Raw genomic sequence first — 41118 nt, forward strand, 5'->3', positions numbered from 1 at the left:
GAGAAGGGCAGGCGGGTGTCGGGCAGGACGATCTCGTCGAGGAAAATAGTCAGGTCGCGCTCGTAATCGGTGAAATCCTCGACATGGCCGTGGGTCCAGTGCGGCGACAGCCGCTCGGCTGCGCCGAGGCCACCGTCCGGGATCTGCTGCGAGATGCCGACGCACTCGCTGCCGCATTCCCCGATGTCTCAGCGGAGGATCTCGCGGGACTCGAGGGCGATCCGAGCGGGTGGAGCGCTTCGGACCTCGCCCTTCTCGACGAGGCGCGCGCCCTCATCGATGGCCCGCCGGAGATCGTCTACGGACACATCGTGGTCGATGAGGCTCAGCAGCTGTCCGAGATGCAGTGGCGGGCGCTGATGCGGCGCTGCCCGCAGCGTTCGATGACGGTGGTGGGTGATCTCGCTCAGGCCGGGCCCACCACGACGATCCAGGCCTGGGGCGAGGCGCTTTTCCCCTTCGTCGAGGAGCAGTTCGCGCATCAGACCCTCACCGTGAACTACCGCACCACGGCCGAGATCCTGCAGGCGACAGAGCCGCTGCTCGCCCGCATCGCTCCCGAACAGCGCCTCTCCCGCTCTATTCGGCACGGCGAGCAGCCCACGGTCGTCACGGTGACGGAAGAGGGTGCCGCATCCGCGCTGGACGCTCTGATCGCGCGGACCCGGCGCAGTCATCCCGGCGAGCTGATCGGCATCGTCACGACCGCCGCACGCGCCGGCGTTCTGGCCGAGACGATCAGCGAGGGCGAGGCCACCATCGTCGCCGCATCCGACGCTCGCGGGCTCGAGTTCGACACCGTCATCATCGTCGATCCCGACGGCATCCGATCGCGTGGCGACGCCGGTCTCCGTGACCTTTATGTCGCGCAGACCCGGGCGACCAAACGCCTCCTCAGCGTGGCGGTCACGACCTGACGCCGCGGTTTCAGCGGCCCCGTTCTGAGCTGGACCGGCGACACACGCGGTGTCCTCGGAGCGACGGCAGTATCGCCGGCGCGTCACGGCTCAGCGTCGTGACGCGAGGATCGCCGGGTTCGCTCGCGGAAGAGTCGTCGGCGTTTGCGGTCCTTCCTGTTCGCTTCCTGGCGTGACCGAGCCTGTTCCTCGGCGCTCTTTCGAGCCTTCTCAGCGCGCGCCGCTCGGCGATCGGCCCACGCGGTCACCGTGGCCTCGACGTCACGCGGCATGGTGGTCAGAGGCGGCCCCGCTGGGGGCTGGTAACGGGCACGGATGACCCGCTCGTTGAACTGCTCGACCTCGCGGAGCACGGCGGCCTCGCTCGAGAGCTGATCGAGCTGCTCGTCCAGCGCGGCGTCCTCTTTGCGGAGTTGAATCGACGGCGGCAGCATGACGAGTCCCTCACGCTTCGCGAGGCGCTTGAGCCACCAATCGGGGTCATGGTGATCAGAGAGGTCGAGGGGCATGCCGCTGCCAGGCAGATCGTCGAACTCGCCGCGCTCGATCGCTTTGCGTATCTGCATGTCGGCGATCAACGCGATCATCGTCTCCGTGTCGAAGACGATGGCTGCGGGGTTGAAGAACGCGATCGGCGGGACTGATTCCGACTCTGTCATCGCGCCTCCTCCGGTTCTTATCCGGTCACATGTATTATGTCACTTGTATTGGAATACAGGGAGACAGCATGCCGAAACAGGTCGACCACGTTGAGCGACGCGAGTTCATAGCCCAGGCGCTGTGGACGATCGTTGACCGGCAGGGCTGGGCAGCGGCGACCATGCGGGAGGTTGCCCGCGAGGCGGGAGTCTCGCTGGGCCAGCTGCAGCACTACTTCTCGTCCCGCTCCGAGATGCTGACCTTCGCAATCGAATTCGCCGCCGATCGGACGGCAGAGCGCGTCGCAAGGAGCACGGCCGCGCTCGCCCAACCTCCGCATCCTCGCGACGTGCTGCGAGCGGTTCTTGCCGAGCTTCTCCCGCTACGACCTGACGCTCGGGCGACCAGCCGCATGAACGCGGCCTACGTTCTCGAAGCGATGCACAATCCCGCGCTGCACCAGCAGGTTGCCGTCGGACTCCGCGACGGGCGGGCCATGGTCGAGCACCTGATCCGGCAAGCGATGGACCACGGCCAGATACCTCCAGGCCGAGACGCGATGATCGAAACGGATCTCATTCTCGCGCTGACCGGCTTCGGACCGCTTCTCGAACTCGGCGTCATCGAACCACGAGCAGCACTCGCCGCCATCGACCAGCACCTCGATCGACTCTTCATCCCGGCGTCGGGACGAAACTAGCTGCTCGCGCGCGACGGCGACCCGTTCAGTTGACGACGAAGGTCGTGCTGTGACCTGAGACCAAGCCGGATGACGCCGCGGTCAGGGTGTAGGTTCCTGCGCGGTCGATTCGACATCCGCTGAAAACCCAGGTTCCACCGAGCGTGAGGATGGGATTGAGGAAACAGCCGAGGTTTGCCCCACCGGTGGGGGCTGTGATCGTGAGAGCGACGAACAGCGAAGAGGAAACGAGGTTTCCCGCCGCATCTTGGATCGCGACAGCGGGCTGGGTTGAGAACGAGACGCCGCGAGCGGCATCGGTGGGTGAGGTCGTGATGGTGACCTTGGCGGCGGTGCCGGCGACGATGGTGAAGCTGCCACTGGTGGCTGAGCTCAGACCGCTGGCGGTTGCCGTCAGGGTGTAGGTGCCCGCCCGGGCGACGCGGCATCCCGTGAAGGTGGCGGTGCCAGAGACGGCGGCTTTGGGGTTGTTTGTGCAGGCGAGGCTCGTTCCGACGGGCGTCGTGATGGCGAGGGCGATCGGGGCCGTGCTGGTGGTGGTGTTGCCGAAGGCGTCGAGTATCACGACGACAGGTTGGGTCGCGAAGGGGATCGAGCTTGCGGAGTTCGACGCGGATGCTGCGAAGTTCAGCCGAGTCGCCGGGCCGGCGGTGATGGTGAAGCCGGTACTCGTTGCTGAGCTGAGGCCGGTGGTCGTTGCGGTCAGGGTATAGGTGCCGGCCTTGCCGATGGTGCATCCGTTGAATGTGGCGGTGCCGTTGACGGCTGCGACGGGGTTCGGGCTGCACACGAGTGTGGCCCCGCTTGGTGTGGTGATGGTGAGGGTGATGGGACTTGTCCCGCCGGTGGTGTAACCGGCTGAGTCTTGGATGGCGACGACAGGTTGACTCGCGAAGGGAACGCCACTGGTAGATGCCGTGGGTGATGTAAGGAAGGCGAGTTTGCTGGCGGAGGAGAAGATGGTGAAGCTGGAACTCGTTCCGCTCAAGCTGCCCGAGCGTGCCGTGAGCATCTTGCTGCCGCTCTGGTCGATCCGGCATCCGGAGAAAGTCGCCACGCCTGCCACCGCATTCTTCGGGTTGCTCGTGCAGGTCAGCGTGCCGCTCACGACCGACAGTGTGATCGGAATGGCGCTGGTGGTGACCATGTTGCCGCCCGCGTCCTGCACGGCGACGGCGGGTTGTGCACTGAAGGCGGTGTTGCGAGCCGTGTTGCCGGGGCTGGTGGCGAACACCAGTCTGCTCGCTGGACCGACGGAGACGGCGAAGCTCGTGCTCGTCGCTGTGGCCAGGCCCGGCGATGTCGCGGTGAGCCGATAGGTGCCGGCTTTGTCGATCTTGCAGCCGGTGAACTGGGCCCTTCCCGTGACCGCGGCCACAGGGTTGGAGGTACAGGCGAGGGTGGCACCTGCGGGGGTGGTGATCGACAGCGTGACGGGCGCGGTGCTCGTGGTGGAGGCACCGCTGGAGGTTTGGATCGCGACGGCGGGCTGGGAGGCAAAGGCTGTGCCGCCGGTCGAACTCGATGGGTTAGTGGTGAACGCGAGTTTGGTGGGAGTATGCACCACTGCGGCGACCCAGTTGCTTGAGGAGTTGACGGTGGTGGCCGTGAACGCTGCGCTGGCGGCGGGGGTGCTGGGAGCTGTGATGACCATGGCGGCGCACAGCACCAGCGCTGACATGGGCAGTACATGCGCGACGCCGATCGGGAGGCGAGAGCGGTGCGGCGATCGCCGAGCGTGCTTCGGTTCGTGCCCGCGCCTTTCCTTCTTCTCATCGCGGGTCGAGAGGAACTCGATGATCAGCGCGAGCAGGGTGACAGCGACCCACCCGGCGAACGGGAGGATGAGTCCGTGTTGTAGCCAGAAGGCGGGAAGGCCGATCCACGGGATGAGGAGGGTGGCGACCGCGATGATGTCGGTGCGCTCAAGTGGAGCGCTGTCCATGTCCCGGTTGGCGTCGCCGGCCGTGATCAGCGAGTCATCCGGGTTGCTTCCGACGATACGGTGCAAGCGGGTGCCGAGGGTCGCTGATCCGGGGGCGGCGGCGAACGTCACGACGTGGCCCATAGGAGTCGATGCCTGTGCCGGCAACGGGCGGGAGAGCACGATGTCGCCGGTGCGGATGTGGGGCATCATGGATCCGCTTTGCACGACGGTTCCCGTGAGTCCGACTGTTGTCGGGACGATCGCGCAACCGACGAGCGCGACGAGGAACAGGAGGTATCCGTGGGCGAGCAGGCGCGCAAGGAGAAGCCCCCAGCCCACCGCGACTGCGCGTCGAGTCGGGGGCTCCTCCCCCGCAGGTTGCCCCGTCATTCCTCTGTCTCCGGGTCGCCGCAGCGCCTAGGAGGACTGCAGTTCCCAGACGACGTCGACGCTGACCGATTTGCCTTGCAGCGCGTCGATCTGCGCCTGGGTCAGCGTGGTGACGTCGAAGGTCCAGGTCGCCCGATAGACCGTGGTCTCGCCGGAGATTCCCGCGGTAGTCCAGGGCAGCACACCGGTGGCGTAATCGTTGATACCGGCACCGATGGTGGCGAGAGAGAGGGGCGGCAGGGTGGTGGTGGGCACGAATCCGGTGCAATCCGCGAAGCTGCCGCCGGTTCCGATCTGCAGTGAAATCGTGATGTTGTTCTCGAGCCCCTGGGCTCCGAGGTTCTGCACGTAGGTGCGGACCTGCCCGGGAACCGTGGACTGCGAGGTGACGACGAGACATTTCGACCCCGTTTGGCCGGGGGTGACTCCGTCGATGCGGAAGGCCGCGGCACCGAGGTCGTCGTCGGAGAGGATCACCGACCCGGTCTGCCAGTTGCTGCCGGTGTTTCGAGTGGTCGCCGTGAACGCGGCGTTAGATCCTTGCCAGACCATGAGTCCTGCCAGCAGGATCGCAGTGGGACCGACGATGAGTGTGGCGAGTCGACGCGTGCGCGCTGTGGGTTGTTGCATGAGAAGTTCCCCCTCCGAAGCGGCACCGATGCTCAAAGTGGCCTCGATGCATGAAGGACCGGCCCATTACTTGGTTGTGGCCTTCATCTCCTCAGCTTGCATCGCGCGTGTCGACGGCGACAGTGCCGAAGGTCCTACGGGGAAGAGTCCGCCCCGCGGATCCCTCAGGTGTCACTGCGTGCAGGACCCGTTCCGGCGAGAGGTTCGCGAGATTCCAGGTGGAGCACGGCTGCTTGAGTTCTTCTGTGCAGACCGAGTTTGCTGAGCAGGGACGACACGTAGTTCTTCACGGTCTTCTCGGCAAGGGAGAGGGAATCCCCTATCTGCCGGTTGGTCATACCCTCCGCGATCAACGTGAGTATCTGCTGCTCTCGTCTGCCGAGTGACTCAAGTCGAGGATCCCGCGAGTGTTGTGTGCGAAGGCGTTCGACCACGCGACTCGTGAGGGCGGGATCGAGGAGCGACCGCCCCGCCGCCACCGACCGGATCGAATCGACGAGCCTGCTGCCGCGGATGTCTTTCAGAACATAACCTGCTGCGCCCGCAAGCACAGCCGCGTAGATGGCCTCGTCATCGTCGTACGCGGTGAGAATGAGGCACCGAGTACTCGGGGACGTCGACCTGGCGTCACGGCATACGTCGATCCCATTGCCGTCCGGCAACCTGACATCGAGAATCACGACGTCCGGAGTCGTCGCGAATATGCGCGCTCGGGCCTGCGCCGCCGTGCTTGCCTCGCCCACGACTTCCATGTCAGGCTGCGTCGACAACAGTTCGGCGATCCCGCGCCGCACCAGTTCGTGATCGTCGACCAGGAACGTCCGGATCATGCGCCGAACGGATCGTCGTGACCGAGCGGGACGATCCAGCGCACCCGGGTTCCGGTCGCGTCGGATTCGAAGGTGAAAGCTCCGTTGCGTCGGCGGGCACGCTGTTCGAGATTCGCGACGCCGCTGCGCCGCTCCGCTCCGCGCGCGCCGCACCCGTCATCGGTGATCTCCAGAGACACCGATCCTTGATTGACGGACAACGACACGGAAGCGTGTTGCGCTTTGGCGTGTTTGATGACGTTCGACAGGGCTTCACGGGTGACGGCGATCACATCGTCGGCGAGACCCGCGGTGACGACAAGATCAACAGGGCCGGCGAAAGTGACAGTCGGGCTGCGCGGGAGTCCGGGCGCGAGCGTGCTGGCCAGTTCGATGATCCCGTCTCGGATCGTGTCGCGCCGGTCACCGACCGGAGGAGTGAGTGCATAGATCACCGTGCGGACCTGTGAGATCGCGGCATCGAGGTTGTTCACCGACTGCGTGATTCGGTCTGCGACGGAAGACGCCGCATCCGATCCGGCGATGTTCTGCAGGTCGAGGCCGGTTGCGAACAACTGTTGGATGACATGGTCGTGTAGGTCCCGGGCGATTCGTCCGCGTTCTTCGAGAAGCACCATCCGTTGACGGTCGACACGGGCTGCGGTGAGTTCCACGGCGAGACTCGCTTGGCTGGCGAAATCTGCCGCCATCGCCAGATCGGACGGCGCGAAACGGGCACGGCCCGCTGTGCGAGCCACATACAGGACCCCCTGTGGGGAGTCTCCTGCCATCAACGGGACCGCCATGACGGGCCCGACAGTGGTATTGCCTGTCAACCCGACTTCATGCTCCGAGCCGTCGTCGATCAGGTGCGGATGATGGTCTTCCAGAACGTGCGCCACGATGGTGCCCGCAATCCGGATACTGCTCCCCTGCACCGCGAGATGATCGACCCCGCGCGCAGTCTCCACGCGATACTGCGCCGGGTCATTCGTCGGCAGCAGAACCCACACAAGGTCGGCCTCCGCGAGTTCGAGAACCCGGGCAGCCAAGGTCGAGATGGAGTTCGCCTCGTCGCTCGACACCAGCGTCGCGTTGATCTCCGCGGACGCGGAGCTCCACGCCTGGCGGCGACGGACTTCCGCGAACAGCCGGGCGTTCTCGATGGCGACCCCCGCCGTGGCTGCCAGCGCAGTGACCAGGCGTTCGTCTTCCTCGGTGAAACAGCCTCCCGCGCTATTGCTGAGGTACAGATTCCCGAAGACCTCATCACGTACTCGGATCGGCACGCCGAGGAAGCTGTCCATGGGCGGATGACCGGCCGGCAGTTCGATGGACCGCGGGTCATCAGATCGATTGTCGAGTCGGATCGGCCGGGGATCGTCGATCAGCGCGCCGAGCAGACCGTGCCCACTGGGAAGGGTGCCTATCGCTGTCACGTCCTCGTCGGTCATTCCGACATGGACCAGCTGCTCGAGGGTGCCGTTCGCTGCGACGACTCCGAGAGCCCCGTACCGGGCCCCGACGAGTTCGACAGCCGCCTCCACGATCCGCCTCAGCACGACCGGAAGCTCCAGATGCTCGACGACCGCCTGGTTGGCTTTCAGGAGCGAACGCAACCGGCCCTGCGTGGCCAACACGGTTCGCGCTTTACTGACCACCTCATCCAGCGCGCGATCCAACTCGCCGCGGGAATCGTCAAGGAATCGGAACGCGTGGTCTTCGGCCATATCGGCTTACGCCTCCGTACCGCGATGCAGAGCAACATCCTCGTCTAGGGCTCCGTTAGTGCAGTGTAGCCCACCGCCTCGGACGCGACGCCCAGCCCGCCACGCAGCGCCGTGCGACGACTACCGAGACGCGCGCACGAAACGCCGACGCGATCGAACGCATCTCCGCGAGCGACCTCATCCGGCGATCGCCTTGCGGGGCTGGGTCGCTGACGCTCGCCCACCCGAAAACTGACGCGGAGTTGTCAGATCAGTTGGATTCGCGGCGACAATCACGCCGGATCGACCCCGCACCCCCGCACCAAAAGATCCCCGCCTGAGCGGGGACTTTCACGGCGGAGACGAGGGGATTTGAACCCCTGGTCCCCGTAAGGGGACTCCACCTTAGCAGGGTGGTGCACTAGGCCGGACTATGCGACGTCTCCAGGCATCCGGCCCGAAAGCTCGGATGCACGTAGCCATCATAACCGGTCGTGCGAGCAGGCACGAACCAGCCCCCAGGGGCGGCGACGCGCAGTGCGAGGATAGGGCGATGCGTCCGCTCAACTCTTCCCTCGTGGCCGGCTCCCCCTGGGCTGCGGCGGCGCTGTGCCTGCTGCTGGGCCTGCTCACCGCCGGTCCCCTGGGGCTGCTGTTCGGATCGACACCCGTCGCGTGGCCGGCGGGTCTCGTCCTCGGCGTGGCCCTCTGGTTCGCAGCGCTCTGGTCGATCTCGACAGCATTCCTTCCTGTCGTCCGCTTCGATGCGGCGGCGCTCACCCTCCGCCTCCGCGGTCGCGAGTACCCGGCGGCCGCCGTCCGCTCGGCCACGCGCAGCGTCAGCGCCAACGGGAATGCGGCGTACCTCACGTACCGCTTCGCCCTCGAAGACGCCCGCCGCTTCCGGCTGATCGCGGTCGGCCGTCCCTTTCGCGGACTCGCCCCCGATGCCCTCAGGCGTCTGCGCACACTCGTCTCGGCATCGAGCATCGCCGAACCGGCAGGGTTCTCCCCCGAACAGCAGCGCGCCAATTCAGCGCTTCAGGCGAACGGCCGAGCGGTCGCCGTCGGTCGCGCGGCGATCCTCCGTGACATCGATGAACTGCTCGGCGACGTCACTCCCGCAGCACCGGCCGCGGCCACCGGCCCTGCGGGATCCGCGCCGGTCGAGACTCATGCGCTGCAGGCGGACGACCTCGACGCTGTCGAGGCGATCCGTGAAGCGGTGGGCCCGCTCGCCGGCATCCGTCGCATCTGCGGCGTCGCAGCCGTCGCCGGGGTCGCCGTTCTGGTGGCCCTGGTCCTCACCTTCGCTCTCGACGAATCCATGAACCTCGCCGGTTGGTCGCCCGAGCATCCGGCGGCGGGGCTCATCGCCGCCGCGGGGATCGTCCTCGGCGCGCTGGGCAGCGTCGTCTGGGCGATCACGGCTGACGTCGCGGTGCGCCGGGTTCGCCGGGTCGCCGACGCGCGATGGGAGGCGTTCGGTGCGGCGGACAGGTCGCGGGGCCTTGCGACGCCGTTCCTGGCGTTCGATGCGACCGGGGCGCGCCGGACATCCACGATGCTCGCCTATGCGAGCAGCGTCCTCGCGGTCATCGCCGCAGCACTCTCGATCGGCGCGTTCATCGAGCTCAGCATGCGGCCATTGCTGACGATTCTGCTCATCCTCACCGGCGCTCTGATCGGGGCGAGCGTCATCTGCTGGCGGGCGTCTCGCCGCGACGCGCGCGTGACGGCGGAGCGGATCGCGCTGCGCGCCGGCGAGCGGTGGGGTGTGCCGAGCTGACCGTCACCACGCAACCGCGTGACACGACGAAGCGCCCGGGCGATGGGAACCACCCGGGCGCTTCGTCTGTCCGGCGAGACTCAGAAGTCGAACTCGCCGATGTTCTCGGCGGTGAAGACGAACGGGTCGCCGAGGAGCACGGCGCCGTCGGCACCGACTTCGTACTCACCGAGATCGCCCGCGTCGAAGGTGTCGCCCTCTTCACCGGTGATGTCGCCCTGGATGAGAGCGGCAGCCGCGTATGCGGCGAGGTAGCCGAGGTCCTCCGGGTTCCACAGCGCGAATGAGGTGACGGTGCCGTCTTCGACGTACTCGCGCATCTGGTTCGGCGTGCCGAGACCGGTCAGTGCCACCGCGCCCTTGTAGTCCGAGGTGGACAGGTAGCGGGCGGCCGCAGCGATACCGACCGTCGTGGGCGAGATGATGCCCTTCAGGTTCGGGTGCGTCTGCAGCAGTGCTGCCGTCTTGTCGAAGGACGTCTGGTCGTCGTCGTCGCCGTACACCGTCTCGACGAGCGTGATGTCGGGGTACTCGCTCGCGACGTACTCCTCCATCAGCGCGATCCAGGCGTTCTGGTTGGTGGCATTGGCCGAGGCCGAAAGCACGGCGATCTCGCCCGCTCCGGCGATCTGCTCGGCGATGAGGTCGACCTGGACCTTGGCGATGCCTTCGGAGTCTGCCTGGTTGATGAACAGGTCGCGGCACTCGGGATCGGTGTCCGAGTCGAAGGTGACGACCTTCACGCCGGCGTCGCGCGCCTCGTTCAGCGCGTCGCAGATCGCCTGCGGATCGTTCGCGGAGACGACCAGCGCGCCGACGCCCTGCTGCGTGGCCGTGTTGATGTAGCTGACCTGAGCGTCGGGGGTCGCCTCCGCCGGACCGACCTCGGAGAAGGTTCCGCCGAGCGCCTCGACGGCCGCCTCGCCACCCTTGCTGGAGGTGTCGAAGTAGGGGTTTCCGAGGTTCTTGGGCAGGAACGTGATCGCGAGGTTGCCGGAGCCGCCTTCGGATCCGCCGCCGTCACCGTCGGTGCCGCCGCCGGTGTCGGCGCATCCGCTCAGTGCCAGTGCCGCGGCGACGGCGACTGCCGCGAATGCCCTGACGCGTGTGTGTGCAAACTTCATTGTTCTTCCTTTCGTGGGACTGCCGCTGACGGGTGCCGGCGGTGACAGCTGCCTCAGGTGGTCGGCGAGGCTGCGATACGGGGTCGTGGGCCCGCCTTCGCCCGAAGTCGCTGGACCCAGGCGAGAAGGCTGGCGGCCACGACGGAGGCGATGAGCAGGCCACCGGTGATGATGTTGATGACGTCGCTGGTGACGTTCGCGAGTCGCAGCGAGCTTCCGAGAACGCCGATCAGCAGAACGGCGGCGATGACGCCGTGCAGTTGGCCTCTGCCCCCGAAGACCGACACACCGCCCAGCACGACGGCGGCGATGACCTGCAGTTCGAGGCCGGTGGCATTGTCGCCCCGCGCGCTGCCGAAACGGAGCGTGTAGAAGATGCCCGCGAACGCCGAGACAACACCGGCGAGCACGAACAGGATGAACTTCGTCCTCTCGACATGCACGCCGGAGAAGCGCGCGGCGTCTTTCGACAGACCGATGGCGTAGATCCCCCGGCCGAAGGGCGTGAAGTGCAGCAGCACGGCGAAGATCACCAGCAGGATGAGGAAGGGGATGACGATGTACGGGATCGTGGTTCCGGCGATCTTGGCCTTCGCCAGGGCCGTCCACTCCTCGGGGAAGTCCGTCACCGCAGTCGTGCCGAGGAGGCCAACGGCGAGACCCCTGAACAGCGCGAGCGTGCCGATCGTCACCGCGAGCGAGGGAAGCCCGACGACCGTGACGAGGAAGCCGTTCGCGGCCCCGCCGACGAGACCGACCGTGAGGGCGGCGAGGGCTGCCAGCTCGAACGGGGCACCGGCCTGCGTGAGCACGCCGGTGACGACGCTCGCGAGACCCACCATGCTCCCGACGGAGAGATCGATCTCGCCGGTGACCATGATCAGCGCCATGGGCAGGGCGATGAGCAGGATCGGGGCCACATCCAGGAGCAGGTAGTTCACCGTGATCGGCTGTGCGAAGCCCCTCACCGTCGCAAGCGAGACGATGACGACGAGCGCCAGGAGGGCGACGATCGCCATCTCGCGGTTGATCAGCAGGCGCCGCCAGAGTGGACGGTCGTGATCCTGGATGACACGGATCGTGGCAGTGCCGGTTGTCGCGGTCATGATTGGTCCCTCGCCTCGATGAGTCGCCGTTTCTGTCGCACCGCGAGCACGCGGTCGAGCACGATGGCTCCGATGATCAGTGCGCCGACGACGGCACGCTGCCAGAAGTCCTGGATACCGAGGATGGGCAGCGCCCGGTTGATGGTCATGAGCAGCATCGCGCCGATCGCCGCTCCCCACACCGAGCCGACACCGCCGGTGATCGCGATACCGCCGATCACGGCCGCGCCGACGGCGTCGAGCTCCCAGCCGCTGCCGGCCTGCGAACTCACCGACCCGTAGCGCGCCGCGTAGAAGACTCCGGCGAGACCGGCGAGCGCGCCGGAGAGGACGAAGGCGGACAGCACCCGGCGGATCACCCGCAACCCGTACAGCTCGGCAGCGGCGGGGTCGGAGCCGATGGCGTAGTACTCGCGACCGCCCCGGGTGTTGCGCATGTACCACGCGGCCGCGGCGAGCATGATCAGCGCGACGATCGCGAGCACGGGTATGCCGACGACCTGGGCGGTGCCCAGCTGCAGGAAGTCCTTGGGCATGTCGGACGCGTTGACCCTGTCGCTTCCGGCCCACAGGACGTTGATACCGCGGTAGGCGTAAAGCGTCCCCAGGGTGATCACCATCGCGGGCACTCGGGCGAACGCCACCAGCGCGCCGTTGAGGAGCCCGAGAAGGCCACCGAACACCACGGCGGCGAGCACGACGACGATGATCGGGATGCCGGGGATGTCGATGAAGAGGCGTCCGGTGAGGTAGGCGGTCAACCCCATCACCGAACCGACCGAGAGATCGACGTTGCGCGTGATGATGACGATCGCCTGACCGACGGCGACCAGCACGAGGATCGACGGCGTGAGCAGGAGGTCGCGCCATCCGTCGGCGCTGAACAGGAAGTTCGGGTTCTTCGCCGTCGCGACGACCACGACGAGCGCGAGGGCGATGAGGATGCCGAACTCACGCGCCTTGCCGACGCCGCCGAGATTCGTGCGCAGGGCCGGCCGTGTGAGTGAGGTGCTGGTCACGAGTGGAGCTCCGTTGCGTGTGTCGCTGCGAACATGACGTTCTCGCTGGTGGCGTCGGAACGGTCGATCTCTGCTGTGACGCGCCCCTCGCGCATGACGAGCACCCGGTCGGCCATTCCAAGCACCTCGGGAAGCTCCGATGAGATCATCAGGATGCCCATCCCCTCGCCGGCGAGTTGCGAGAGCAGCCGGTGAACCTCCGCCTTCGTGCCGACGTCGATCCCGCGGGTGGGCTCGTCGATGATGAGTACGCGCGGGTTCCTGGCGAGCCACTTCGCAAGGACGACCTTCTGCTGATTTCCACCGGAGAGCGTCGAGGCGACGGTGTCGAGCGCGTGCGTCTTCACCTCCAGCCGGCTCGCCCATTCCTTAGCGGCACCGTTCTGCATGCCGGTCGTGAGGAGCCCGAACTTCGCGAGCTGAGAGCGGATCGCCATCGTGATGTTGCTGCCGACACCCGCATCGATCACGAGTCCCTGCTTGCGCCGGTCCTCGGGAACGAGCGCGAGGCCTGCCCGCATCGCGGCGGTGGGGCTGTTGCGAACGACCGTGTCCCCAAGCATGCGTACCTCGCCTTCGCGATAGGCATCGACTCCGAAGATCGCGCGCGCGACCTCGCTGCGTCCGGCCCCCACGAGTCCCGCGAGGGCGACGATCTCGCCCGCGCGCACGGTGAAGGAGATGTCGTGGAAGACGCCGGGGCTCGTGAGGCCCGCCACCTCGAGCAGCGGCGCTCCGATCGGAACGGTCTGCTTGGGAAACAGCTCGGTGACGTCGCGGCCGACCATCTGGCGCACCAGTTCGTCGACGGTCGTCTCGGCGATCTCGGTGGTGCTGATGTAGGCGCCGTCGCGCATGACGGTAACGGTGTCGCAGAGCGCGAACACCTCGTCGAAGCGGTGTGAGATGAACAGCACGGCGCGGCCTTCGTCGCGCAGGCTCCGAGCGACGGCGAACAGCCGATCGACCTCGACCCCGCTGAGCGCGGCGGTCGGCTCGTCCATGATGAGCACGCTGGCGTCGAGCGAGATGGCCTTGGCGATCTCGATGATCTGCTGATCCGCGATCGACAGCCCCTCGGTGATGCGGTCCGGATCCAGCGGCACGCCGAGACGTCGGAAGATCTGCTCGACCTCGTCACGCATGCCCTTGCGGTCGATGCGCCCGAAGGCCTTCGTCGGCTGCCTGCCCATGAAGATGTTCTCGGTGACCGAGAGATCGGGGAACAGCGTCGGTTCCTGATAGATCACCGCGATGCCGGCGGCCTTGGACTGGGCGGTGCTGGTGAAGTCGACGGGTTCACCGTGCAGATGGAAGTCTCCGCTGTCTCGCCGGTAGAGCCCCGCCATGATCTTCACGAGCGTCGACTTACCGGCGCCGTTCTCTCCGATGAGCGCGTGGATCGAACCCGGTCGCAGGGTGAGACTGCCCGACCGGAGCGCGATGACCGGACCGAACGCCTTGACGACGCGTTGCAGTTCGAGAGCCGCCGGAGCGGGACTCTGATTGTCGGTCTCGACGGGCACAGGCACGTCCTCTCCGTTGAGGTTCTGGTTCGGTTCGGATATGAATCGACATGAATCGATTCAAGTAGGTTTCAAGCTAGTGTATGAAACAACGCCCGGAGGTCAACCCCGCAGTGACCGAATCGTGATCCGACCGACGATGAGAGGAGACCGCGTGCCGGTGAGCATCCGCGACGTGGCACAGCGCGCCGGTGTCTCCGTCGGCACCGTCTCGAATGTCCTCAATCGCCCGGACGAGGTGTCAGCCGACTCGGTGCACCGGGTCAGCCAGGCCATCGAAGAGCTCGGATACGTGCGCAACGACGCGGCACGGAAGCTGCGTGCCGGTGTGAGCACCACTGTCGGGTTCGTCGTGCTGGACGGACAGAACCCCTTCTACACCGATGTCGTTCGCGGAGCGGAAGACGAGGCGACAAGCCATGGCATCGCGATCCTCTACGGCAACACCGATGAGGATCCCTCGCGGGAGAAGGTGTACCTCGACCTCTTCCGGGAACAGCAGGTGCGCGGTCTTCTCATCGCCCCGTATGGCGATGTCGTGACACAACTGCGCCGGTTCCGCTCGAGCGGGATCGCGACCGTCCTGGTCGATCGCTTCAGCGGCGACGGCAACTTCTCCTCGGTCTCGGTCGACAGCGTCGCCGGCGGGCGCCTCGCCGTCGAGCATCTGATCGATGCCGGCCGACGTCGGATCGCATTCGTCGGAGGCCCCTTCGGGATCCGCCAGGTGAATGACCGCCTCGCCGGCGCCAGGGCGGCGGCCGAGAACGCCGGCGTGCACGTCGACCTCGAGGTCATCGCGACCACGGCGATGACCGTCGATGAGGGCGTGGCGGCGGGAGCCCGCATCCTGACCCGGCCTCGGCGGGAATGGCCCGACGCGCTGTTCGCCTCGAACGATCTGCTCGCGCTCGGACTTCTCCAGTCACTCGTGGCGGGCGGGCGGCTCCTGGTACCGGAGGAGATCGCGCTCATCGGCTTCGATGACATCCCGTTTGCCGCGGCCGCCGCCGTCCCGCTGTCATCGATCCGCCAGCCCAGCCGCATGATCGGGCGCACCGCCCTTCGCATCGTGCTCGAAGAAGCCGATGATCCGGCCAGCATCCCTCGTCAGACGGTCTTCCCGCCGGAGCTCGTCATCCGCCGCTCGACGACCGGCTGAGACCGCCCCCGCACGCCGACGCAGCTGAGGCGGCGAAGGTGCAGTCAGCGCACGTTGCCGTTCGAGCAGGTCTGCTGCGCCGCGGAGTTGCCTCGGATCGTGTCCGGCAGGGCGACCACCGTCTGCTCCGGCGCGGGCGTCTCCGCCGGGGCCGTCGGAGTCGCCTCGACCGGGGTCTCTGGCACCGGGTCGGTGACGACGACGCCGTCGTTGTCGGTGTTCTGGTGGGTCACCTGCAGCTGGGCGTTCGCGTTGATCGCGTCCCACATCGCGGTGGCGGCCTGCCGGTCCGGGACGACCTTGTTCGGATCGGACGAGTCGCCGAGGGTCGGGTACTGCAGGAAGACGATGTCTTCGAACGCGACGTCCTTGACCGCGAGGGCGATCTGCACGATCTTCATCGGATCGGCGAGCGACTCGCTCGGCTCGAGGTTCTTGATGCCGGTGTTGGCGAGCTTGAGCATGGTCGGCACGCTCCCCAGCGTCTCGCCGCTGATGAGCGTGCGGGCGAGGCTCGACATGTACTGCTGCTGATTGCCGATCCGCCCGAGGTCGCTGCCGTCGCCGACGCCGTGACGGGTGCGCAGGAACTGCAGCGCCTGCAGCCCCGAGATCGTGTGCGTACCGGCCGCCATGTCGAGGCCGGTGTGCTTGTCCTTGATCGGGTTCGCGAGACACACATCGACGCCGCCGATCGCGTTCGTGATCTCGATCACACCACCGAACGTGACGGATGCCGCGAACTGGATCTCCTGCCCGGTGAGGGCGGAGATCGTCTTCACGACGCAGTTGAGTCCGCCGTCGGTGTAGGCCGAGTTGAGCGGCTGCTTGCTCATCGCCGAATGCACATTGCCTTCGGCATCCTCGCATTCCGGGATGGGGATCATGAGATCACGGGGGAAGCTGACGGCCGTGATCCGGCGCGGCTCCTCGGAAACGTGGACCAGGAGGTTCACGTCGTTGAGGGTGCCGCCGGCGTCCTTGCCGGTGCAACGCGCGCCGAAGTACTGCTTGTACGCCTCTTCGCACGTGTCGACGCCGGTGAGGAGGAGGTTGAAGCCGCCCTCGTAGGCCCCGATGTCCGGCGGCAGGTCCTTCTGGCCGTCGATCTCGACGGCGTTCGCGGTGACAGTGCTCGAGAAGTCGTAGAACACGTACGCCGCGACGCTGGCGCCGCTGACCAGCACGACGGCCAGCGCGATGCCGACGAGCTTGAGCAGCTGGCTTGCCGGACCGGGCGTGCGCAGCTGACCGTGTCGCGCGATCGTGCGACGGCGTCGGGTGTTCTCGCTCACTCAAGGCCTTTCGTCGTACCGGAGTGTCAGAACACCCGGCTCACTGCTGCGGAGGGTGTGGGATTCGAACCCACGAGACATCTCTGCCCACTGGTTTTCAAGACCAGCTCCATCGGCCGCTCGGACAACCCTCCCGACAGACGATTCTGTCGACCAGGCGCGAGTCTAGCCGAGTTCCCATTCTCTCGTGGTGACCTGGGCGGGCGCTGGATGCGGCTCTCCCGGCAGCGGAACCGTGTCCAGGGCGCGCGCGAGACCGCCGTCGACGACATCCGCGGTGAGCTCGCCGGCAGCATCCTTGACCACATCCGGCGCCTGACCCATCGCCACCGCGCGTCCGCCGAGCGAGAGTGCCCAACCGAACATGCCGATGTCGTTGCGGCCATCGCCCGCGACGAGCACCCGCTCTCCGTCGAAGCCCAGTTCGGTGCGCACCCGCTCCAGCGCCGTGCCCTTGTCGACGCCCATCGGTGCGATGTCGAGCCACGCCGTCCAGCCGATCGCGTACGACACCTCGTTGAGCCCGGCATCGGCGACGAGCCGGTGGAAGTCCTCCTCGTCGTGACCCGGGGAGACGACGACGATGCGCGAGACGGGCTCGTCCGACAGCTCCTCGAACGTGACCTGACGCCCGCCGTCGAGCGTCCAGTCATCGAGCTGCTCCGTGAAGAGCCGCTGCCCTGAGCCGAGCTCGACCATGTATCGCGCCTCGGGAAGCCGATCGCGCAGCAGCCCGAGCACCGGAAAGGGGTCGAAGGTTTCGACGTTCCAGCGTTCCCACTCGTCTCCGACGCGGCGCATGGTGACGGCTCCGTTGGAGCAGACGACATACTGCGGCGTGAGACCGAGCGTTTCGACGTAGTGCCGGGTGGCCATCCAGCTGCGGCCGGTGGCGATGGTGACCTCGTGGCCGGCATCACGCAGTCGGGCGACGGCCTCGGGGACGCCGGGGCTCATCGTCTCGTCCTGCAGGAGGATCGTTCCGTCGACGTCCAGTCCGATGAGCCAGCGACGGGTCATGCGGCCGGCTCCAGCACGGTGAGACCGCCGAGGTACGGCTGCAGGGCCTCCGGGACGCGCACGGAACCGTCCTCCTGCTGATGCGTCTCGAGCAGCGCGACGATCCAGCGCGTGGTGGCGAGGGTGCCGTTCAGCGTCGCGACGTGCTGGGTCTTCGCCGGCTGCCCGTCGTCGGACGCGGGTCGGTGGCGGATGTCGAGTCGGCGCGCCTGGTAGGTGGTGCAGTTCGAGGTGGACGTCAGCTCGCGGAAGGCTCCCTGCGTCGGGACCCACGCCTCGATGTCGTACTTGCGCGCGGCGCTCGAGCCGAGATCCCCCGCCGCGACATCGATCACCCGGTACGCCAGTCCGAGGGAGGTCAGCATCTCCTCCTGCAGGGCGACCAGCCGCAGGTGCTCGGCTTCGGCGTCGCCGGCCTCGGTGTAGACGAACATCTCGAGCTTGTTGAACTGATGCACGCGGATGATGCCGCGGGTGTCCTTGCCGTGGGAGCCGGCTTCACGGCGGTAACACGTCGACCAGCCCGCGTAGCGCAGCGGTCCGTCGGTGAGGTCGAGGATCTCGTCCTTGTGGTAACCCGCGAGGGCGACCTCGCTCGTTCCGACGAGGTAGAGATCGTCGTCCTTGTCGAGGTGATACACCTCATCGGCGTGCTCGCCGAGAAAGCCCGTCCCCTGCATGATCTCCGGGCGCACCAGCGTCGGCGTGATCATCGGGACGAACCCGTTGTGCAAGGCCTTGTCGAGGGCCATGTTCATCAACGCGATCTCGAGCCGAGCCCCGATCCCCCGCAGGAAGTAGAAGCGAGCACCGGAGACTTTCGCTCCTCGCTCCATGTCGATCGCGCCGAGGATCTCGCCGATCGCGAGATGATCGCGCGGCTCGAATCCGAATGCAGGCACGTCGCCGACCCGGCGCAGTTCGACGAAGTCCTTCTCCCCGCCGGCCGGGACGCCGTCGATGACCACGTTCTCGATGCGGGCGAGGGCCTCGGATGCCGCATCCGACGCCTCGTGCGCTGCGTGCTGAGCCTGCTTGACGCGATCTGCGAGATCCTTGGCCTGCGCCACGAGCGCGGCCTTCTCCTCTTTCGGAGCCTTCGCGACCTGCTTGCCGAAGGCGTTCTGTTCCGCGCGGAGCTCCTCGAATGCGGCGAGCGCCGCCCTTCGCGATCGGTCGGTCTCGATCGCGGCGTCGACGGATGCCTGGTCGTTGCCGCGAGCGGCCTGCGAGCGGCGGACGATCTCCGGATGGTCGCGAAGGAGTGCGAGGTCGATCATGCGTCAAGTCTATGGCGCGCGCGACGACGGCCCCGATGGCGCGATTAGAGTAGCGCCATGACGACGCGTGCCGCATCCCAGCGACAGGCGGCCCTCGTCTACAACCCGATCAAGGTCGATGAGACCCGTCTTCGCGCCACGGTGCGCGACCTGTCGAAGATGGCCGGCTGGGTGCATCCGGCCTTCTATCCGACCACCCTGGAGGATGCCGGACAGCTCGCGACCGCGCAGGCTCTCTCACGCGGCGTCGATGCGGTGATGGTCGCGGGCGGCGACGGAACCGTGCGGGCGGTGGCGGAGGCTATGGCCGGAACCGGCGTTCCGCTCGCGATCCTCCCCAGCGGCACCGGCAACCTTCTCGCTCGCAACCTCGGTCTGCCGCTCGGCGACCCCAGCGACATGATCAGCGCAGCTTTCGGCGGCTTCACCCACGCGATCGACATCGGATGGGCGACTCTCACGCGCGCCGACGGTGAGGCCACAGAGCATGCCTTCGTGGTGCTCGCCGGAATCGGCCTCGACGCCGACATGATCGCGAACACCCGCTCCGACCTGAAGAGGTCGGTGGGCTGGATCGCGTACGTCGACGGGGCGGCGCGCTCCCTCGCCGGCGCGAAGCCGTTCCGCTCGGTCTATCAGATCGAGGATCGCCGTCTGCACTCGACCAAGGTGCACAGCATCCTCTTCGCCAATTGCGGCACGCTCCCCGCCGGTATCGCACTGATCCCCGACGCGTCGATCGCCGACGGCATCATGGACGTCGCCGTCATCCAGCCGACGGGCCTGCTCGGCTGGCTCGGTGTCTGGCGCAAGATCTGGTGGGACAACTCGGTGCTCCGGCGTTTTCGCGCCGGGCGCCGCGTACTCGAGCGCCGCGGACGGAACGCTTCAGTGCACTACCTTCGCGGAACGACCGCCGAGGCCGCCGCATCCTCGCCGACGCCGATCGAATTGGACGGGGACGAGTTCGGTGAGGCCGTGCGGATCCGCTGCCGGATCGACCCGGGCGCCCTTCTGCTGGCGCTGCCGACAGACCATCCCGTCGACGCCCTCTGAGCGTCCTCAGTCGCCGATCATGTTCACGGTGCCGTCGAGGTTGCCGCCCTCGAGCGTGAGGGTGAAGCCCTCCTCGTCCACACCCTCTCCGAAGCTCAGGATCGTCGCGCGCGGAGCCATGTCCATCGTGCACATGCCGTTCTCGGTGGTGAACGTCACCGTGCCACTGCCGCCCGTCCCCTCGACGGACTCGACGACCGGCGGACAGGTCGACGAGCCCCAGGTGAGCAGCACCAGAGCGCCGTCGGAGATCCATCCGGCGGACGGCTGGAACTCGGTCGGACTGCCCGGCGTGCCGGAGAGACCCGGCTGACCGTCGAGGTCGACATCGTCGGCGACGTCGCCATACGTGACATCGAGCGTGATCGGCTGTGTCGGATCGACTCCCTCAGGAAATGCGCCGATGCTGGCGCGGGGCGCCATGTCGGCGGTGCAGGCTTGGTCGGCATCACCGTCGACAAGGGTGACGCCGACGTTCTGCCCCTCCGCCTCCACCGCGTCGACATCCGGCACGCAGGTCGATGAGCCCCAGGTGACGACGGCGAACATTCGGCCGTCGTCGAGCAGGGTCGCATCGATCTCGTTCGTGTCGTCGCTCGCACCGGACGGCGCCGGCGAATCGCTGCTCGTCGGTGCCTCCGCACCGGGCGACGACGTGCAGCCGACCATCAGGAGGGCGGTGACCGCCAGCGCGGACACCGCCCCGAGCACGCGTGATGAGGATGCCATGCCCTCAGGGTACCGGCGCCGGTGCGCTGTCGATACGGCAGGCGCTACTGCAACGCGGACGTGAGCCGGGCGAGGTTGTCGAGAACCGTGGAGCGAAGGGGCTGCTGCATCCATTCCTCCAGCGTCAGTTCACGGCTGAGCGCGCGGTAGCCGTCCTCCACCGCTCGCATCTCGGCGACGAACTCCTCGCCGCGCACCAGCATCGACACCTCGAGGTTGAGGCCGAATGAGCGCATGTCCATGTTGCTGGAACCGATCACGGCGATCTCATCATCGACGGTGAGGCTCTTGGTGTGCAGGATGTAGGGCTGCCGGTACATCCAGATGCGCACGCCCGCGCGCAGCAGCGCCTCATAGTAGCTGCGTTGCGCGTGGTAGACGACCGCCTGATCGCCCTCTTCGGAGACGAAGAGCTCGACGGTGACGCCGCGATCGCACGCGGTCGAGACTGCGAGCAGCAACGCCTCGTCGGGGACGAAGTAGGGGCTCACGATCATGATCCGGTGCTTGGCGGCGTAGAGCAGCCCGAGGAACAGACGCAGGTTGTTCTCGACGCGGAACCCGGGCCCGGACGGCACGATCTGGCAATCCAGGTCACCGGTGCCCTGCTCGACCGTCGTGATGTCGAGATCGGCGAGGATCTGTCCGGTTTCGCTGTACCAGTCCGCCAGGAACACCGCGTTGACGCTCGCGACCACCGGTCCGTCGACGCGCACCATCAGGTCGACCCAGTGCAGTCCCCGCTTGATGTTCCTGGGCAGGTTGTAGGTCGAGTCGGTCACGTTCTGCGAACCGAGGAATGCGACGCGGCCGTCGATGACCAGGAGCTTGCGGTGATTGCGCAGATCGGGGCGCTGCATGTGGCCCTTGAACGGCTGCACCGGAAGCATCAGATGCCAGTCGGCGCCCATCGCGTTGAGGCGGGCGATGGTCTTGCGGTAGCGCGGCTTCCACCGGTTCGCCCAGTGATCCAGGAGCACGCGCACCTCGACGCCCTTCGCCGCGACCTCTTCGAGGGCGCGGAAGAAGTTGTCGGTGGCGGCATCCGATTGCAGGATGTAGAACTCGACATGCACGTAGGTGCGGGCACCGCGGATGGCGTAGGCCATCGCATCGAGCGACTCCTGATAGTCCGAGATGAGGTGGGCGCCGTTGTCGCCCGACAGCGGCATCGCGCCCATCTTCTGGTTCATCTGCACCAGGGCGTCGAACCACTCGGGCGCGTCAGGTCGCAACGTGCCGAAATGGAGGTTCTCGCTGGTCTCGGCGATGTACTGATTGATCTGATCCTGCTTGCGGCGACGGGCGCGCGGCAGTCGCGGGTTTCCGATCAGCAGGAACAGGAACACCCCGACGTAGGGGATGAAGAAGATCGCCAGCAGCCAGGCCATCGCCGAGGTCGGACGCCGGTTGCGCGGGATGACGATGATCGCGGTGGTGCGGATGGCTATGTCGAGGACCAGCAGGAAGGCGAGGAGCCACCACGGCCACGCCTCCGGAACCATCGCGCCCTCTCGACCTCACCCCGCCGCGACGACTGTCGCCCCAGCACCGCGCCTTCCCGGCGCTCTGCTTCACAGTAGCGGATGGGTGCGTTCAGGGGCGGGGCGGCAGGCCGCGCGCAGCACGCTCCTCGGCCTCGATCCGCGCGTGCACCTTGCGCTCGGTGCGGTCGAAGCGCAGGATGCCGCGGATCACCATGAAGAACACCGCACTCACACCGATCGTCGGCAGGATGGACCATGCCGCTGCGAGCCAGAAGTTCTCCATGCCTCCATGGTACGCGGCTCGCACCGGATGCGACTCTCCCTGCACAGTCGCGCAACAGAGGAATTCGATGCACATCGGCGGCTTTCCCCTCGATGCCGTCGGCCGTTCCGCGACACTCGCCTGATGACCACAGTTCTCCGTGCCGCAGATTCCGCCGAGTTCCTCGGCCTCGTCCCCGCCCTCGCCGGCTTCACGCCGCGTCAGAGCATCGTCCTGCTCCCGTTCCAGGGCAAGCGGGCCTATGGCGCCATGCGTCTCGATCTCCCCTCCGACGCCACCGATCTCGACGAGTACGTCGAGACGGCCATCGCCCTCGTCTCGCGCGTGACCGCGACGGATGCCGTCGCCGTCGTCGTCTACACCGAAGAGCATCCCCAGCCGACCCGCGACGGGCTCGTGCTGCCGGCGGGCGTCGCCGTCGACGAGCTGCTCGACTGCGCCGACGACACCGGCCTGCGCATCGTCGACGCCCTCTGCGTGACGCCCATCGGATGGGCGAGCTACCTCGATGACGAGCCGGCGCTCGCGCCGCTGAGCGGCATTCCGGCATCGCCGGCTGTTCCCGGTGTCGGTGACGTCGCCGGAGATCAGCTCGCCGGCACAGAGCTTCCCCCGGTCGATCTCGCGGAGAAGGAACGGGTGGCGACAGCACTGCGCGATCTCGCCGTGGTCCTCGACCACGACGCGACGGGACCGCTCACCGGCGGTGAGAACCCGCAGGCTCTTGCCGCCGCCGTCCTCCTCGACGACATCCCGGCGTTCTTCGAGATGCTGCTCGACGAGCCTGCGAACCTGCCGCCGTTCGCGACCGCGGCACTGCTGTGGTGCCTGGACCGACCTGTCTTCCGCGACGTGGCGCTCGCGCAGTGGGCGACCGACGCCGGCCACGGCATCCGGATCCTCGACGCGCAACTGGCGTACTCGCGTCAGGGCACGACCGTTCCGGACGACCTCGGATCGATCTTCCTCGGCCGGGGACCGAAACCGGATCCCGACCGGCTGCGCCTCGCGCTCGGCGTCGTGCGCGGTGCGGCCGCACGCGCGCCTCGAGCTTCACGGCCGGGCCCGCTCACCGCCGCAGCCTGGCTGTCGTGGGCTCTCGGTCGCTCCAGTCACGCCGGGCACTACCTCGAATCGGTGCGCGAGATCGACCCGGAGTACGGTCTCGCCGCCCTCCTGGGGTCGATGATCAGCGCCGCGATCCTGCCGGAGTGGGCGTTCCGGCGCGGGTGACGGCGGCCGGGCGGCTCACTTGACCAGCGGGAACAGGATCGTCTCGCGGATGCCGAGACCGGTGATCGCCATCAACAGCCGGTCGATGCCCATCCCCATCCCACCAGAAGGCGGCATGCCGTGCTCGAGCGCGCGGAGGAACTCCTCATCGACCGGCATCGCCTCGACGTCGCCGCGCGCTGCGAGCTTCGCCTGCTCGACGAACCGCTCACGCTGGATGACCGGGTCGATCAGCTCGGAGTACCCGGTCGCCAGCTCGAAGCCGCGGACGTACAGGTCCCACTTCTCCACGACTCCGCCGATCGAACGGTGCTCACGCACGAGGGGCGAGGTGTCGACCGGGAAGTCCATCACAAACGTCGGGCGGACGAGGTCGCCCTTCACGAAGTGCTCCCAGAGCTCTTCGACGAGCTTGCCGTGCGTCGCCTGGGGCGGCAGATCGACACCGCTCGCCTCGGCGAACGCCGTGAGGTCCTCGACCGAGTCCTGCGGAGTGACCGTGCGGCCGGATGCCGCCGACAACGACTCGTACATCGAGATGCGGTCCCATTCGCCGCCCAGGTCGTACTCGGTGCCGTCGGCCCAGGTCACGGTGGTGGAGCCGGCTACGGCGATCGCGGCCTGCTGCACGAGCTCCTGAGTGAGTCCCGCCATCTGGTTGTAATCGCCGTACGCCTGATACGCCTCGAGCATCGCGAACTCGGGACTGTGGGTGGAGTCGGCGCCCTCGTTGCGGAAGTTGCGGTTGATCTCGAAGACGCGCTCGATACCCCCGACGACGGCGCGCTTGAGATACAGCTCCGGGGCGATGCGCAGGTAGAGCTCGGTGTCGAAGGCGTTCGAGTGCGTGACGAACGGGCGAGCGGATGCTCCGCCGTGCTGCACCTGCAGCATCGGAGTCTCCACCTCGAGGTAGTCGTGACCGGCGAACGTGGCACGCAGGCTGGCGTTGACGGCGGCGCGGGCGCGCACTGTGGTGCGTGCCTGCTCACGCACGATGAGGTCGAGGTAGCGACTGCGCACTCGCCCCTCTTCGCTGAGCTCGGAGTACGCGTTCGGCAGCGGAAGGATCGCCTTCGAGGCGATCTTCCAGTCGTCGGCCATGATCGACAGTTCGCCGCGGCGGCTCGAGATGACCTCGCCATGCACGAACACATGATCGCCGAGGTCGACGAGTGCCTTCCAGTCGGCGAGCAACTCCTCCCCCACAGCCGCCAGCGAGATCATCGCCTGGATGCGCGAGCCGTCTCCGGCCTGAAGCGTCGCGAAGCAGAGCTTGCCGGTGTTGCGGCTGAAGACGACGCGTCCGGCGACGCCGACGATGAGGCCCGTGGTGGTGTCGGGTTCGAGCTCGCCGAACTCCGCGCGCAGCGCCGGGATCGTGTGTGTCACCGGTACCGCGACCGGGAACGCCCCTCCCCCGGCATCCGCCCGCTCCGCGATGAGGCGCTCGCGCTTCGCGAGGCGCACCGCCTTCTGCTCGAAGACATCGTCTCCGAGCGTGTCGGCGGTGGTCTCAGCAGGCGCGGCAGACGCGTCAGTCATTCGGGGCTCCTTGGAAAGTCGGTCTCAGTTTACCGGGGCGTCAGCCGCCCGCCCGGCGTCCCTCGGTAGCCTCGGAGGATGGTCTCCAGACGCACCCTTGTCTCTTTCGCCGCGGTGGCCCTCGCGGCGATGCTGTTCGTGCCGACGGCGGCAGCGGCAGAGAGCCCGGTCGCGACCGACGCCGTGAAGGCCGCGGCATCCGCGCACGTGCCGTCCGATGTCGACGATTTCTCATATGACTCGTGGGACGCCCGTTACGTGGTCGGCCTCGACGACGAGGGGCGGGCCCGCATGCAGGTCACCGAGACCCTCGTGGCACGCTTCCCCGACACGGACCAGAACCGTGGGATCGTCCGCGGACTCCCCCTGAACTATCAGAACGCGCCCCTCGAGACTCGCGTGGTCTCGGTCACCGATGAGCGGGGCGCTGCGGTGCCCTTCGAGGTCGAGGAGGAGGACGACCTGCTCCTCGTCCTCACCGGAGACGACGACTATGTGCGAGGGGCCGCGACGTACGTCATCGAATACGAGATGAGCGACGTCATCCTGCACCGCGATGACGCTCAGGCCGACGAGTTCTATTGGGATCTGCTCCCACTCGACAGCGAGCAGCCGATCGATTCATTCCACGCCGAGATCGTCTTCGACGAGGCCATGAGCGATCGCTTGACCGGATCGGCGCGCTGCTACACCGGCCCGGAAGGGTCCACGAAGGAATGTGCGATCGCGGGTCCCAGCGCGCAGGGCGGCAGTGCGGTGTTCGCCGTCGAATCCGGTGAGCGGCCTGCCGGTGACGGGGTCACCGTCGCCATCGGCTTCGAGCCGGGAACCGCCGCGCAGCCCCCGGTACGCCTGCCCGACCCGGTGACCGACACCGTCCCGGCGATCGCCGCCGCGGGAGCCGTCGTCCTATCCGCCGGGGCATGGCTCGCTCTGGCCGCCTTCAAGCGCAGGCGCCGCACCGCCACGGGCATCGTCGTCGCGCAGTACGAGGTGCCGGACTCGATGCCACCGCTGCTCGCCGGCGCGATCATGCCCCGATCCAAGGACGTGATATCTGCCGAGATCGTGCATCTCGCCGTCCGAGGAGCGCTGCGCATCGAAGAGGGCGACGGTGCCCAGCGTCCCCGGCTGCGGCGACTGCCCGGGGTGCGGGTCTCCGATCCTCTCGACGTCAAGGCCTTCGGCGCGCTGTTCGCCAAGGCGAATGCGGGCGGTGTGGTGGACATCCCTGCCCGAAGCGAAGCCTTCGCGAAGCGGATGAGCAACCTGGTGGAGAGCGGGAAGAAGGCCGCGGAAGAGCGCGGACTCACGACCACGACGCGGAGTCGATCCGCGATCTTCGTGCAGTGCTGCGCGATCGCGGTCGCGGTCGTGGGCATCGGCCTCAGCCTGTCGGGGGTGCTGTCGGGGCGGCAGTCGGGAATCCCGGCCCTCGTCGCGATCTCGGTGGTCGCGCTGTTGATCGTCATGTCGAGCGTCTACTCGTTCTCGACGCACACCGTGCTCACTCCCGCAGGCGCCCTGGCTCATGAGCACCTTCTCGGCGTGCGGGAGTTCATCAGGGTGGCCGAGGCCGATCGCCTGCGCATGCTGCAGTCGTACACCGGTGCGGAGCGCCGGAACGACGGCGGCGCGGACGTCATCCACGTGTACGAACTGCTCCTCCCCTTCGCGATGCTGTTCGGGCAGGAAAAGGAATGGGGCGAGGTGCTCGAGCAGATCTACGCGCGCGAGCACCGCGGTCCCGACTGGATCGGGGATCCGAATTCGCCTGCTGTCAGGACACCGCTGGCCACATTCTCGACGTCCTCCCAGTCCGCGACGACCTACTCGGATTCATCCTCGTCCAGCGCGGGCGGATCGTTCGGCGGCGGGTTCTCGGGCGGCGGCGGAGGAGGCGGATCCTCAGGCGGACGCTGAGAGGACGGCATCCGCTTTCCGTCTGCGGTGATGTGGGCTCAGATGAGCGACGGTGGATCGGATGCTTCCCGCAGCGCCCGCTCGACGGTGGATTGCACCAGGGCGGACAGGTAGCTGCCCGGATTCTCCACCCCGATCTCGCGCAACCGGCTCGTCGACTGGCTGATGATCGAGCGGGAGAACTCTGTCGCGGTCTGGATCGCATCGGCATATGCCTGGCGATCGGCCTCGGCGACGACCACGGGCTCGCAGCCCATCTCGACAGCGAGGGCCTGAGCGATGGGCAGCACCGCGGCCGGCGCCGTGACCGCCGCGAACCCGGCCTGCAGCTGACGCAGGTCGATCGACGTGCCGGTGAAGGTGATCGCGGGGTGCACCGCGAGCGGGATCGCGCCCCGCTCTGCGGCCGGGCGCAGCACCTCGATGCCGAAAGCGGGGTCGGTGTGCAGCACGAGCTGACCGATCTGCCACCCGCCGATCTCGGCGATGCCGGCCACGAGGGGAGCAAGCTGGTCGCGCGGCACCGCGATGACGACGAGTTCGCTGCGGCGCACGACCTCCAGCGCGTCGAGCACGGGGACGCCCGGAAGGACGGCCGAGGCACGATCGTCATCCGAGCCCGACGTGACACCGGTGATCGCGTGTCCGGCTCCGGCGAGCGCCGCGCCGATCACGGGTCCCACCCTGCCCGCGCCGATGATCCCGACGCCGAGGCGTCCGTCGCGGTTGATCACGTCACTCGCCCGGCTGCGATCGAGACGCCTGAGGCGGAGGCGGAGGCGGAGACGCCTGAGCCGGAGGCGGAGGGGACGTCGGAGGCGACGTCTGGGGCGTGGCCGGTGCCGGCGGCGTGGCTGCGGGCGGAGACGGCACCGCCGGGAACGCGTACGCCGGAGGCGGCGGTGGAACGGATGCATACGCCGAGGGTGCGAGCTGCGGTTCTGCCGCCGCGTTCTCCATCGTCGGCAGATCCGGAGCGTTGGGGGCGTATTCGCCCCAACGGTGCGTGTGATCGCGAGAGGCCGCGGCGGCTGCGGCGCGGCTCACGCCGTCCAGCAGCGCCAGCGCATCGGCACGCTCGAGCCCCGACAGGTATCCGTGAATGGGGCCGGGCACCGTGTGCACCTGCGCGCCCGACACGCGCTGCGCACGATCGATCGGCCCCTGCGAGAGCGACAGTCCCTGCAGGCGGGCCAGCGGGAACACCGCGAGCTTTCGCCAGACGTTTCCCCGGCGCAGGACCAGACCGAACTCGGTCAGCACATAGCCGTGACGCTTCCACGACAACGGGCGACGCCACCACGCCCGCGCGGGCATGCTGCGGTAGGGGTCGCCGTCGACCGGCCCCAGGATGCCGTGCTCCCAGACCAGCGGGATATCGGCGATCGGAGCATCCGGCAGCATGAGCGCGAGCACACGCTCGACGTCCGCTCGCTTGCCGACCGGGAGTACGACGTTGAACTGCTGAGCGTTGCCGGACTGCTGCTGCGTGACGCTCTTGCCGCTCATCCGGTTGATCTTGATCGTCCACCACCCGAACGGACGCCACAGCAGCGACTGCGAGACTTCGACGGCGAAGATGCGTCCGGGCGGCAGCGTCTCCGTGACCGTCGTGAGCAGACCGTAGGTGATCCGGACCCCGTCGGGCGTCGGCGCGATGGAGTACCGCAGCGACTTGGAGATCTGAGCCCAGGTGATTCCGACCGCGGCGAGCAGCAGTGGGATCCCCCCGCCGAGGCCGACGCCGAGCAGGATGATCCCGGTCTCCGCGCCCCCGTCGGCGAGCGATGCGATACCCGCACTGACCATGACGACGCCGAAGATCACGCCGAAGAACACCAGCCACAGGAGCCCCGCGATCAGCTGCGAGCCGATCAGCCGGCCGGTGGGGATTTTTACGACGCTCTCGGGTGCGACATCGGCGAGGTCGACGCCTTCGATGAGGTCGGTGACGCCGGCGTTCATCGAGCCGACGAGCTGCGCCCGCATGGATGACGGCGGCGTCGAGCCGCCGGCACCCTGCCCTGCAGCGGCATTCACGGCGGCGTTGCGTGCTGCTCGTGCGCCGGAGGCGAGACGAAGGATGTCGGTGCGAACCGACTCCGCCTTGCCCGTGGCGAGGTATTCCAGCGGCACGTTCGCGTCGGTGCCGGCGCCGACGACCTCGAGCTTGGCCAGCCCGATCAGCCGTGCCGGGAAGGGACGGGTGAGGTTGACTCCCTGCACCCGATCCAGTGGTGCACGGCGGTGCGAGCGGAAGACGATTCCCTTCCGCACCTCGACATGCTCGCCCGTGATGCGGAACTGCTGGAAACGCCACACGAACCAGAACGCCGCGACGAGCACGAGCACCAGGCCCAGGACCGCCAGCAACGCGATGAGGATCAGGTTGTTCTCGAGGACGAAGTCGATGGGGTCGCCCCCCGAACTCTCGCCGTAGTGGGCTTCTTCGGGTGCGAAGAGGTTCACGACCCACGCGATCACTCGGTCGCGCATGTTCGCGATGACGATACCGGCGACGATGATCAGGGCCAGGCCGCCCTTGAACAGCGGCGTGAGCGGATGCATCCGGTGCCACTCACCGTCGGCGAGCGACGACGGGCCCGTCGATGCACCGCCCGACGAGGGAGCGTCTGTCCGCTGCGGAGCCGCCGGTGAGGGCGCCTGCGGGAACTGCGGCTCGCTCACAGGCCGGTCCGGCGCGTCTCGGCCACCTGGATGAGCGTATCGCGCAGGGCCTCGGCCGCGGCCTGGGTCAGGCCCGGAATCTGCACCCCGGTCGTGGCTGCCGCGGTGACCATCTTCAGCTGACTCACGCCGAAGGCGCGGTCGAGCGGCCCCTGGGTGATGTCGACGAGTTGCATCCGTCCATACGGCACCGCGATCATGCGCTGCCACAGGATGCCCTTGCGGAAGACGATGTCGTCCTCGCGGAGCATGTAGCCGATCGCTTTGGCCTGCCGCGGCAGGATGATGAGGGTCAGCAGCGTGAACAGCAGGATGACGCCGGCGGGGATCCAGACCCAGTCCTGATGCAGCACGAGCACGAGCACGAGCGCTGCGACGGCCAGGATCACGAGGAAGATCACATTCTGCACGATCTGCGACACGACGTATCGCGGCGAGATCTGGTGCCACACGCCGTCAAGCTCCAGCCGAGCGTCGTTGCGCGCGGTGCGCAGCTGCGTGTAGGTGCCCTGATCGAGCGCGGTGCGATCAGGACCCTCCGTAGGCTCCAGTGGCGGTGTCATCGGGCTCTGAGTCATCAGGATCCTTCGGCAGGGTGCAGAACTGTTCGGCGACGAGCGCCGCGGCGACGAGCACGATCGCGCTGCCCATCAGGGCCAGCATCGCCACAGTCGACCCTACCGGGGGATCGATGGGGCGCGACAGCAGGAACACCAGTAGCCCCACCGCGAACCCCGCCATGATTGCGCCGAGCAGGCTCGAGGCGCGCGCGAGCGTCGCCGCCCGCAGCGCTCGGAACGGATCGATGCGTCCCTGTCCGCGGACGCTGCGGCGCACCGGCACGGCAACGCCGACCGAGGCCGCCGCGATGAGAAGCAGCAGTACCGGCAGCAGCAGCGACGGCGTGAACGTGCTGCGGCCGGTCGCGGTCAGCAGGTGATCGAGAAGGAAGCCCGCGCCCGCGGCGAAGAGTGCGAGCACGGCGAGGACGCCCGGCGATGTGCGCTTCATTCGGCATCCTGCGCCCGCAGGGCCGCGACGAGATCCGCGACCCTGCCATGGTCGACGAGCTCGGCATCGGGGTCGAGGCTGAGCCACGGTTCGAGCACGAACAGCCGCTCGGCGGCCCGCGGATGCGGCAGCTGCAGTCGGGGCAGGTCGGATCTGACGTCGCCGTAGGCGACGAGGTCGAGATCGAGAGTGCGATCCCCCCAGCGCACGTCGCGCTCTCTGCCGTACTCATCCTCGATGGCGTGCAGCATGCCGAGCAGGATCTCCGGTGCCAGGCGCGTCGTGAGCAATGCCACCGCGTTCAGGTATCGGGGTGCGTCCGCGTCCGGTCCATCCAGGCGGACGGCGACGGTGTCGGCCAGCGCGGACAGCCGCATGTCGCTCACCAGCGGCAGGCGCTCGATCCGTACGGCCGCCTCGCGTATCGTCGCCTCGCGGTCGCCGAGATTGGCACCGAACGCGATCACCGCCTGTGCTTCTGCACGGCCGGCGCCGGGAGCTGCGACCTGCGGTGGGATCGTCAGATTGCGGCTCATGCCGTGCCCTCCTCTGTGGATGCACTGGTGTGCTCGCGGCCTCGGTGCACGGTGACGGCGACGTCGGCGAAGGTGAGCGCAATGGGCGCATGGGGCTTGTGCACCGTGACCGTGGCGAACCGCACGCGGGAGTCTTCCAGCGCGACGTCGGCGATGCGTTCCGCGAGGGTCTCGATCAGGTCGACGGGAGGGCCCGCCACGACCGCTGCCACCTTCTCCGCCAGCTCGCCGTAGTGCACGGTGTCGGCGACGTCGTCGGACGCCGCGGCCCGATGCAGCGGCATCATCAACCGCACGTCGACCGTGAACTCCTGGCCCTCCTCGCGCTCGTGCGCGTACACGCCGTGGCGACCGAAGACGGTGAGTCCGGTGAGGGCGATCTCGTCGAGCGGGAACATGACGTCATCCTTCCCAGGCGTGCGCGACGGCGAGTGCATCGCGCGTGGTGGCGACGTCGTGCACCCGTACGGCCCACACACCCGCACGGACGGCGAGTGCGCTGGTGACGGCGGTCGCGAGGTCACGGCGCGCCTCCGACACCTCGTCGAGGCTCTCGGATCCTCGAGACGCGCCGAGTGTTTCTGCCAGGAAGCGCTTGCGCGAGGTGCCGATGAGCACGCGGGGTCCCAGCGCGACGATCTCGTCGAGGCCGCGCAGCACATCCCAGTTCTGCGTTCCCGCCTTCGCGAAGCCGATGCCGGGATCCACGATGAGACGCGACGGGGCGATGCCAGCGGCGGCCGCCTCACCGATCCGCGCGTGCAACTCCCCCGCGACCTCGCGCGCGGCTCGCCGGTACTCGGCATGCGCGTACATGTCGGCCGAGGGCCCGCGCCAGTGCCCGATCGCATAGTCGGCCCCGGACTCGGCCACGGCCGCGCGCATCTCGGGGTCGGCAAGGCCCCCCGACACGTCGTTGACGATTCGGGCGCCCGCTTTCACGGCAGCGGTGGCGGTGGCCGCGTTGACGGTGTCGATGCTCACCGGCGCGCCGGCCGCGGTGAGCTGCTCGATGATCGGGATGACCCGCCGCTGCTCGGTCTCGGCATCGACGCGCTCTGCTCCCGGCCTCGTCGACTCACCGCCGACGTCGAGGACGGCTGCCCCCTGTTCGCGCAGCAGCAGTCCGTGGGCGACGGCGCGCTCGACGTCGAGGTAGCGACCTCCGTCGCTGAAGGAGTCCGGGGTGACATTGACGATCCCCCAGATGCCGATCATTCCGCGACCCGCCCCGCGTGCGCGCCGATCAGCGTGATCAGCTCGGCCCTCGCGACCGGCTCGGTGTACGCGCCGCGGGCGGCGATGGTGAGGGTGGATGCCTCGGGCTGGCTGCCACCGCGCATCGTCACGCATCCGTGGCTGGCGTCGAGGACCACGAGCACACCGCGGGTGTCGAGATTTTCGGCGATCGCGTCGGCGATCTGCTCACCGAGACGCTCCTGCACCTGCGGACGCGCGGCGAGCGTCTCGACGACACGGACGAGCGCGCCGAGGCCGACGACCTGCTCGCCGGGGAGATAGGCGAGATGGGCGCGCCCGGTGAACGGCAGCAGATGATGCTCGCAGACGGAGCGGAAGCGGATGTCGCGCAGCAGCACCGCACCGGAGGGCAGGGTGTCGGGAGCGGGTCCGCGGGCGACGCTGATCGTGTGAGCGAGGGGGGCAGCGGCATCCGCGCCGACGCCGGCGAAGTATTCCGCGTAGAGGTCCGCCATCCGCGCGGGAGTCTGCTTCAGCCCCGGACGCTGCGGGTCCTCCCCGATCGCCTCGAGCAGTTCGCGCGTGAGCCGTTCGACACGCGCCCTGTCGACCGCCACGATCAGGCCGTCGCTGGTCGGCTGTGACCCGTCGCGTTCGCGGGCCCGCTCTTGGCGCGCGCCTCAGCCGCGTCGGCAGGCGCCTCGACCGAAGCCACCAGCGAGACATCCTTCTTCGGCACATCGATCGGCGGCTGCTGCGAGACCGGCCGGTCCTCGCTCGAGAGCCAGAGCGGACGCTCGGGCAGCTTCTTCACCTCGGTGAAGATCTCGGCGATCTGGTGGTGGTCGAGCGTCTCCTGCTCGAGCAGCGCGAGCGCCAGGCGGTCGAGGATGTCGCGGTTCGTGCTGATGACCGAGTACGCCTCGTTGTGCGCCTGCTCGATGAGTGCGCGCACCTCGGCGTCGACGCGTTCGGCGACCTTCTCCGAGTATTCGCGGCCGCGGCCCATGTCGCGAGCGACGAACACGTCGCCGCCCTCCGAGCCGAGCTTGACCGGCCCGACCCGCGTGGTCATGCCGTATTCGATGACCATCTTGCGAGCGATCGACGTCGCCTTCTCGATGTCGTTCGACGCTCCGGTGGTCGGGTCGTGGAAGACGATCTCCTCGGCGACGCGCCCGCCCATGGCGTAGGTGAGCTGATCCTGCAGCTCGTTGCGCGTCACGGAGTACTTGTCGTCGAGGGGAAGCACCATCGTGTAGCCGAGCGCCTTGCCTCGGGGCAGGATCGTGATCTTGGTGACGGGGTCGGTGTAGTTCATCGCCGCCGCCGCGAGCGCGTGTCCGCCTTCGTGATACGCCGTGATGAGCTTCTCCTTGTCCTTCATCACTCGCGTTCGGCGCTGAGGACCGGCGATCACACGGTCGATGGCCTCGTCGAGCGCCCGGTTGTCGATCAGCTGGGCGTTCGATCGGGCAGTCAGCAGCGCCGCCTCGTTGAGCACGTTCGCGAGGTCGGCGCCGGTGAACCCCGGCGTCTTGCGCGCGACGATCTCGAGGTCGACGCCCTTCGACAGCGGCTTGCCGCGGCTGTGCACCTCGAGGATCTTCTGGCGGCCCTTGAGGTCCGGGGCATCCACGCCGATCTGCCGGTCGAAACGGCCCGGTCGCAGAAGAGCCGGGTCGAGGATGTCGGGGCGGTTGGTCGCCGCGATCACGATGACGTTCGCGTTCGGGTCGAAGCCGTCCATCTCGACGAGCATCTGGTTGAGCGTCTGCTCGCGCTCGTCGTTGCCGCCGCCCATGCCGGCACCGCGATGGCGTCCGACGGCATCGATCTCGTCGATGAAGATGATGGCCGGCGAGTTCTCCTTGGCCTGGTTGAACAGGTCGCGGACGCGCGATGCGCCGACGCCGACGAACATCTCGACGAAGTCGGACCCCGAGATGGAGTAGAACGGTGCCCCGGCTTCGCCGGCGACGGCACGGGCGAGAAGGGTCTTACCGGTGCCGGGAGGGCCGTACAGCAGCACGCCCTTCGGGATGCGGGCGCCGATCGCCTGGAACTTCGCGGGGTCCTGGAGGAACTCCTTGATCTCATGGAGCTCCTCGATCGCCTCGTCGGCCCCGGCGACGTCGGCGAACGTGACCGTCGGCGACTCCTTGCTCACCAGCTTCGCCTTCGACTTGCCGAACTGCATCACCTTGCTGCCGCCACCCTGCATCGACGACAGCAGCCACCAGAACAGCAGTCCCAGCAGCACCAGCGGGAGCAGCAGCGAGAGGAACCCGTCGAACCAGGTCGCGCGCGGGACGGCGTCGTTGAAGCCGTCCTCCAGGGAGGCGTCGTCGATGGCCTTCACCACTTCATCGGCTCGCGCGAAGACGTAATAGAACTGCACGGTCTCGGCGCCTTCGAACGGCTTCGACAGCGTCATGTCGACGCGCTGGTCCCCGTCGGTGTTGACCACCTTGGTGACGGACTCGCCGGAGAGCAGCTTCAAGCCCTCCTGGGTGGTGATCTGCTTGGGCGCCCCGAGGTTCGAGATCAGCAGGAAGCCGCCGAACAGCAGCACTCCGATCAGCGCCACGTAGATCAGTGGATTCCGGGTGATCTTCTTCACATCCATGATCCGATCAGCGTATCGCGCCGTACTTTGCCGTCCGCTGTGATTCGCCCACGGCGTACGTCACCGGCGCGGCTGCGCCTGCGCGCCCCTCGGTGCGCACGGATGTCAGCTGTAGACGTGCGGGGCGAGGACGGCGACGTCGCGAAGGTTGCGATACCGCTCGTTGTAGTCCAGTCCATAGCCGACGACGAAGTCGGTGGGGATGTCGAATCCGACGTACTTGCAGTCGATGACGACCTTCGCAGCCTCCGGCTTGCGCAGGAGCGCGAGCACTTCGATCGACTCCGCTCCGCGGGACTGGAAGTTCTCCAGCAGCCAGCTGAGAGTGAGGCCGGAGTCGATGATGTCCTCGACGATCAGCAGGTGCTTGCCGTTCAGGTCGGTGTCGAGGTCCTTCCGGATCTGGACGACTCCGCTGGATTTCGTGCTGGCGCCGTAGCTCGACACCGCCATCCAGTCCATCGGAGCGTGGAAGGGCAGCGCCCGGGCGAAGTCGGCCATCACCATCACCGCGCCCTTGAGCACTCCCACGAGGATGAGGTCCTTGTCTTTGTAGTCCTCGGCGACCCGGGCGGCCAGCTCATCGAGCTTCGCGAGGATCTCCTCCTCTGTGACGAGGATCTGAGCAAGGTCGTCCTGGATCTCCGCGGCGCGCATGGATCGATTTTAGGCGACCGGATCGGTTGCTTCGGCGCAGCCGTGCGATCGGTGGTGCCGGGGGCTGCTCTCGGCGCGGCATCCGCACTCCTGGATTGCTCGGCGTCAGCAAGGACACCGAGCGCCGTGGCCGGGACGTCGCGGGGTCAGCCGTGCGCGGTGAAGATGATGCGGCCGCCGCTGCGCGCCGCGGAGCACCCGGGCAGATCGATGGGCCCCTGACCCGTCCAATCGGTGACGAGTCGGGCGACTTCGATCGTCTGCGTGCGGGTGAGACTGACCCCGAACTCGCTGTCGACGACCAGGCGGATGACGCGATTGCGCAGGGCGGCGGGGTTGGCGGCGAGCGCGGCGACGCTGACGGAGATGCCCGCCTCGGCGTGCTCGACGATGTCTTCGATGGTCTCGTGGATCATCTCGTCGAACGCCGTCGCATCCTCGCGCAGCTGCTCGGCCGTGCGCGCCAGAGCCTCGGCGATCCCGGGCCCGAGTTCCGACTCCAGCACCGGCAGCACCTTCTCACGGACCCTCACCCGAGCGAACCGCTCCTGCTCGTTGTGCGGGTCGTCCCAGTACCCCAAGTCGGATGCCGTGCAGAACGCCCGTGTCGTCTTCCGCCGGACCCCGAGCAGCGGGCGCAGCCACAGCAGTCCGTCCTCGTCGGTGCGCTCGGGCGCCATGCCCTGCAGGCTCGCTGCTCCCGACCCGCGAGCGAGCCCCAGCAGCACGGTCTCGGCCTGATCGTCCAGGGTGTGTCCGAGCAGCACCGCGGCAGCGCGTGCATCGGATGCCGCATCCCGCAGTGCCCGGTAGCGCGCTTCGCGCGCTGCCGCTTCAGGGCCTCCGTCGCCGTCCACCTCGACCCGCACGATCCCCGGCTCGAGTCCGAGGGCTGCGGCAGCGCGAGCAGCGTCGGCGGCGACGGCATCCGACCCCTCCTGCATCCCGTGATCGACGGTCACCGTTGCGACGCGCAGGCCGAGTCTCGGAGCCTCGAACGCGGTCGCCCCGGCGAGCGCGAGCGAGTCGGCGCCGCCGGAGAGAGCGACGAGCACGGTGGCGCCGTCCGGCAGGGCGGCGAGGGCGGTGCGCACCGCGAGGCGGATCTCGGCGATGGCCGGTGGCAGGGAAGGCACAGCACCACGCTATCCGCTAGCGCGCCGACCAGCCGCCGTCGATCGTGTAGCTCGCACCCGTCACCATGGCCGCCTCGTCGCCGGCCAGCCAGGCCACGAGCGACGCGACTTCTTCCGGTTCGACCAGCCGCTTGATGGCACTCTCGGTCAGCATGACCTTGGCGAGCACCTCGGCTTCGGGAATACCGTGCACGCGCGCCTGGTCGGCCAGCTGCTTCTCGACCAGCGGCGTTCTGACATAGCCGGGGTTGATGCAATTGCTGGTGACTCCGTACTCGCCTCCTTCGAGCGCCGTGACCTTCGACAGCCCCTCGAGCCCGTGCTTGGCCGCGACGTAGGCGGACTTGAACGGCGACGCGCGCAGCCCGTGCACCGACGAGATGTTGATGACCCGGCCGAACCCTCTCGCGTACATCCCGGGCACCGCCGCTCTGATCAGCAGGAACGGCACCTCGACCATGAGGGTCATGATCCGGCGGAAGTCCTGCGGGTCGAAGTCCTGGATCGGGCTGATGTGCTGAATGCCGGCGTTGTTCACGAGGATGTCGATCTCACCGAGCGCGTCTGCCAGCCGGTCATCGGTGAGGGCGGCCGAGTCGAGCAGGTCGATGCCCCAGCTCGACCCGCCGAACGACGCCGCCATCGCCTCAGAACCGTCGCGATCCTTGTCGGCGACGATCACGTGGGCGCCGCGGGCGGCCAGCGCGCGAGCGGCGGCCGCCCCGATCCCGCTCGCGCCGCCGGTCACCAGCGCGCGCCTGCCGGTCAGCGTCTGCGTCTGCGTGGCGGGGCTCAACTGCGAACCCGCGCCGTGTTGAGGCCGTACTTGCGGGCATCGGCGTCGTCGATGTCGTGCAGCGAGACGCCGCGGGTCTCCTTCAGCGTGATCACGGCGACGGCGGTGACGGCACAGGCGGCTGCCACGTAGATGGCCACCGGCAGCCAGGAGTCGAAGTCCTGCAGCAGTGCCGTCGCGATGATCGGCGCCAGGGAACCGGCCACGATCGAGGTGACCTGGTAACCCAGAGAGACCCCGGAGTAGCGCATGCGGGTCGGGAACATCTCGGCCATGATCGCCGGCTGGCCCGCATACATGAGGGCGTGGAAGCAGAGTCCGATCGTGACGGCGGCGATGATGACGATGGGGTTCTTCGTGTCGAACATCGGGAAGGCGAAGAACGCCCAGCTGGCCCCGAGTACCGCGCCTGCCAGATACACCGGCTTGCGCCCGAAGGTGTCCGAGAGGCGCCCGACCTGTGGGATCACGAGGAAGTGGATGACGTGGGCGACGAGCAGAGCCAGCAGCAGCTGACTGGTGTCGTACTCGTGCACCGTCTTCAGGTAGACGATCGTGAACGACACGATGATGTAGTACAGGATGTTCTCGGCGAAGCGCAGACCCATCGCACCGAAGATGCCTTTGGGGTACTTCTTCACGACTTCGAGCACACCGTAGCTGGCGGCCTTGTCGGCTTCGACCTGTGCACGGGCCTCGAGGAAGATCGGCGCCTCGCTGACGTGGGTGCGGATGTAGTAGCCGACGATCACGACGATCGCAGATGCCCAGAAGGCGACGCGCCAGCCCCAGTTCAGGAACTGATCCGACGGCAGCAGCCACGACATGCCCAGCATCACCAGCGTCGCGAGCAGGTTGCCCACCGGAACGGCGGCCTGGGGCCAGCTGGACCAGAATGCGCGGGATTTGTTCGGGCTGTGCTCGGCCACCAGCAGCACGGCCCCGCCCCATTCGCCACCCACGGCGAAGCCCTGGATGAAGCGCAGGATCACCAGCAGCGCGGGTGCCCAGTAGCCGATCGAGGTGAAGCCGGGAAGGCACCCCATCAGGAAGGTGGCGACGCCGACGAGGATGATCGTGACTTGAAGTGTGTGCTTGCGACCGAGCTTGTCTCCGATCTGGCCGAACACGATGCCGCCGAGCGGGCGCGCGACGAATCCGACCGCGTAGGTGAGGAATGCCGCGATGATGCCGTCGAGTTCGGTGTTGGCGTTCGGGAAGAAGAATGCGCCGAAGACGAGCGAGGCGGCGGTGGCGTAGAGGAAGAACTCGTACCACTCCACGACCGTGCCGACCATCGAGGCTGCCACGATCTTCTTCAATCCGGACTTCTCGGTCCGTTCGGCGATCATCGGGTCGCTGGCACTCATGAGCACTCCTTCGTGTTCGGGGGGAAGACTCAGCCAGTATGGGCGTGACGCCGGGTGTGCAACAATGACCATTCGAGCAGAGATCGAGTGCAAAGTTGCAGATGAATCCCCACTCCCGCAATACCGGATCGGCGAACCCCGACGACCTGCTGATCCTGCTTGCCGTGGCTCGCAGCGGTCGCTTCACTACGGCAGCCGAGAGCCTGGGCCTGAACCACACAACCGTCTCCCGTCGGATCGCCGCGCTGGAGCACGACATCGGCGGCCGGACCCTCGCGCGTACCCCCGGCGGTTGGGAGCTGACGGACCTCGGTCGCCGGGCGGTGCGCGCCGCCGAAGACGTGGAAGCAGCGGTCGGCACGATCCTCCAGGACGACGAGGACGCCGACCAGGTGACCGGCGTCGTGCGTCTTTCCGCCACCGACGGTTTCAGCGCGTTCATCATCGCGCCGGCGGTGGCCGAGTTGCGGCGCAAGCATCCGCGGCTCAGTGTGGAGATCGTCAACGTCACTCGGCGCGCACTCCAGCACCGGTCAGGGCTAGATCTCGAGGTGGTGGTCGGAGAGCCGCAGGTGCATCGGGCCGAGGCGATCCGGCTCGGCAGCTACACGCTGGGGATGTATGCGTCGCGCGACTACCTCGAGGAGTTCGGTACGCCGGTGAGCGTGGAGCAGTTGAGCGCGCATCCGCTGGTGTACTTCATCGACTCGATGCTGCAGGTCGACGACCTGGATGCCCCGCGGCGACTGGTTCCCGGGATGCCGGATTCCCTCAGTTCCACCAACGTCTTCGTTCACGTCGAGGCGACGCGTGCCGGCGCCGGGATCGGCTTCCTGCCGTGCTACCTGGCCGACAGGCACCCCGACCTCGTGCGGCTGCTGCCGGAGGAATTCGCCGAGCGCCTGCCGTATTGGATGGTGCTGCGGCCCGATTCGCTGCGACAGCCCGCCGTCGCCCTGGTGGCCGAGGCACTGCGACGCCGCACGGCGGCCGTCGAGGACGAGCTGTCGGGCAGGTAGCGCGGCGGCCGACCGCCGTCATACCCTGAGCGCGTGAGCGACGAGAGAGCCCCAGCGCCGCCCCTTCGGGCTGAGCGATTCAAGGCGTTCGTCGACGCCGTCGTCGCGATCGCGATGACCCTCCTGATCCTGCCGCTGCTGGAGTCCGTGTCGGAGGCGGCGACCGAGGGCATCGGCACGGCCCAGTTCCTCGGTGAGCACGCCGGGCAGCTGATGAGCTTCGGACTCAGCTTCGTGCTCATCGCCACGTTCTGGATGGAGCATCACCGCGTCTACTCGCGCGTCGAGGCATCGACGTCGGCTCTGCTCTGGATCAACGTGCTGTGGATGGTGACGATCGTCTGGCTGCCGGTGCCCACGGCGATGCTCGGACAGATGGATAACGATCCGCTGCAGGCGGTCGTCTACATCGGCACGCTCACGATGACACAGATTGCCACGCTCCTCGGAAAGGTCTACCTGATGCGGCATCCGGCACTCCACGGCTACCCGGAAGGAATGCTCCGAGACGGTGCGATCGGCGATGTCGCGTCCACCATCCTGTTCGTGATCGCTCTGCCGATCGCCGCGTGGGTACATCCGCTCGGCTACTTCGCGCTGCTGCTGGTCGCACTCACCGGGCCGGTGGCGCGGATTCTGAAGCATCTGCAGAGGTAGGCTGGTCGGCGGCATCCACCCTTCTGTCTGAGGAGTACACGCATGGGCGCACACGACGCCGTCATCGAGATCCCGCGCGGCAGCCGCGTGAAGTACGAGGTCGACCACGAGACCGGGCGAG

The 41118-nt window shown here is 67.7% G+C and carries 37 protein-coding genes, 2 tRNA genes and 2 pseudogenes; 10 read left to right on the top strand and 31 right to left on the bottom strand.

Annotated elements, in window-relative coordinates; all coding sequences use genetic code 11:
• A pseudogene (locus RIN18_RS10065) lies at nucleotides 1-917 on the top strand (hypothetical protein); the annotation flags it as partial.
• 83 nt (nucleotides 918-1000) lie between these two features.
• Here the strand turns inward: RIN18_RS10065 and RIN18_RS10070 are convergent.
• Nucleotides 1001-1576: a DUF1992 domain-containing protein gene (locus RIN18_RS10070; RefSeq protein WP_309103836.1), complete on the bottom strand. Its 576-nt coding sequence runs from the start codon at nucleotides 1574-1576 to the stop codon at nucleotides 1001-1003.
• A gap of 68 nt (nucleotides 1577-1644) precedes the next feature.
• Between RIN18_RS10070 and RIN18_RS10075 the strand changes: the two genes are divergently transcribed.
• On the top strand, nucleotides 1645-2256 hold the full coding sequence (locus RIN18_RS10075; protein WP_309103837.1) for a TetR family transcriptional regulator C-terminal domain-containing protein: 612 nt from the start codon (nucleotides 1645-1647) through the stop codon (nucleotides 2254-2256).
• A 25-nt stretch (nucleotides 2257-2281) separates the two neighbouring features.
• Here RIN18_RS10075 and RIN18_RS10080 read toward each other — a convergent pair whose 3' ends face one another.
• The 5 genes from RIN18_RS10080 to RIN18_RS10100 form a co-directional block, all read right to left on the bottom strand.
• Nucleotides 2282-4573: a S26 family signal peptidase gene (locus tag RIN18_RS10080; RefSeq protein WP_309103838.1), complete on the bottom strand. Its 2292-nt coding sequence runs from the start codon at nucleotides 4571-4573 to the stop codon at nucleotides 2282-2284.
• Between the two features lie 27 nt (nucleotides 4574-4600).
• Nucleotides 4601-5203: a hypothetical protein gene (locus RIN18_RS10085; protein ID WP_309103839.1), complete on the bottom strand. Its 603-nt coding sequence runs from the start codon at nucleotides 5201-5203 to the stop codon at nucleotides 4601-4603.
• Nucleotides 5204-5367: 164 nt separating this feature from the next.
• Entirely contained in the window at nucleotides 5368-6033 is a 666-nt protein-coding gene (locus tag RIN18_RS10090) for a response regulator transcription factor (protein WP_309103840.1), read from the bottom strand.
• Nucleotides 6030-7742: a GAF domain-containing protein gene (locus tag RIN18_RS10095; RefSeq protein WP_309103841.1), complete on the bottom strand. Its 1713-nt coding sequence runs from the start codon at nucleotides 7740-7742 to the stop codon at nucleotides 6030-6032. Before RIN18_RS10095 ends, RIN18_RS10090 begins: the two co-directional genes overlap by 4 nt.
• 336 nt (nucleotides 7743-8078) lie before the next feature.
• Nucleotides 8079-8167 (bottom strand) — tRNA-Ser (locus RIN18_RS10100).
• Between the two features lie 107 nt (nucleotides 8168-8274).
• Between RIN18_RS10100 and RIN18_RS10105 the strand changes: the two genes are divergently transcribed.
• Nucleotides 8275-9510: a hypothetical protein gene (locus tag RIN18_RS10105; RefSeq protein WP_309103842.1), complete on the top strand. Its 1236-nt coding sequence runs from the start codon at nucleotides 8275-8277 to the stop codon at nucleotides 9508-9510.
• A gap of 80 nt (nucleotides 9511-9590) precedes the next feature.
• Here the strand turns inward: RIN18_RS10105 and rhaS are convergent, their stop codons facing one another.
• The 4 genes from rhaS to RIN18_RS10125 are packed head-to-tail and all read right to left on the bottom strand — an operon-like array spanning nucleotide 9591 to nucleotide 14291.
• Nucleotides 9591-10634 carry a rhamnose ABC transporter substrate-binding protein gene (gene rhaS / locus RIN18_RS10110; RefSeq protein ID WP_309103843.1) on the bottom strand — a complete coding sequence of 348 codons (1044 nt, stop codon included), beginning with the start codon at nucleotides 10632-10634 and terminating at the stop codon, nucleotides 9591-9593.
• Nucleotides 10635-10687: 53 nt separating this feature from the next.
• Entirely contained in the window at nucleotides 10688-11740 is a 1053-nt protein-coding gene (locus tag RIN18_RS10115) for an ABC transporter permease (RefSeq protein ID WP_309103844.1), read from the bottom strand.
• Nucleotides 11737-12759: an ABC transporter permease gene (locus RIN18_RS10120; RefSeq protein ID WP_309103845.1), complete on the bottom strand. Its 1023-nt coding sequence runs from the start codon at nucleotides 12757-12759 to the stop codon at nucleotides 11737-11739. The genes RIN18_RS10115 and RIN18_RS10120 overlap by 4 nt, the downstream gene beginning before the upstream one ends.
• The gene (locus RIN18_RS10125; RefSeq protein WP_309103846.1) at nucleotides 12756-14291 is read right to left on the bottom strand and encodes a sugar ABC transporter ATP-binding protein; all 1536 of its coding nucleotides are present in this window, start codon (nucleotides 14289-14291) and stop codon (nucleotides 12756-12758) included. Before RIN18_RS10125 ends, RIN18_RS10120 begins: the two co-directional genes overlap by 4 nt.
• A 148-nt stretch (nucleotides 14292-14439) precedes the next feature.
• On the opposite strand from RIN18_RS10125, the gene RIN18_RS10130 reads away from it, so the two are divergent.
• Nucleotides 14440-15447: a LacI family DNA-binding transcriptional regulator gene (locus RIN18_RS10130; protein ID WP_309103847.1), complete on the top strand. Its 1008-nt coding sequence runs from the start codon at nucleotides 14440-14442 to the stop codon at nucleotides 15445-15447.
• Between the two features lie 44 nt (nucleotides 15448-15491).
• Here the strand turns inward: RIN18_RS10130 and RIN18_RS10135 are convergent, their stop codons facing one another.
• The 4 genes from RIN18_RS10135 to serS form a co-directional block, all read right to left on the bottom strand.
• A complete protein-coding gene (locus RIN18_RS10135) occupies nucleotides 15492-16742 on the bottom strand; it encodes an LCP family protein (protein WP_309103848.1) in 1251 nt (416 codons plus the stop codon).
• A gap of 49 nt (nucleotides 16743-16791) precedes the next feature.
• Nucleotides 16792-16876: transfer RNA gene (locus RIN18_RS10140), tRNA-Ser, on the bottom strand.
• 31 nt (nucleotides 16877-16907) lie between these two features.
• Nucleotides 16908-17762, bottom strand: a complete 855-nt coding sequence (locus RIN18_RS10145; protein ID WP_309103849.1) for an HAD family hydrolase — start codon at nucleotides 17760-17762, stop codon at nucleotides 16908-16910.
• Nucleotides 17759-19042: a serine--tRNA ligase gene (serS, locus tag RIN18_RS10150; RefSeq protein ID WP_309103850.1), complete on the bottom strand. Its 1284-nt coding sequence runs from the start codon at nucleotides 19040-19042 to the stop codon at nucleotides 17759-17761. Before serS ends, RIN18_RS10145 begins: the two co-directional genes overlap by 4 nt.
• Nucleotides 19043-19099: 57 nt before the next feature.
• Between serS and RIN18_RS10155 the strand changes: the two genes are divergently transcribed.
• Nucleotides 19100-20098: a diacylglycerol kinase family protein gene (locus RIN18_RS10155; RefSeq protein WP_309103851.1), complete on the top strand. Its 999-nt coding sequence runs from the start codon at nucleotides 19100-19102 to the stop codon at nucleotides 20096-20098.
• A 6-nt stretch (nucleotides 20099-20104) separates the two neighbouring features.
• Here RIN18_RS10155 and RIN18_RS10160 read toward each other — a convergent pair whose 3' ends face one another.
• From RIN18_RS10160 to RIN18_RS10170, 3 genes are all read right to left on the bottom strand, one after another.
• Nucleotides 20105-20827 (bottom strand): hypothetical protein, encoded by a 723-nt coding sequence (locus RIN18_RS10160; protein WP_309103852.1) that lies wholly within the window; start codon nucleotides 20825-20827, stop codon nucleotides 20105-20107.
• A 44-nt stretch (nucleotides 20828-20871) separates the two neighbouring features.
• Nucleotides 20872-22332 (bottom strand): cardiolipin synthase, encoded by a 1461-nt coding sequence (gene cls / locus RIN18_RS10165; RefSeq protein ID WP_309103853.1) that lies wholly within the window; start codon nucleotides 22330-22332, stop codon nucleotides 20872-20874.
• Between the two features lie 91 nt (nucleotides 22333-22423).
• Nucleotides 22424-22597: a hypothetical protein gene (locus RIN18_RS10170; RefSeq protein ID WP_309103854.1), complete on the bottom strand. Its 174-nt coding sequence runs from the start codon at nucleotides 22595-22597 to the stop codon at nucleotides 22424-22426.
• 123 nt (nucleotides 22598-22720) lie between these two features.
• Here RIN18_RS10170 and RIN18_RS10175 point away from each other — a divergent pair, with 123 nt between their 5' ends.
• A complete protein-coding gene (locus tag RIN18_RS10175) occupies nucleotides 22721-23830 on the top strand; it encodes a DUF4192 family protein (protein ID WP_309103855.1) in 1110 nt (369 codons plus the stop codon).
• Nucleotides 23831-23845: 15 nt separating this feature from the next.
• On the opposite strand, the gene lysS is transcribed toward RIN18_RS10175, so the two are convergent.
• On the bottom strand, nucleotides 23846-25375 hold the full coding sequence (gene lysS / locus RIN18_RS10180) for a lysine--tRNA ligase (protein WP_309103856.1): 1530 nt from the start codon (nucleotides 25373-25375) through the stop codon (nucleotides 23846-23848).
• A 78-nt stretch (nucleotides 25376-25453) separates the two neighbouring features.
• On the opposite strand from lysS, the gene RIN18_RS10185 reads away from it, so the two are divergent.
• Nucleotides 25454-27298: a DUF2207 domain-containing protein gene (locus RIN18_RS10185; protein ID WP_309103857.1), complete on the top strand. Its 1845-nt coding sequence runs from the start codon at nucleotides 25454-25456 to the stop codon at nucleotides 27296-27298.
• Nucleotides 27299-27336: 38 nt separating this feature from the next.
• Here the strand turns inward: RIN18_RS10185 and RIN18_RS10190 are convergent, their stop codons facing one another.
• From RIN18_RS10190 to RIN18_RS10250, 13 genes are all read right to left on the bottom strand, one after another.
• Entirely contained in the window at nucleotides 27337-28029 is a 693-nt protein-coding gene (locus tag RIN18_RS10190; protein ID WP_309103873.1) for a DUF2520 domain-containing protein, read from the bottom strand.
• Nucleotides 28030-28033: 4 nt separating this feature from the next.
• A complete protein-coding gene (locus RIN18_RS10195; protein WP_309103858.1) occupies nucleotides 28034-29986 on the bottom strand; it encodes a PH domain-containing protein in 1953 nt (650 codons plus the stop codon).
• Nucleotides 29983-30564, bottom strand: a complete 582-nt coding sequence (locus tag RIN18_RS10200; RefSeq protein ID WP_309103859.1) for a PH domain-containing protein — start codon at nucleotides 30562-30564, stop codon at nucleotides 29983-29985. Before RIN18_RS10200 ends, RIN18_RS10195 begins: the two co-directional genes overlap by 4 nt.
• Entirely contained in the window at nucleotides 30515-30997 is a 483-nt protein-coding gene (locus RIN18_RS10205) for a DUF3180 domain-containing protein (RefSeq protein WP_309103860.1), read from the bottom strand. The genes RIN18_RS10200 and RIN18_RS10205 overlap by 50 nt, the downstream gene beginning before the upstream one ends.
• Nucleotides 30994-31533 (bottom strand): 2-amino-4-hydroxy-6-hydroxymethyldihydropteridine diphosphokinase, encoded by a 540-nt coding sequence (gene folK / locus RIN18_RS10210; protein ID WP_309103861.1) that lies wholly within the window; start codon nucleotides 31531-31533, stop codon nucleotides 30994-30996. Before folK ends, RIN18_RS10205 begins: the two co-directional genes overlap by 4 nt.
• Nucleotides 31530-31931 carry a dihydroneopterin aldolase gene (gene folB / locus RIN18_RS10215; protein WP_309103862.1) on the bottom strand — a complete coding sequence of 134 codons (402 nt, stop codon included), beginning with the start codon at nucleotides 31929-31931 and terminating at the stop codon, nucleotides 31530-31532. The genes folK and folB overlap by 4 nt, the downstream gene beginning before the upstream one ends.
• Before the next feature lie 4 nt (nucleotides 31932-31935).
• Nucleotides 31936-32751 (bottom strand): dihydropteroate synthase, encoded by an 816-nt coding sequence (gene folP / locus RIN18_RS10220; protein ID WP_309103863.1) that lies wholly within the window; start codon nucleotides 32749-32751, stop codon nucleotides 31936-31938.
• Entirely contained in the window at nucleotides 32748-33350 is a 603-nt protein-coding gene (gene folE / locus RIN18_RS10225; protein ID WP_309103864.1) for a GTP cyclohydrolase I, read from the bottom strand. Before folE ends, folP begins: the two co-directional genes overlap by 4 nt.
• Nucleotides 33351-33352: 2 nt before the next feature.
• On the bottom strand, nucleotides 33353-35362 hold the full coding sequence (gene ftsH, locus RIN18_RS10230; protein ID WP_309103865.1) for an ATP-dependent zinc metalloprotease FtsH: 2010 nt from the start codon (nucleotides 35360-35362) through the stop codon (nucleotides 33353-33355).
• A gap of 105 nt (nucleotides 35363-35467) precedes the next feature.
• On the bottom strand, nucleotides 35468-36019 hold the full coding sequence (gene hpt / locus RIN18_RS10235; RefSeq protein ID WP_309103866.1) for a hypoxanthine phosphoribosyltransferase: 552 nt from the start codon (nucleotides 36017-36019) through the stop codon (nucleotides 35468-35470).
• A gap of 146 nt (nucleotides 36020-36165) precedes the next feature.
• Nucleotides 36166-37155 (bottom strand): tRNA lysidine(34) synthetase TilS, encoded by a 990-nt coding sequence (gene tilS, locus RIN18_RS10240; protein ID WP_309103867.1) that lies wholly within the window; start codon nucleotides 37153-37155, stop codon nucleotides 36166-36168.
• A 16-nt stretch (nucleotides 37156-37171) separates the two neighbouring features.
• Complete coding sequence (locus RIN18_RS10245; protein WP_309103868.1) at nucleotides 37172-37951, bottom strand: 3-hydroxybutyrate dehydrogenase; 780 nt, start codon at nucleotides 37949-37951, stop codon at nucleotides 37172-37174.
• Nucleotides 37948-39321: an MFS transporter gene (locus RIN18_RS10250; RefSeq protein ID WP_309103869.1), complete on the bottom strand. Its 1374-nt coding sequence runs from the start codon at nucleotides 39319-39321 to the stop codon at nucleotides 37948-37950. The genes RIN18_RS10245 and RIN18_RS10250 overlap by 4 nt, the downstream gene beginning before the upstream one ends.
• A gap of 101 nt (nucleotides 39322-39422) precedes the next feature.
• Here RIN18_RS10250 and RIN18_RS10255 point away from each other — a divergent pair, with 101 nt between their 5' ends.
• The 3 genes and pseudogenes from RIN18_RS10255 to RIN18_RS10265 form a co-directional block, all read left to right on the top strand.
• Complete coding sequence (locus RIN18_RS10255) at nucleotides 39423-40340, top strand: LysR family transcriptional regulator (protein ID WP_309103870.1); 918 nt, start codon at nucleotides 39423-39425, stop codon at nucleotides 40338-40340.
• Between the two features lie 33 nt (nucleotides 40341-40373).
• On the top strand, nucleotides 40374-40997 hold the full coding sequence (locus RIN18_RS10260) for a TMEM175 family protein (RefSeq protein ID WP_309103871.1): 624 nt from the start codon (nucleotides 40374-40376) through the stop codon (nucleotides 40995-40997).
• A gap of 42 nt (nucleotides 40998-41039) precedes the next feature.
• A pseudogene (locus tag RIN18_RS10265) lies at nucleotides 41040-41118 on the top strand (inorganic pyrophosphatase); the annotation flags it as partial.

Source organism: Microbacterium sp. (assembly GCF_031179285.1).
Lineage (GTDB): Bacteria > Actinomycetota > Actinomycetes > Actinomycetales > Microbacteriaceae > Microbacterium.

Coding starts and splice junctions, on each gene's coding strand:
- RIN18_RS10070 (WP_309103836.1), bottom strand. CDS start 1,576: ATGACAGAGTCGGAATCAGTCCCGCCGATCGCGTTCTTCAACCCCGCA.
- RIN18_RS10075 (WP_309103837.1), top strand. CDS start 1,645: ATGCCGAAACAGGTCGACCACGTTGAGCGACGCGAGTTCATAGCCCAG.
- RIN18_RS10080 (WP_309103838.1), bottom strand. CDS start 4,573: ATGACGGGGCAACCTGCGGGGGAGGAGCCCCCGACTCGACGCGCAGTC.
- RIN18_RS10085 (WP_309103839.1), bottom strand. CDS start 5,203: ATGCAACAACCCACAGCGCGCACGCGTCGACTCGCCACACTCATCGTC.
- RIN18_RS10090 (WP_309103840.1), bottom strand. CDS start 6,033: ATGATCCGGACGTTCCTGGTCGACGATCACGAACTGGTGCGGCGCGGG.
- RIN18_RS10095 (WP_309103841.1), bottom strand. CDS start 7,742: ATGGCCGAAGACCACGCGTTCCGATTCCTTGACGATTCCCGCGGCGAG.
- RIN18_RS10105 (WP_309103842.1), top strand. CDS start 8,275: ATGCGTCCGCTCAACTCTTCCCTCGTGGCCGGCTCCCCCTGGGCTGCG.
- rhaS (WP_309103843.1), bottom strand. CDS start 10,634: ATGAAGTTTGCACACACACGCGTCAGGGCATTCGCGGCAGTCGCCGTC.
- RIN18_RS10115 (WP_309103844.1), bottom strand. CDS start 11,740: ATGACCGCGACAACCGGCACTGCCACGATCCGTGTCATCCAGGATCAC.
- RIN18_RS10145 (WP_309103849.1), bottom strand. CDS start 17,762: ATGACCCGTCGCTGGCTCATCGGACTGGACGTCGACGGAACGATCCTC.
- serS (WP_309103850.1), bottom strand. CDS start 19,042: ATGATCGACCTCGCACTCCTTCGCGACCATCCGGAGATCGTCCGCCGC.
- RIN18_RS10155 (WP_309103851.1), top strand. CDS start 19,100: ATGACGACGCGTGCCGCATCCCAGCGACAGGCGGCCCTCGTCTACAAC.
- RIN18_RS10160 (WP_309103852.1), bottom strand. CDS start 20,827: ATGGCATCCTCATCACGCGTGCTCGGGGCGGTGTCCGCGCTGGCGGTC.
- cls (WP_309103853.1), bottom strand. CDS start 22,332: ATGGTTCCGGAGGCGTGGCCGTGGTGGCTCCTCGCCTTCCTGCTGGTC.
- RIN18_RS10170 (WP_309103854.1), bottom strand. CDS start 22,597: ATGGAGAACTTCTGGCTCGCAGCGGCATGGTCCATCCTGCCGACGATC.
- RIN18_RS10175 (WP_309103855.1), top strand. CDS start 22,721: ATGACCACAGTTCTCCGTGCCGCAGATTCCGCCGAGTTCCTCGGCCTC.
- lysS (WP_309103856.1), bottom strand. CDS start 25,375: ATGACTGACGCGTCTGCCGCGCCTGCTGAGACCACCGCCGACACGCTC.
- RIN18_RS10185 (WP_309103857.1), top strand. CDS start 25,454: ATGGTCTCCAGACGCACCCTTGTCTCTTTCGCCGCGGTGGCCCTCGCG.
- RIN18_RS10200 (WP_309103859.1), bottom strand. CDS start 30,564: ATGACTCAGAGCCCGATGACACCGCCACTGGAGCCTACGGAGGGTCCT.
- RIN18_RS10205 (WP_309103860.1), bottom strand. CDS start 30,997: ATGAAGCGCACATCGCCGGGCGTCCTCGCCGTGCTCGCACTCTTCGCC.
- folK (WP_309103861.1), bottom strand. CDS start 31,533: ATGAGCCGCAATCTGACGATCCCACCGCAGGTCGCAGCTCCCGGCGCC.
- folB (WP_309103862.1), bottom strand. CDS start 31,931: ATGTTCCCGCTCGACGAGATCGCCCTCACCGGACTCACCGTCTTCGGT.
- folP (WP_309103863.1), bottom strand. CDS start 32,751: ATGATCGGCATCTGGGGGATCGTCAATGTCACCCCGGACTCCTTCAGC.
- ftsH (WP_309103865.1), bottom strand. CDS start 35,362: ATGGATGTGAAGAAGATCACCCGGAATCCACTGATCTACGTGGCGCTG.
- hpt (WP_309103866.1), bottom strand. CDS start 36,019: ATGCGCGCCGCGGAGATCCAGGACGACCTTGCTCAGATCCTCGTCACA.
- RIN18_RS10250 (WP_309103869.1), bottom strand. CDS start 39,321: ATGAGTGCCAGCGACCCGATGATCGCCGAACGGACCGAGAAGTCCGGA.
- RIN18_RS10255 (WP_309103870.1), top strand. CDS start 39,423: ATGAATCCCCACTCCCGCAATACCGGATCGGCGAACCCCGACGACCTG.